Annotated in this window: 54 protein-coding genes and 1 tRNA gene (2 of these 55 running past the window's edge); 28 read left to right on the top strand and 27 right to left on the bottom strand. The window is 65.4% G+C overall.

The annotated features are described in order from the left end of the window. Positions 1-1,927, top strand: partial view of a GH92 family glycosyl hydrolase gene (locus tag ACP7BL_RS10785; protein WP_126848648.1) — the 3' portion only. 395 nt of this gene lie to the left of the window's left edge; 1,927 of the gene's 2,322 nt are visible here — the last part of the coding sequence; its start codon lies beyond the left edge, outside the window; the stop codon is at positions 1,925-1,927. A 122-nt stretch (positions 1,928-2,049) separates the two neighbouring features. On the opposite strand, the gene ACP7BL_RS10790 is transcribed toward ACP7BL_RS10785, so the two are convergent. Then, positions 2,050-2,946 (bottom strand): SDR family oxidoreductase, encoded by an 897-nt coding sequence (locus tag ACP7BL_RS10790; protein ID WP_426258306.1) that lies wholly within the window; start codon positions 2,944-2,946, stop codon positions 2,050-2,052. A 96-nt stretch (positions 2,947-3,042) separates the two neighbouring features. Here ACP7BL_RS10790 and ACP7BL_RS10795 point away from each other — a divergent pair, with 96 nt between their 5' ends. Together ACP7BL_RS10795 and ACP7BL_RS10800 are read left to right on the top strand one after the other, a co-directional pair. Then, on the top strand, positions 3,043-3,879 hold the full coding sequence (locus ACP7BL_RS10795; protein ID WP_426258307.1) for a helix-turn-helix transcriptional regulator: 837 nt from the start codon (positions 3,043-3,045) through the stop codon (positions 3,877-3,879). Positions 3,880-4,036: 157 nt separating this feature from the next. Further along, the gene (locus ACP7BL_RS10800) at positions 4,037-4,834 is read left to right on the top strand and encodes a DUF72 domain-containing protein (RefSeq protein ID WP_341204107.1); all 798 of its coding nucleotides are present in this window, start codon (positions 4,037-4,039) and stop codon (positions 4,832-4,834) included. On the opposite strand, the gene ACP7BL_RS10805 is transcribed toward ACP7BL_RS10800, so the two are convergent. Genes ACP7BL_RS10805 through hemC form a run of 3 tightly spaced genes read right to left on the bottom strand, consistent with a single transcriptional unit; the run spans position 4,831 to position 7,509 of the window. Further along, positions 4,831-5,877, bottom strand: a complete 1,047-nt coding sequence (locus tag ACP7BL_RS10805; protein ID WP_426258308.1) for a hypothetical protein — start codon at positions 5,875-5,877, stop codon at positions 4,831-4,833. The genes ACP7BL_RS10800 and ACP7BL_RS10805 overlap by 4 nt on opposite strands. Positions 5,878-5,908: 31 nt before the next feature. Next, positions 5,909-6,592 (bottom strand): uroporphyrinogen-III synthase, encoded by a 684-nt coding sequence (locus ACP7BL_RS10810; RefSeq protein WP_033967528.1) that lies wholly within the window; start codon positions 6,590-6,592, stop codon positions 5,909-5,911. Continuing rightward, positions 6,589-7,509: a hydroxymethylbilane synthase gene (gene hemC / locus ACP7BL_RS10815; RefSeq protein ID WP_426258309.1), complete on the bottom strand. Its 921-nt coding sequence runs from the start codon at positions 7,507-7,509 to the stop codon at positions 6,589-6,591. Before hemC ends, ACP7BL_RS10810 begins: the two co-directional genes overlap by 4 nt. A gap of 84 nt (positions 7,510-7,593) precedes the next feature. Between hemC and tsaD the strand changes: the two genes are divergently transcribed. Both tsaD and ACP7BL_RS10825 read left to right on the top strand, forming a co-directional pair. Beyond that, a complete protein-coding gene (gene tsaD / locus ACP7BL_RS10820) occupies positions 7,594-8,625 on the top strand; it encodes a tRNA (adenosine(37)-N6)-threonylcarbamoyltransferase complex transferase subunit TsaD (RefSeq protein ID WP_137903145.1) in 1,032 nt (343 codons plus the stop codon). Then, positions 8,622-9,593 carry an NAD(P)H-dependent glycerol-3-phosphate dehydrogenase gene (locus tag ACP7BL_RS10825; RefSeq protein WP_033967529.1) on the top strand — a complete coding sequence of 324 codons (972 nt, stop codon included), beginning with the start codon at positions 8,622-8,624 and terminating at the stop codon, positions 9,591-9,593. The genes tsaD and ACP7BL_RS10825 overlap by 4 nt, the downstream gene beginning before the upstream one ends. A gap of 6 nt (positions 9,594-9,599) precedes the next feature. Here the strand turns inward: ACP7BL_RS10825 and ACP7BL_RS10830 are convergent, their stop codons facing one another. Further along, a complete protein-coding gene (locus ACP7BL_RS10830; RefSeq protein ID WP_426258310.1) occupies positions 9,600-9,779 on the bottom strand; it encodes a DUF1674 domain-containing protein in 180 nt (59 codons plus the stop codon). A 125-nt stretch (positions 9,780-9,904) separates the two neighbouring features. Here ACP7BL_RS10830 and ACP7BL_RS10835 point away from each other — a divergent pair, with 125 nt between their 5' ends. From ACP7BL_RS10835 to purH, 4 genes are all read left to right on the top strand, one after another. Continuing rightward, positions 9,905-11,179, top strand: coding sequence for an RsmB/NOP family class I SAM-dependent RNA methyltransferase (locus tag ACP7BL_RS10835; RefSeq protein WP_426258366.1), 1,275 nt, complete (start codon positions 9,905-9,907; stop codon positions 11,177-11,179). 46 nt (positions 11,180-11,225) lie between these two features. Then, entirely contained in the window at positions 11,226-11,888 is a 663-nt protein-coding gene (gene rpe / locus ACP7BL_RS10840; protein ID WP_426258311.1) for a ribulose-phosphate 3-epimerase, read from the top strand. Further along, positions 11,889-13,649, top strand: a complete 1,761-nt coding sequence (locus ACP7BL_RS10845; RefSeq protein ID WP_426258312.1) for a heparinase II/III family protein — start codon at positions 11,889-11,891, stop codon at positions 13,647-13,649. A 65-nt stretch (positions 13,650-13,714) separates the two neighbouring features. After that, positions 13,715-15,280, top strand: a complete 1,566-nt coding sequence (gene purH / locus ACP7BL_RS10850; RefSeq protein WP_426258313.1) for a bifunctional phosphoribosylaminoimidazolecarboxamide formyltransferase/IMP cyclohydrolase — start codon at positions 13,715-13,717, stop codon at positions 15,278-15,280. A gap of 22 nt (positions 15,281-15,302) precedes the next feature. On the opposite strand, the gene ACP7BL_RS10855 is transcribed toward purH, so the two are convergent. From ACP7BL_RS10855 to ACP7BL_RS10875, 5 genes are all read right to left on the bottom strand, one after another. Continuing rightward, on the bottom strand, positions 15,303-16,823 hold the full coding sequence (locus tag ACP7BL_RS10855; protein ID WP_126848637.1) for a lipopolysaccharide biosynthesis protein: 1,521 nt from the start codon (positions 16,821-16,823) through the stop codon (positions 15,303-15,305). Then, a complete protein-coding gene (gene polA / locus ACP7BL_RS10860) occupies positions 16,820-19,573 on the bottom strand; it encodes a DNA polymerase I (RefSeq protein WP_426258367.1) in 2,754 nt (917 codons plus the stop codon). The genes ACP7BL_RS10855 and polA overlap by 4 nt, the downstream gene beginning before the upstream one ends. 53 nt (positions 19,574-19,626) lie before the next feature. Beyond that, the gene (bla, locus tag ACP7BL_RS10865) at positions 19,627-20,685 is read right to left on the bottom strand and encodes a class A beta-lactamase (protein ID WP_341204115.1); all 1,059 of its coding nucleotides are present in this window, start codon (positions 20,683-20,685) and stop codon (positions 19,627-19,629) included. A gap of 211 nt (positions 20,686-20,896) precedes the next feature. Further along, the gene (gene nadB, locus ACP7BL_RS10870) at positions 20,897-22,495 is read right to left on the bottom strand and encodes an L-aspartate oxidase (protein WP_426258314.1); all 1,599 of its coding nucleotides are present in this window, start codon (positions 22,493-22,495) and stop codon (positions 20,897-20,899) included. Positions 22,496-22,591: 96 nt separating this feature from the next. Next, positions 22,592-23,518: an ABC transporter ATP-binding protein gene (locus tag ACP7BL_RS10875; protein WP_033967537.1), complete on the bottom strand. Its 927-nt coding sequence runs from the start codon at positions 23,516-23,518 to the stop codon at positions 22,592-22,594. A gap of 92 nt (positions 23,519-23,610) precedes the next feature. Between ACP7BL_RS10875 and ACP7BL_RS10880 the strand changes: the two genes are divergently transcribed. From ACP7BL_RS10880 to ACP7BL_RS10905, 6 genes are all read left to right on the top strand, one after another. Beyond that, a complete protein-coding gene (locus ACP7BL_RS10880) occupies positions 23,611-23,844 on the top strand; it encodes a zinc-finger domain-containing protein (protein WP_033967581.1) in 234 nt (77 codons plus the stop codon). An 18-nt stretch (positions 23,845-23,862) separates the two neighbouring features. Beyond that, positions 23,863-25,293: a metalloprotease TldD gene (tldD, locus tag ACP7BL_RS10885; RefSeq protein WP_426258315.1), complete on the top strand. Its 1,431-nt coding sequence runs from the start codon at positions 23,863-23,865 to the stop codon at positions 25,291-25,293. Between the two features lie 44 nt (positions 25,294-25,337). Further along, complete coding sequence (locus tag ACP7BL_RS10890) at positions 25,338-25,904, top strand: pyridoxamine 5'-phosphate oxidase family protein (RefSeq protein ID WP_426258316.1); 567 nt, start codon at positions 25,338-25,340, stop codon at positions 25,902-25,904. A 7-nt stretch (positions 25,905-25,911) separates the two neighbouring features. Next, on the top strand, positions 25,912-26,121 hold the full coding sequence (locus ACP7BL_RS10895; RefSeq protein ID WP_159181812.1) for a DUF2007 domain-containing protein: 210 nt from the start codon (positions 25,912-25,914) through the stop codon (positions 26,119-26,121). Between the two features lie 139 nt (positions 26,122-26,260). After that, positions 26,261-26,599: a P-II family nitrogen regulator gene (locus tag ACP7BL_RS10900; RefSeq protein WP_010405890.1), complete on the top strand. Its 339-nt coding sequence runs from the start codon at positions 26,261-26,263 to the stop codon at positions 26,597-26,599. Positions 26,600-26,622: 23 nt separating this feature from the next. Next, positions 26,623-28,074, top strand: a complete 1,452-nt coding sequence (locus ACP7BL_RS10905; RefSeq protein WP_426258317.1) for an ammonium transporter — start codon at positions 26,623-26,625, stop codon at positions 28,072-28,074. A gap of 128 nt (positions 28,075-28,202) precedes the next feature. Here ACP7BL_RS10905 and ACP7BL_RS10910 read toward each other — a convergent pair whose 3' ends face one another. Continuing rightward, positions 28,203-28,892 (bottom strand): TetR/AcrR family transcriptional regulator, encoded by a 690-nt coding sequence (locus tag ACP7BL_RS10910; RefSeq protein ID WP_249340889.1) that lies wholly within the window; start codon positions 28,890-28,892, stop codon positions 28,203-28,205. A gap of 122 nt (positions 28,893-29,014) precedes the next feature. Between ACP7BL_RS10910 and ACP7BL_RS10915 the strand changes: the two genes are divergently transcribed. Beyond that, a complete protein-coding gene (locus tag ACP7BL_RS10915) occupies positions 29,015-31,369 on the top strand; it encodes a TonB-dependent receptor (protein ID WP_126848632.1) in 2,355 nt (784 codons plus the stop codon). A gap of 78 nt (positions 31,370-31,447) precedes the next feature. After that, positions 31,448-32,695, top strand: coding sequence for a spinster family MFS transporter (locus ACP7BL_RS10920; protein ID WP_426258318.1), 1,248 nt, complete (start codon positions 31,448-31,450; stop codon positions 32,693-32,695). 171 nt (positions 32,696-32,866) lie between these two features. On the opposite strand, the gene ACP7BL_RS10925 is transcribed toward ACP7BL_RS10920, so the two are convergent. The 3 genes from ACP7BL_RS10925 to ACP7BL_RS10935 all read right to left on the bottom strand — a co-directional run bounded on the left by ACP7BL_RS10925 (position 32,867) and on the right by ACP7BL_RS10935 (position 34,455). Beyond that, a complete protein-coding gene (locus ACP7BL_RS10925; RefSeq protein WP_033967584.1) occupies positions 32,867-33,178 on the bottom strand; it encodes a hypothetical protein in 312 nt (103 codons plus the stop codon). Beyond that, positions 33,175-34,239, bottom strand: coding sequence for a hypothetical protein (locus ACP7BL_RS10930; RefSeq protein WP_426258319.1), 1,065 nt, complete (start codon positions 34,237-34,239; stop codon positions 33,175-33,177). The genes ACP7BL_RS10925 and ACP7BL_RS10930 overlap by 4 nt, the downstream gene beginning before the upstream one ends. A 129-nt stretch (positions 34,240-34,368) precedes the next feature. After that, a tRNA-Leu gene (locus ACP7BL_RS10935) sits at positions 34,369-34,455 on the bottom strand. Between the two features lie 110 nt (positions 34,456-34,565). Between ACP7BL_RS10935 and ACP7BL_RS10940 the strand changes: the two genes are divergently transcribed. Further along, positions 34,566-35,942 carry an MATE family efflux transporter gene (locus ACP7BL_RS10940; RefSeq protein ID WP_426258320.1) on the top strand — a complete coding sequence of 459 codons (1,377 nt, stop codon included), beginning with the start codon at positions 34,566-34,568 and terminating at the stop codon, positions 35,940-35,942. Here the strand turns inward: ACP7BL_RS10940 and ACP7BL_RS10945 are convergent. Continuing rightward, on the bottom strand, positions 35,914-36,630 hold the full coding sequence (locus ACP7BL_RS10945; protein ID WP_426258321.1) for an MJ0042-type zinc finger domain-containing protein: 717 nt from the start codon (positions 36,628-36,630) through the stop codon (positions 35,914-35,916). The two genes, ACP7BL_RS10940 and ACP7BL_RS10945, sit on opposite strands and share 29 nt — an antisense overlap. Positions 36,631-36,807: 177 nt before the next feature. On the opposite strand from ACP7BL_RS10945, the gene ftsE reads away from it, so the two are divergent. From ftsE to ACP7BL_RS10965, 4 genes are read left to right on the top strand one after another with little or no spacing between them, the layout of a single operon-like run. Then, a complete protein-coding gene (gene ftsE, locus ACP7BL_RS10950; RefSeq protein ID WP_033967587.1) occupies positions 36,808-37,524 on the top strand; it encodes a cell division ATP-binding protein FtsE in 717 nt (238 codons plus the stop codon). Further along, positions 37,521-38,414, top strand: a complete 894-nt coding sequence (locus ACP7BL_RS10955; RefSeq protein ID WP_033967545.1) for a cell division protein FtsX — start codon at positions 37,521-37,523, stop codon at positions 38,412-38,414. Before ftsE ends, ACP7BL_RS10955 begins: the two co-directional genes overlap by 4 nt. After that, positions 38,411-38,947, top strand: coding sequence for a YdcF family protein (locus tag ACP7BL_RS10960; protein ID WP_033967547.1), 537 nt, complete (start codon positions 38,411-38,413; stop codon positions 38,945-38,947). Before ACP7BL_RS10955 ends, ACP7BL_RS10960 begins: the two co-directional genes overlap by 4 nt. Then, positions 38,944-39,666: a lysophospholipid acyltransferase family protein gene (locus ACP7BL_RS10965; protein WP_033967549.1), complete on the top strand. Its 723-nt coding sequence runs from the start codon at positions 38,944-38,946 to the stop codon at positions 39,664-39,666. Before ACP7BL_RS10960 ends, ACP7BL_RS10965 begins: the two co-directional genes overlap by 4 nt. A 13-nt stretch (positions 39,667-39,679) precedes the next feature. Here the strand turns inward: ACP7BL_RS10965 and ACP7BL_RS10970 are convergent, their stop codons facing one another. Further along, on the bottom strand, positions 39,680-40,588 hold the full coding sequence (locus ACP7BL_RS10970) for a prephenate/arogenate dehydrogenase family protein (RefSeq protein ID WP_033967589.1): 909 nt from the start codon (positions 40,586-40,588) through the stop codon (positions 39,680-39,682). Between the two features lie 85 nt (positions 40,589-40,673). Here ACP7BL_RS10970 and ACP7BL_RS10975 point away from each other — a divergent pair, with 85 nt between their 5' ends. The 5 genes from ACP7BL_RS10975 to ACP7BL_RS10995 all read left to right on the top strand — a co-directional run bounded on the left by ACP7BL_RS10975 (position 40,674) and on the right by ACP7BL_RS10995 (position 44,901). Next, positions 40,674-42,245: a flavin monoamine oxidase family protein gene (locus tag ACP7BL_RS10975; RefSeq protein WP_426258322.1), complete on the top strand. Its 1,572-nt coding sequence runs from the start codon at positions 40,674-40,676 to the stop codon at positions 42,243-42,245. A 27-nt stretch (positions 42,246-42,272) separates the two neighbouring features. After that, a complete protein-coding gene (gene metX / locus ACP7BL_RS10980) occupies positions 42,273-43,406 on the top strand; it encodes a homoserine O-acetyltransferase MetX (RefSeq protein ID WP_426258323.1) in 1,134 nt (377 codons plus the stop codon). After that, positions 43,403-43,828, top strand: a complete 426-nt coding sequence (locus ACP7BL_RS10985; protein WP_426258324.1) for a GNAT family N-acetyltransferase — start codon at positions 43,403-43,405, stop codon at positions 43,826-43,828. The genes metX and ACP7BL_RS10985 overlap by 4 nt, the downstream gene beginning before the upstream one ends. Further along, entirely contained in the window at positions 43,825-44,427 is a 603-nt protein-coding gene (metW, locus tag ACP7BL_RS10990; RefSeq protein ID WP_126848617.1) for a methionine biosynthesis protein MetW, read from the top strand. Before ACP7BL_RS10985 ends, metW begins: the two co-directional genes overlap by 4 nt. 72 nt (positions 44,428-44,499) lie before the next feature. Continuing rightward, on the top strand, positions 44,500-44,901 hold the full coding sequence (locus ACP7BL_RS10995; protein WP_126848615.1) for a response regulator: 402 nt from the start codon (positions 44,500-44,502) through the stop codon (positions 44,899-44,901). A 3-nt stretch (positions 44,902-44,904) separates the two neighbouring features. On the opposite strand, the gene ACP7BL_RS11000 is transcribed toward ACP7BL_RS10995, so the two are convergent. From ACP7BL_RS11000 to ACP7BL_RS11025, 6 genes are read right to left on the bottom strand one after another with little or no spacing between them, the layout of a single operon-like run. Continuing rightward, on the bottom strand, positions 44,905-46,428 hold the full coding sequence (locus ACP7BL_RS11000) for a PAS domain-containing protein (RefSeq protein ID WP_341204131.1): 1,524 nt from the start codon (positions 46,426-46,428) through the stop codon (positions 44,905-44,907). Positions 46,429-46,460: 32 nt separating this feature from the next. Beyond that, entirely contained in the window at positions 46,461-47,006 is a 546-nt protein-coding gene (gene ssb / locus ACP7BL_RS11005) for a single-stranded DNA-binding protein (RefSeq protein ID WP_426258325.1), read from the bottom strand. Between the two features lie 24 nt (positions 47,007-47,030). Next, positions 47,031-48,905, bottom strand: coding sequence for a ferrous iron transporter B (feoB, locus tag ACP7BL_RS11010; protein WP_426258326.1), 1,875 nt, complete (start codon positions 48,903-48,905; stop codon positions 47,031-47,033). Between the two features lies 1 nt (position 48,906). Beyond that, on the bottom strand, positions 48,907-49,194 hold the full coding sequence (locus ACP7BL_RS11015; protein ID WP_033967554.1) for a FeoA family protein: 288 nt from the start codon (positions 49,192-49,194) through the stop codon (positions 48,907-48,909). 57 nt (positions 49,195-49,251) lie between these two features. Continuing rightward, positions 49,252-49,929, bottom strand: a complete 678-nt coding sequence (locus ACP7BL_RS11020; protein ID WP_033967556.1) for a COQ9 family protein — start codon at positions 49,927-49,929, stop codon at positions 49,252-49,254. 10 nt (positions 49,930-49,939) lie between these two features. Continuing rightward, positions 49,940-50,854, bottom strand: coding sequence for a DMT family transporter (locus ACP7BL_RS11025; RefSeq protein ID WP_426258327.1), 915 nt, complete (start codon positions 50,852-50,854; stop codon positions 49,940-49,942). 54 nt (positions 50,855-50,908) lie between these two features. Between ACP7BL_RS11025 and ACP7BL_RS11030 the strand changes: the two genes are divergently transcribed. Then, complete coding sequence (locus ACP7BL_RS11030; protein ID WP_033967557.1) at positions 50,909-51,997, top strand: alkene reductase; 1,089 nt, start codon at positions 50,909-50,911, stop codon at positions 51,995-51,997. A gap of 31 nt (positions 51,998-52,028) precedes the next feature. Here the strand turns inward: ACP7BL_RS11030 and ACP7BL_RS11035 are convergent, their stop codons facing one another. The 5 genes in view from ACP7BL_RS11035 to ribB are tightly spaced (at most 57 nt apart) and all read right to left on the bottom strand, a layout consistent with a single transcriptional unit that may run on beyond the window. Beyond that, positions 52,029-53,402, bottom strand: coding sequence for a cytochrome P450 (locus ACP7BL_RS11035; RefSeq protein WP_137902883.1), 1,374 nt, complete (start codon positions 53,400-53,402; stop codon positions 52,029-52,031). A gap of 57 nt (positions 53,403-53,459) precedes the next feature. Next, positions 53,460-53,915 (bottom strand): hypothetical protein, encoded by a 456-nt coding sequence (locus ACP7BL_RS11040; protein WP_137902884.1) that lies wholly within the window; start codon positions 53,913-53,915, stop codon positions 53,460-53,462. A gap of 7 nt (positions 53,916-53,922) precedes the next feature. Then, the gene (ribH, locus tag ACP7BL_RS11045; RefSeq protein WP_033967591.1) at positions 53,923-54,342 is read right to left on the bottom strand and encodes a 6,7-dimethyl-8-ribityllumazine synthase; all 420 of its coding nucleotides are present in this window, start codon (positions 54,340-54,342) and stop codon (positions 53,923-53,925) included. Between the two features lie 2 nt (positions 54,343-54,344). After that, positions 54,345-54,866, bottom strand: coding sequence for a hypothetical protein (locus tag ACP7BL_RS11050; protein WP_033967559.1), 522 nt, complete (start codon positions 54,864-54,866; stop codon positions 54,345-54,347). After that, positions 54,866-55,910, bottom strand: partial view of a 3,4-dihydroxy-2-butanone-4-phosphate synthase gene (ribB, locus tag ACP7BL_RS11055; protein WP_426258328.1) — the 3' portion only. It continues 104 nt past the right edge of the window; the window shows 1,045 of its 1,149 coding nt (coding positions 105-1,149); the start codon falls outside the window, past its right edge; it ends in the stop codon at positions 54,866-54,868. Before ribB ends, ACP7BL_RS11050 begins: the two co-directional genes overlap by 1 nt.

The raw sequence follows: 55,910 nt of genomic DNA on the forward strand, positions 1-55,910 counted from the left end.
AAGCGAGGTGGCCACCCCGGGCTATTACGCCGTGACCCTGACCGATCCAGCCGTGCGAGCCGAGATGACTGCGGGCACGCGGATCGGGGTGCATCGGTACACCTTCGCCCCGGGCAAGGCCGCGCATCTGGTGCTGGATCTGCGGTCATCGCTCTACAATTATCCGGGCAAGGTCTTGTGGGCCTCGCTTCGGCTGATGCCGGACGGCACGCTGGTCGGCGCGCGGGAGACGCGCGGATGGGCACCGGACCGCAAACTGTATTTAGCGATGCGCTTCTCAACCCCGCTCGCCGGGCACGCCTTCATTAGCACCGAGAAGGACGTCGCTTACCGCGGATTCCAGGGCCCGGGGCGAGGAACCGACGCCGTCGCGGAACGATCGGGCCGCGCGCTCGTCGCGCGGCTCGATTTCGGCGCACTCACGTGTCCACTCGAGGTGAAGATCGCGATTTCATCGGTCGATGAGGCGGGCGCGGTTGCCAATCTCGCCAGCGAACCCGGCGATTTTGATGCCGTGCACGCCCGCACGACCGCAGCCTGGCGCGCAGCGCTCGACGTCCTCGAGATCGCAGCACCCGTCGCGATGCAGAAGAGCGTTGCCACGGCGTTGTATCACAGCCTGCTAGCCCCTTCGGTGGCTGGAGATGCCGACGGCCGGTATCGCGGGCCCGACAACCAAGTGCATCGCGCAACCGGTTATACTTTCCGCTCGACCTTCTCGCTATGGGATACGTTTCGCGCCGAACACCCCCTGCTGACATTGGTGCAACCGGCCAGCACCACGAACGACGTGGTGCGCTCGCTCGTTGCGAGCCGCGAGAACAGCCCCGATGGCATCCTGCCGGTATGGCAGTTCCAGGGACGCGAGACCTGGACCATGATCGGCTATCATGCCGCTCCGGTTATCGCGGATGCCTATCTGAAAGGGATTCGCGGGTTCGATGCAAACGCCGCGCTCGCCGCGATGGTGGCGAGTGCGACCTATGCCCCCTACGGCGGTCTCGGCGACTATATGAAGCTTGGCTACGTACCGATCGACCGCGAGCCAGAAGCCGCCTCGAAGACCGTCGAATATGCCTATGACGATTGGACCATCGCCCGCATGGCACGCGCGATGGGGCGCAGCGACGTCGCCGCGACCTTCGAGAAGCGCGCGCACAACTGGCGCAACAGCTTCGATGGAAGAACCGGTTTCGTTCGCGCGCGCAAGGCGGACGGCAGCTTCCGCACCCCGTTCGACCCGACCGCCATCAATTACGGATCGGATTATACCGAAGGCAACGCCTGGCAATATAGCTGGTTCGTACCGCAGGACCAGGCGGCGTTGACGACCGCGCTCGGCGGCGATGCCGCGACGATTGCCAAGCTCGATGCGATGTTCGATTACGACACTTCGAAGCTGGATTACAGCCACGCCGAGGATATCGCCGGGCTGATCGGCCAGTACATCCACGGCAATGAGCCGAGCCATCACGTCGCCTATCTTTACAGCTATGCTGGCGCGCCGTGGCGTACCCAGGCGCGGCTGAAACAGATCGTCGAGAGCCAATATCATCCGACCCCCGACGGTCTGTCCGGCAATGATGACCTCGGGCAAATGTCGGCATGGCTGGTCTTCACGGCGCTGGGCTTCTACCCGGTGACGCCAGGCAGCCTCGAATATGTGATTGGTCGGCCGTTCGTCGATCGGGCGACTTTAACGCTGCCTAACGGTAAGCGCCTCACCATCGTGGCGGACGGGCTCGACGACAGCCATCCGTTTGTGCGATCCGTCAGCTTGAACGGTGTCCCCATAACCCGCGCCTATCTGCGTCACGACCAGATCATGGCGGGCGGAGAGTTGCGGTTCACTATGCAATCGAAGCCAAACACGGCGTGGGCGGCTCGACCTGCAGATCGACCGTATTCGAGCAGTCAGACGCGATGAGGTCGAAGGCACGCGGAGGTGCCTGGGCGCTTCACCGTAACGCTGTCCGTTCAGGTTCGATATTTGCGGTTTTCGGCGGTCCTGGTGGCACGGGCATGGCCCGCAACAGCGGTCGATGCGCCCTAGGCGAGCGCCGAATAGTCCATTGCGGCGAGGTCGGTGAGCAGATCGGGTCCCGTCGGCTCCCATCCCAGCCGCGCGCGCGTCCAGGCGTTCGACGCGACCATGTCGAGCGCTGCGAAGGGGGCCATCCAGCCAAAATAGCGTTCGACTTCGTCGGCCGCGATCGAGCGGACCGGCAGCCCGCTTCCCTTCCCGATCGCTTCAGCGATGGCGCGCGCCGTGACGCCCTCCTCCACCGACGCATTGTAGCGCGCGCCCGGTTCGCCCTTGTCCAGTGCCAGGACGTAAAGCTCGGCGACGTCGCTGACGTGCGCGGCAGACCAGCGGGTCTTGCCCTCGCCCAGATACGCGATCGCACCGGATCGGCGGGCCTCGGCGATCAGCGGCGTGATCAGTCCGGCCCTGCTAGTGTCGTGGACCTGCGGCAGCCGGATGGTGCGGACATCGATGCGTCGCGCGATCAGCGCCGCGCCAGCAAGCTCGGTCGCGATACGCGGATTGGCGTGGCGCGGGTTTAGCACGTCCTCGGTCGCCGGGCCGCCGTTGAGCGGCGTGCCGATGCCAACGCCCGAGGTGATCAGGATCGGCTTCTGCGTCCCCTCCAGCGCCTCGCCCATCGCGGCGATGTTGCGTTGGTCCTTCTTGGTATTCTCGAAAAATGTCTGGAAATTGTGATCGAACGCGCAATGGATCACGGCATCGGCCGCCGCAGCGCCGCGGGCGAGCGTCTCGAGCTGTTCGAGGTCGCCACGGTGGACTTCGACGCCGACCGCTTCGAGGTGCCTGGCACCGGCCTCGGAACGGGTGAGACCGAGCACCTGATGGCCGCGATCCAAGAGTTTGGGAATGACGTGCGAGCCGATGAACCCGGTCGCGCCGGTCAGGAACACGCGCATAAAATAGTCTCCTTGTGCCGGGGCGGCATATCGCGATCCAGGAGAACCTGTTAAAGTAGTGACCTTATCATGGTATAACCCGTAACAGGATCGATCATGGCCGGCGAAACGCCCAACCTGCTCGGAGCCTATCTTCGCGACCGCCGCACCCGCCTTGACCCTGTGGCATTAGGGTTCGACAGCAGTCGACGGCGTACGCCGGGGCTGCGCCGCGAGGAAGTTGCCAGCCGCGCGAACATCAGCCCGACATGGTACACTTGGCTGGAGCAGGGGCGCGGTGGCGCGCCATCAGCCGACGTACTGGACCGCATTGCCAAAGGGCTGATGCTGACCGAGCCGGAGCGCGAGCACCTCTACATGCTGGGCCTCGGCCGCCCGCCGGAGGCGCGTTACCAGGCCGTCGACGGGATCTCCCCCCGGCTGCAACGCGTGCTGGACGGGATGGTGCTGAGCCCCGCGATCGTCAAAACAGCAATGTGGGATGTTGTCGGGTGGAACCGGGCGGCGGCGCTGCTGCTGACCGATTACGCCAAGCTGCCGCGCGAAGACCGCAACATCCTCCGCCTGATGTTCGGGAGCGATCAGGTCCGCCTCCGAAACGCGGATTGGGACGGCGTCGCCCGCTTCGTTGTCGGTGCCTTTCGCGCGGACGTAGCGCGCGCCGGTGCCAATAACAGCGCGGCAGTAACCAAGCTGGTCAGTGAATTGTGTCGCGTGAGCCCGCAGTTCGAGGCCCTGTGGCAAGACAATGATGTGGTGGCGCACGGCGAGGGGGTAAAGCGCATCCATCACCCAGAGGCGGGGCTGCTTGCCATGGAATTCTCGTCCTTCGCGGTCGAAGGGCGGCCCGAACTCGGGATGATCATATACAACCCCGCCACGCCCGCGGATGCCGATCGACTGCGCGCGCTGTTGGACGCTCATGACGATTGATGGAGATCGGGCGGCCCCGAAACGGAGATCGTCCACTCGCCGACCAGTCCGCGCCGTGACAGAGGCCGAAAAGCCAAGATTTCCAACTTTCGCGGTCCCGCAGATACCGGCATCGCGGCGGTGGCACGCGATGCGCGTCTGGTTTAGCTTCGGCCCCATGACCACAGGCAAAATCCGAATCGGCATTGGCGGGTGGACCTATGAGCCGTGGCGCGGGGTGTTTTTCCCCGATAAATGGCCGATCAAGCGCGAACTTGAATATGCGGCGGCACGGCTGACCGCGATCGAGGTCAACGGGACCTATTATTCGTCGCAAAAGCCCGCGACGTTCGCTTCCTGGGCAAAGGCGGTGCCGGACGGTTTTGTGTTCGCGCTGAAGGCCTCGCGCTATTGCACCAACCGCAAGGTCCTGGCCGAAGCAGGCGAGTCGATCGCTCGCTTCACGGGGCAAGGGATTGTCGAGCTCGGAGATCGGTTGGGGCCGATCCTATGGCAGTTTATGGCAACCAAGCAGTTCGATCCCGATGATTTCGGGGCCTTCCTCAAGCTGCTGCCGCGGCACCAAGATGGGGTCGCGTTACGTCACGCGGTGCAGGTTCGACACGCCAGTTTCCAGGTTCCCGAATTCGTCGCGCTGGCGCGGGCCGCCGGTGTGGCGATTGTCTATGCCGATTCGGCGGACTATCCCGCGATTGCCGATGTCAGCGGCGATTTTGTCTATGCCCGGCTCGAAGCCGCAGTGGAGGAAGAACCCACCGGCTATGCGCCTGCAGCGCTGGATCGCTGGGCCGATGTGGCGCGCGGCTGGGCCCGGGGCGAGGCACCCGATCCCCTGGTGCGTTTTGCCGAGCCCGCGCCCGAAGTCCCCCGCGATACCTTCGTGTTCTTCATCAACGGCGCAAAGGTGCGCGCGCCGGCCGGGGCGATGGCACTGATCGAACGGATCGACGGCTAGCGCGGCTGGGGGGCCGACTCCGGCTGTGGCGTTGCGCCGCCGGGTGCAGCCGCGCCCTGTGCGGTCCGAACCGCCGGTGCTGGCGCGGGCGCGACGGCTATAGCGGGCGCGGCATTGACACTCGGGGCAAAAAGCGCCGCACTTTCGATCGTGTCGAGTGCGCGACGCGCTGCGATGTAACGCCGTGCTGCGCTCGTCCAGCGCTCCGCCCGCGGGGCACCGGGTGTGCGCGAAACTTCGGCGAGGGCCGCCTCGACCTGCCCGGCATCCAGCAAACGGCGCGCGCGCGCGACGCGATCGACCGGCAGCGGCGAAGGTGTTCCCGCCTTGCGCACGACCACCAGATTGCTGAGTTCGCGTTTCAGGCTTTGCCACCAGCCGGTGCTGGCCATCCCGGTCATGAGCTCGGGCGCAACCCCGTCGAGCCCGATGCGCAGATCCTCCAGCGTCACCGGTTCGCGCGCGGCTTGCACGATGGTGGCGATCGCCGCAGGCTGCACGCTACCGAAGCGTTCGCGCAACTGATCCTCGAGAAACCCCAGATTGAGCCCGCGGTCGAGCGCACGGCGAGCGGCGAAGGCGACCATCAACCCCTCGCTCCGCGTCGCATAGCCAGAGGCGCGCCGTGCATCGCGATCGATCGTTCCTGACCGTGCTTCCAGATCGCCGATCTTGTCGGCCAGTTCGGCTTCGCGGCTGGACAAGGCGGCAAGGTCGATCGTCGGGACCGGGGCGTTGGTCTTGCTCGGCACGATTACGACCGGCGCTTGTCCGTTGCTGCCAACCGGTAGCGTGACGGTGGCGACCGGCTTGGTGTCGCCGCCCCTGACGAGGCGCAAGATGACGAAAGCGGTGGCGCTCGCCCCGATCAGGAACGCGATCAGCCCGAGCGCGATCGCCCGCCGCCAGCCGAGGCCGTCCGACGTCGCGACCCGGGGGGGCGGCACGAAGGGCGGCACGGTACGCGCCGCGACCGGCTCGACCTGCGGCGAATCGAAACGAGCGGGCGCGGTTTCGGGGACGGGAGGCGGTGTGTCGTCCATAGCTGCCTTATCGGGGCCATGACGCGGGCGGTCAACGGCTCGTCGTGCCGCCGCGCGCCTCCACCGCAGCGAACAAGGCTGCATCGTCCGGCGTCGCCGCGATGGCGAGCGCGCGCCAACCGCGCCCGGCGGCGGTGGCGATTGCCGGGCTGAAGGCGGCGATGTCCAGGGCCGCGCGATCCATCCCCAGATGTTCGAGCAGCCCCGCCAGTCGGCGCGCGGCGCGTGCCGAATGCAACAACGCGGTGGTTCCGGCGAGCGCGCGAAGCGCTGAATCATCGACGGGGATGGTGACGCTTTCATAGACGGGCACCACCGCCGCAACGGCTCCGCCCCGCTCCAGCGTGCGATCGCGACCGGTGAGGTGCAAGGCGTTGGCAAGCCCGTGCGCGGTGGCGATGGCCGCTATGTCGGCGGCGTTGCCGTCACCGGTCGCAATGACGTCAAAACCCGCCGCGCGTGCCGCCGCCGCCGTATGCGGCCCGACCGCCAGCACGGGGAGTTCCCGCAGCGCTTCGAGCCCGGGCCCGCCGAGCCGAAGCGCGTTGGCGCTGGTCAGAATGAGCGAATCGTAGAGTGTGGGATCGGAGACATCCCAGGGAAGCGCGCCCACCGCGAACAGCGGGAGTGATAGTGTTGCGAACCCGGCGGCCTGTGCGCGGGCGACGGTGGCGGCATTGCCCGGCTCGGGCCGCAACACCGCCAGTGTGGTCACGCCGCGAACAGCCGCCGTACCGACGCCGGAGCCCGCGCCAGCAAATCGGCCGCCAGCCGCGCGGCGAGCGTGGCATCGCCAACGGCCGCGCAAGCTTCGCCCGAAACGTGTGCGCTGCCATCCTCGGCGAACAATTCGGCGCGCAGGCGGATGGTGTCGCCGTCGCGTGTCGCCAGCGCAGCGACCGGCGAATGGCAATCGGCCTGCAATGCGGCGAGCAAGGCGCGTTCGACCAGCACACAGCAGTGCGTCGCTGCATCATCGATTGCGGCGAGCCAGCCGAGCATCCGCGTGTCGCTCGCCCGCGCCTCGATCCCGACCGCGCCTTGCGCGGGCGCGGGCAGCATGACGTCAATCGCGATGGCGACACCGACATCGGGGCGGCCAAGCCGGTCGAGCCCTGCTGCCGCCAGCATGGAGGCATCGACGGCACCCGCCGCGACCTTGGCCAGGCGCGTATCGACATTTCCGCGAAACAGCACGGTCGCCAGATCGGGGCGTATCCGTCGCAATTGTGCGACTCGGCGTGGCGAGCTGGTGCCGATCACCGCGCCCCGGCGCAGTGCGGCGATGCTTTCGGCCCCGATCAGCCGGTCGCGGACATCGGCACGCGGCAGCATCGCCGCGATGGCAATGTCGGCGGGGCGGATCGTCTCGACATCCTTCATCGAATGCACCGCGCAATCGATCTCACCCGACAGCAATGCGCGGTCGAGTTCCTTGGTCCACAGTGCCTTGCCGCCGATTTCGGCGAGCGCGACATTCTGCACGCGGTCGCCCGTGGTCTTGATCGGAACGATCTCGATCGCATCGGCGGTCCAGCCATGCGCCCGGGCCAGCGTGTCGCGCACCATATTGGCCTGGACGAGCGCAAGCGGCGATCCGCGCGTGCCGAGTCTGAATTGCGGATGGGTCACGCGGGTCCTCTGGTTTCGTGATACCCCTCTTGGCGAAACCACCCGATTTCGACAAGCGCCGCGCAACACGCTAGGGGGCGGGGCATGGCACTGATCCTTGGTCTTGAATCGAGCTGTGACGAAACCGCCGCCGCGGTGATCTCGTCTGACCGGCGCGTCCTCGCTCACCGCCTGGCGGGACAGGAGGCAGCGCACCGGCCGTTTGGCGGGGTGGTGCCCGAAATCGCGGCGCGCGCGCATGTCGAAGTGCTGGCCCCGCTGGTCGAAGCCGCATTGGCCGATGCCGGGGTAACGCTGGCCGATGTCGATGCGATTGCGGCAACCGCCGGGCCGGGCCTGATCGGTGGGGTGATGGTCGGGCTGGTCACGGGCAAGGCGCTGGCGCATGCGGCGGGCAAGCCGCTGATCGCGGTCAACCATCTCGAAGGCCACGCCCTGTCACCGCGCCTGGCCGATCCCGATCTCGCTTTCCCCTATCTCTTGCTGTTGGTGTCGGGCGGGCATTGCCAGTTGCTGCTGGTCGAAGGCGTTGCGCGCTATCGCCGCCTCGCCACCACGATCGACGATGCGGCTGGGGAAGCGTTCGACAAGACCGCCAAGGTGTTGGGGCTGGGCTTTCCCGGTGGCCCGGCGGTCGAGGCCGCAGCGGCTTTGGGGCGGCCGATCGTGCCATTGCCACGCCCGCTGAAGGGCTCCGCCGAGCCGCATTTCTCCTTCGCGGGCCTGAAAAGTGCGGTGGTGCGCGCACACGACGCCAAGACATGGAGCGTCGAGGATTTGGCCGCCTCGTTCCAGGCAGCGGTGATCGATTGCCTGCTCGATCGCACCGCGCGCGCGCTTGATCGTGCCGCGGGGGCGACGGCGCTGGTGGTCGCGGGCGGGGTTGCGGCGAATGGCGCGGTGCGGGCGGCACTCAGCGGGCTGGCGGACACCAACGGCCTGCGCTTCGTCGCGCCGCCTTTGTGGCTGTGTACCGACAATGCCGCGATGATCGGCTGGGCCGGGGCGGAGCGCTTTGCCAAAGGTTTGACCGACCCGCTCGACATTGCCGCGCGGCCGCGCTGGCCGCTCGATCCGGGGGCCGAAGCGGTGCGCGGCGCGGGGGTGAAGGCATGAAGATCGGCGTCATTGGCGGCGGGGCCTGGGGCACCGCGTTGGCACAGGTTGCCGCGCGCGGCGGTGATCCTGTCTTGCTATGGGCGCGCGAGCCCGACGTGGTCGCTTCGATCAACCAGACGCACGAGAATAGCCGCTTTCTCGCAGGCATTGCGCTGCCGCCCTCGATCCGGGCGACCGGTGCGCTTGGGGATCTCGCGGCGTGCGATGCGTTGCTGGTCGTCGCGCCCGCGCAGCACGTCCGCGCGGTGTTGGCCGAAACCCCGGTCGGCACGACGCCGCTGGTGCTGTGCGCCAAGGGGATTGAGGCGGGGACGCAGTTTCTGGTCGGCGAAGTGGCGCAACAGCTCCATCCTGAAGCGCCGATTGCAGTGCTGTCCGGCCCGACCTTTGCGCATGAAGTGGCGGCGGGGCAGCCGACCGCAGTCACGCTGGCCTGTGCCGACGCTGCGCTCGGCGCGGCGCTGGCCGATCGGCTCGCTAGTCCCAGCTTCCGCCCCTATGCCTCGACCGATGTGATCGGTGCCGAGATTGGCGGGGCGGTCAAGAATGTGCTCGCGATCGCGTGCGGCGTGGTCGAGGGCGCGGGGCTCGGCCAGAATGCACGCGCCGCGCTGATCGCGCGCGGCTTTGCAGAGATGACGCGCTTTGGCCTGGCGCGCGGTGCGCGGGCGGAAACGCTCAGCGGCCTGTCGGGGTTGGGCGATCTGGTGCTGACCTGTTCGTCGACCAGTTCGCGCAATTTCTCGCTCGGCATGGGATTGGGCCAGGGCAAGTGCGCGGCGGACCTGCTTGCCGATCGCCTGACCGTCGCAGAGGGCGCGTTCACCGCGCCAGTGCTGCGCGATGCGGCGGCGGCAGCGGGCGTCGACATGCCGGTGGTGGAGGCGGTGTGCGCGCTGCTTGACGGGCGCGAAGTCCATGCCGTGGTGGGCGCGCTGCTCGCGCGCCCGCTACGCCCGGAATAGCCGCTACTAAAAGTCGATCGCGATACCCTTTGACTCCCAATCGCCATAGCGGGTGGGATCAAGGCCATCGGGGTCGCCCTTCGCACTTTGCCCGGCCATCGCCGCCGGTTTCGGCTCGGGCTGCGGCAGCGGCGGGTTCGCGCTGAGATAGGTAGGTGGCTTCACATGCGGCGGGCGGCGGGCCATGGAGGTGTCCTTGGGGCGGCATGATGCCGTATGCCGCGTGACATCGGCGGTCTTTCCGCCCAATTCAACCCATCGCCTGCTATTGTGAGACCCCGCTTTTGACCCTTCCGCCGCCCCGCCGCTATATGCCCAAGCCCGAACCGGTCGATCCGCCGGGTGTTCCCGCGCGGCGCGCGGCACTGCGCCTGCTCGATGCCGTATTACGCCAGGGCCTGCCGCTGGAGGCGGCGATCGGGCGCGCAACGGCGGGAATCGAGCGTGCCGACGACCGGGCGCTGGCCCATGCCATCGCCGCCGAAGTACTGCGCCGCTTGCCCGATCTCGACGCGCTGATCGATTCGGCGACCAAGACGCGGCTGCCCGATGATGCCAAGGCGCGCTTTGCGCTGCGCATCGCGCTCGTCCAGGCCTTGTCGCTCGGCACGCCGCCGCACGCCGCGATCTCGACCGTGCTGCCGCTGGTCGATGGCGGCCCGCGCAAGCTCGTCCACGGCGTGTTCGGCACGTTGATGCGCGGCGGCGACCAGCTTCCCGAACAGCCGACCCTGCCCGATCCGGTGGCGATCCGGTGGCATGCCGCCTGGGGCGATGACGGGATCGAGGCGGCCGAGCGCGCAATGGCAGCCCCGCCACCGCTCGACCTGACGCTGGCCGATCCGGCCACTACGGCTGCGATGGCGGAGGCGCTGGGCGGCGTGTCGCTGCTGCCCGGCCATGTGCGCCTGCCCTCGGCGCATGTGCCCGAATTGCCGGGATTCGAGGACGGAAGTTGGTGGGTACAGGATATCGCCGCTTCGCTGCCCGCACGCTTGCTCGGGCGTGGCCCCGGCGTTGCGCTGGACCTGTGCGCCGCCCCCGGCGGCAAGACGATGCAACTCGCGAGCGCAGGCTGGAGCGTCACCTCGGTCGATTCTTCGGAAAGTCGTCTGGCGCGACTTCGCGAAAATCTGGAGCGCACGCATCTGACGGCAGAGGTGATCGCGGCCGATCTGCTCTTGTGGTCGCCATCGGCTCCCGCAGATGCCGTGCTGCTCGACGCACCCTGCAGCGCGACGGGGATCTTTCGCCGTCACCCGGACGTGCTGCACCGCATCCGTCCCTCGCAAATCACCGAACTGGCCGCGTTGCAGGCAAAATTGCTTGCCCGTGCCGCCGATTGGGTAAAGCCGGGCGGGACGCTTGTTTTCGCGACCTGTTCGCTTGAACCGGCCGAGGGAGAGGCGCAGTTGAAGCGTTTTCTGGCCGCACGCAGCGATTATGCGATCGAGCCCGTTGCGCAGGACGCGCTTCCGGTTGGCATCGTGCCCAATCCCGGCGGTTGGGTGCGCACGCTTCCCGGCATGGTCGATCCCGGCGGCAATGACGGCTTTTTCATCGCACGGCTGCGCCGCGCCGGTTAATCCCTTGCTTGCCCGGCGTCGTGGCCATGCTAGAGGCTGAAGGCTTATGACATACCGTCCTGTCCGTATCGCGCCGTCGATCCTGTCCGCCGATTTCGCCAAATTGGGCGAGGAAGTCCGCGCGATCGATCTTGCGGGTGCGGACTGGATCCATGTCGATGTGATGGACGGGCATTTCGTGCCCAATATTACGATCGGCCCGGCGGTGGTGAAGGCGATCCGTCCGCACACCACCAAGCCGCTCGACGTGCATTTGATGATTGCGCCGGTCGATCCGTATCTGGACGCTTTTGCCGAGGCCGGCGCGGATACGATCAGCATCCATGTCGAAGCGGGGCCGCATACGCATCGCAGCCTCCAGCACATCCGCAGCCTGGGCAAGCGCCCCGGCGTGGTGCTGACCCCGCAGACCCCGGCCAAGGCGCTCGATTATCTGCTGGAAGAGGTCGACCTGGTCCTCATCATGAGCGTCAATCCAGGCTTTGGCGGGCAGGCGTTCATCGAAAGTTCGCTGCGCAAGATCGAGGCGGTGCGCAAGATGATCGACAAGGGCGGCTATGCTGTCGATCTGGAGGTCGATGGCGGCATCGACCTCGTCACCGCGCCGCGCGCCATCTCCGCCGGGGCCGATGCGCTGGTCGCAGGCACGGCGACCTTCCGCGGTGGCCCCGCCGCTTACGCCGCCAATATCGCGGGCCTGCGCGGCTAGATGGTTATCCCGTCCTCCCTCGGAGCCCCGATCGAGTCTGGCCCCAATGTGCAGGGCGACAGCATCGAAGAGGGCAAGCGGTTGATCCGCCAAGGGGGAGACAAGGGGTTGTCGTTGGCCGAACGTCTGGCCGAACGCTTTCATCGGCTGACCTGGCGCACGCCGATTCACGGGATGCGGCTGAAGGGGAGGCACCCGCTCAAGCTGATCGCAGTCCCGGACGATCCCTTTTTGGGCGATGCACGGCGCGGCAACGCGTTGCTGGACGGTCGTTTGAGCTTCCGCGGCGAATCGCGCTCGATCGCCGCGCTCGATCTGGCCAAGCCGGATTTTTCCAAGGCTTTTGCCGATTATCTGCACGGGTTTTCGTGGCTGCGCGATCTTTCCACCGTGGCCACGCGCGCGCAGGGGATCCCCATTGCCGAGGCGCTGATGCGGCGTTGGCTCGATGCCCATGCCGACACCGTTAGCGAGCCCGCGTGGCGCGCCGATCTGTGGGGACGGCGGATCCTGCTGTGGACCGCGCATGCACCGCTCATCCTGTCGTCGACCGATCTCGTCTACCGCAGCCGCGTGCTCAACACGCTGGCGCGCGGTGCGCGGCATATCGACCGTGGGGCGGAAAAGGCGGCACCGGGCGCGCCGCGCGTTGCGGCGATGTGCGGCGTGGTCGCAGCCGGGTTGTTGATCCCGGGCGGCGATGTGCGGCGCAGCGCCACCGAAGCCGCGCTTGCCAAGACGCTGGCGGCGTCGATCTTTGAAGATGGCGGCAATGTCGCGCGCGCGCCCGCCGCACAGGTCGATCTGCTGATGCTGTTGACCGCACTCCGCGAAGTCTATGCCGCGCGACGGCTTGAAGCGCCGACGAGTGTCACCAACGCGATCGCGGCGCTGGTTCCCGCCTTGCTCGGCGTCTGCCACGGCGACCGCGATGTCAGCAGTTGGCAAGGCGGCGCGCCGGTTGGGGCGGCGGCGCTCGACCAGATCATCACGGCAACGGGCGTGCGCACGCGTCCACTCCGCCAGGCGCGCGAGTGGGGCTATCAGCGTTTGGCGGCCGGATCCACCGTCGTCATTCTCGACGGTGCACCCCCGCCGATCGCGCGTTTGGTCGAGGGCGGGTGTGCATCGACGCTGGCGTTCGAAATGTCCGATGGCCCGCATCGGCTCGTCGTCAATTGCGGCGGGGCGCGCGCGGGCGTCGTGCAGCTTCCGGCGGCGCTGGCCGAAGGGTTGCGGACTACAGCGGCGCATTCGACGCTGATCGTTGGGGATAGCAATTCGACCGCGATCCATAGCGATGGCACGCTCGGGCGCGGTGTATCCGAGGTCGAGCTCGCTCGGCAGGAGAGCGAGGGGTTGAGCCGCGTCGAGGCAAGCCATGATGGCTATGCCCGCCGCTTCGGTTTTCTCCATCGCCGCCAGCTCATTCTGGCGAGCGACGGGCGCGAGCTGCGTGGCGAGGACATGCTGCTCCCCGCGACCAAGCGCCGCAAGCTGGCGGCAACCGGCTTCGCCGTCCGTTTTCACTTGGGCGTGGGCGTGCAGGTTTCGCCAACCGCCGACGGACTTGCCGCACTGTTACGGTTGCCCGGTGGCGGATTGTGGCAGTTCCGCTGTCGCGGCGGCACGCTGGCGGTCGAGGAAAGCGTGTGGATCGATGCCGATGGCCGCCCGCATGCGACCATGCAACTCGTCATCACCGGTGAATCGCCTGCGGGTGGGGCGAGTGTGAGCTGGGCGTTCAAGCGCGCGGGATAAACCGCACCGGTTGAATCTTCGGGGGCGAGCGGGCAGGGACGCGCAAAGCCATCCCTGGAGCAACCATGACCACCATCCCCATTCGCCGCGCGCTGCTGTCGGTGTCCGACAAGACCGGTATCGTCGATCTCGCCCGTTCGCTGGCCGAGGCAGGCGTCGAACTCGTTTCGACCGGCGGCACCGCCAAGGCGCTGCGCGAGGCGGGTCTCAACGTGCGGGACATTTCGGACCTGACCGGTTTCCCCGAAATGATGGACGGTCGCGTCAAGACGCTGCACCCGGTGGTGCATGGCGGGCTTCTCGCCGTGCGCGACGATGCCGCCCATGTCGCCGCGATGGAGGAACATGGCATCGGCGCGATCGATCTCGTCGTCGTCAATCTCTATCCGTTCGAGGCGACCGTCGCCAAGGGCGCCGAGCGTGACGAGATCATCGAGAATATCGACATTGGTGGCCCGTCGATGGTGCGCTCTGCCGCCAAGAACCACGCCTTTGTCGCGATCGTCACCGATCCGGCGGATTATGCGGTGGTCGCACAAGGCAGCACCACGCTCGCCGACCGTCGCCGCTTCGCCGCCAAGGCCTATGCCGCGACCGCGGCCTATGACGGGATGATCGCGCAGTGGTTCGCCTTTGCCGACCAAGGCGAACGCTTCCCCGAGACGCTGCCCTTGACGCTGAAGCGCGGGCAGGCGCTGCGCTATGGCGAGAACCCGCATCAGTCGGCGGCGTTCTACACCGCTAGCGGCCCGCATGCGCGCGGCATTGGCCAGGCGCGGCAGGTGCAGGGCAAGGAACTGAGCTACAACAATTTGAACGACGCCGATGCCGCGCTCGACCTGGTCAGCGAATTCCGCGAGGCCGCGCCGACCTGCGTCATCGTCAAGCACGCCAATCCGTGCGGCGTCGCGACCGGTGCGACGCTTCAAGAAGCCTATGCTGCCGCGTTCGCGTGCGACACGGTGTCCGCCTTTGGCGGGATCATCGCGCTCAACCGTGCGCTCGACGGGGCGACCGCGCGCGCGATTTCGGGGATCTTCACCGAGGTGGTGGTTGCGCCTGACGCCGATGAAGAGGCGTTGGCGATCTTTGCCGCCAAAAAGAATTTGCGCTTGTTGCTGACCGGCGACCTGCCCAACCCGGCGCGCCCCGGTCTGCTCGCCAAGGCGATCACCGGCGGCTGGCTGGTGCAGACGCGCGATGGCGCCAGCAACCCCGAGCTGCAGGTCGTGACCAAGCGTCAGCCGACCGCCGAGGAATTGGCCGATTGCCGCTTCGCCTGGACCATCGCCAAGCACGTCAAGTCCAACGCGATCGTCTATGCCAAGGGCGGCAGCACCGCGGGCATTGGTGCCGGGCAAATGAACCGGCTCGAATCCGCGCGTATCGCGGCATGGAAGGCCAAGGACGCCGCCGACAAGGCCGGTTGGGCAACACCGCGCACGATCGGTTCCGCGGTCGCATCGGACGCCTTCTTCCCGTTTGCCGATGGCTTGCTGGCAGCGGTCGAGGCGGGTGCTACCGCAGTGATCCAGCCGGGCGGATCGATCCGCGACGATGAAGTGATCGCGGCGGCCGATGCAGCGGGCCTCGCGATGGTGTTCACTGGCGTCCGCCACTTCCGCCACTGAGGCGGCATCAAGCGGTCGCCGTTCAGGCGGCGACCGCTTCCGCCCCCGGCATCCGCCGGAACAAGGCGCGGTCCTCTGGACCGAACGCAAAGCGATATAGCACGAACAGATAGACACCGGCGATGGCGGGTTCGCCGATCAGCAGCTCCGCCCATTCGAAACGGTGCGGCAGCAGGGTGAACGCTCCGCCAACCAGCCCCGCCGCCAGCACCGCCCACGCCATCGGCCAGCGCCAGCCCGCTACGCGCGCCTTGAGCAAATGTGCCAGATAGTTGGATTTGATAATCGACGTCAGCGCGACCGACAGGAACAGCGCGATCGCCGGACCCGCCGCCTGATATTCGAGCGGCCAGCCGAGCCATTGCATCCCGAAGATCAGCGCGAAGCTAAGGCCCACCTGGAACAGCAGCATCCCGATCGAAATCGCCATGTTCTGCAGCCGCGCGATATAGACGAGCGCGGATTCGCACACCGCCCCGGTCGAGGCCGCCGCTTCCGCGAACAGCAGGAACGCGAGCGCCGCCGTCCCCGCGACGAATTGCGGGCCCACCGTCCCCATCACCGCCTCACCCGGAATGGAGCCCATCATCGCGAGGCCGGTCTGCGCCGCCAGAATCCAGAAGCCGACTTGCCGCACCTGGCTGGCCACGCCGGCATTGTCGCCGCGCGCGAGACTGGTGGTGATGACCGGGCCCAGGATCGGGTCGAAACTGGTCTTCAGCTTCCCCGGAATCGAGGCGACCTGCTGCGCCATCCAGTAAATGCCGACGATGCGCGGTTCGAACATCAGGAACAGGATCGAGCGATCGACATTGCGCGTACCCCATTCCAGCGCATCGGCCCCGGCGAGCGGGGCATTGCGGCGGATCAGCGCGATGGTGCGTGCCGGGTGCAGCCGCCAGCCATGCGGTCGCCCGTAACTGCGCACGAACGGAACGGCGGATGCCGCCAGCGCGGCGATCATCGACAGCATATAGGCGATGACCAGCCCGTCATGCCGCGCGATTGGATACAGCACGCCCGCCGCGATCGAGATCGTCCACGGTTCGATCACCGCGCGCGCAGTCACCGTCGCCTGAACGTTGCGGCGATAGGCGAGGCCGGCAAGCATGATGTCGGACCACGCGCTGGCGACGATGATGCAGGGTAGCAGGCGTTCGAGCAGAGTCGGGCTGCTACCGTGATACATCAGCTCGGGCACCAGCATCAGCGCGGCGCTGGCGAGGCCCGACGCGATTGCGGCGACCACCAGGCAATCCCATACGATCTGGACATGCGGTCGCTCGTCCGCCTCCGCGATCGCTTGCGCCAGCCCGCGCTTAAGCCCGAAGGTAGCGAGCAAGGCCGCGACCTCGACGAACAACACCGCACGCGCAAAGGTGCCGAGCGTATCCGGGCCGTAGAGTCGGCCGGCGATGAACAGGAACGGCAGCCGCGCGACCAGCCGCATCATGAAACCGATGATGTTGGTGCGGCCACCTTTGGCCAGCGCGTCGATTTCTTCCGTGCTTTGCCCGCCGGTCACGCCTGCGAGAGCGCTCAATGCGCGGCCCCCCAGCTGAGCCCGGTGCCGATTTCGATCCCCAGCGGAACGCTGAGCGTCACGGCGGGTTCGGCGGCGGTCGCCATCACGCCTTCGATCACTGGCTTGGCCGCGGCGACATCGCCTTCGGGCAGTTCAAACACGAGTTCGTCGTGCACCTGAAGCAGCATCCGTACATTGGGCAGGCCAGCCTCGATCAAGGCGGGGCCCATCCGCACCATCGCGCGCTTGATGATGTCGGCGCAGGTGCCTTGTATCGGGGCGTTGATTGCGGCGCGTTCGGCCCCCTGGCGCTCATGCTGCACCTTGGAGGCGATGCGCGGGAAATGCGTTTTCCGCCCGAACAGGGTGGTGGTGTAGCCGGTCTCGCGCACGCTCTCGGTGGTCTGGGCGATATAGTTGCGGATGCCGGGGAAGCGGTCGAAATAGCGGTCGATCATCGCTTGCGCTTCGTCCGCCGTCACATCCAGCCGCCCGGCCAGGCCCCAGCGGCTGATGCCGTAGAGGATGGCGAAGTTGATCGTCTTGGCGCGCCCGCGCGTGTCGCGATTGACCTCGCCGAACAATTCCTGCGCGGTCATGCTGTGAATGTCGGCCCCGCTGGCAAACGCCTCGCGCAGCGCGGGTACGTCGGCCATGTGCGCAGCGAGCCGCAACTCGATCTGCGAATAGTCGGCGGCGAGCAGCACGTTGCCCGGCTCCGCGACGAAGGCATCGCGAATCTGGCGGCCGATTTCGGTGCGGATCGGGATGTTCTGCAAATTGGGGTCGGTCGAGGATAAGCGCCCGGTCTGCGCGCCGGTCAGGCTGTAGGACGTATGCACGCGGCCCGTCGCCGGGTTGATCTGCGCTTGCAGGGCATCAGTATAGGTCGATTTCAGCTTCGACAATTGCCGCCATTCGAGCACCTTGGTGGCGATGTCCTTGCCCGGCGAATCGCGGTCGGCGGCAATGCGTTCGAGTTCGTTGACGTCGGTCGAATAGACGCCCGATTTGCCCTTGCGGCCACCCTTGATGCCCATGCGTTCGAACAGCACGTCGCCCAATTGCTTGGGGCTGCCGATCGTGAACGGGCCACCGGCAAGCGCATGGATTTCGACTTCGAGCGCGCCGATCTGCCCGGAAAACTCGCCAGACAGCTGCGCGAGGCGTTCGCGATCGACCTTGATGCCGTGGCGTTCCATCTGCGCGATGACGGGGACGAGCGGGCGGTCGACCATTTCGTAGACGCGCGTTGCGCCTTCGGCGGGCAAGCGTGGCTTGAACCGCCGCCACAGACGCAGCGTCACATCGGCATCCTCGGCGGCATAGCGCGTCGCGGCGTCGAGATCGATTTCGTTGAAGGTGCGCTGCGATTTGCCGACGCCGACCACGTCCTTGAAGGCGATGCAGCTGTGCGAGAGATGCGTCGCGGCGAGTTCGTCCATGCCGTGGCCGTGCAGGCCGGCATCGAGATCGAAGCTCATCAGGATCGTGTCGTCAAAGGGCGTGACGTTCACGCCCAACCGCCCCAGCACGATCATGTCGTATTTCAGATTGTGCCCGATCTTGAGCACGCCCGGATCCTCGAACAGCGGCTTGAGCTTGGCGAGCGCCACCTCTGCGCTCAACTGCACCGGTTTTTCCGCAAAGAGCCCGCTTCCGCCATGTGCCAGAGGTACGTAGCAAGCGAGATTGGGATGCAGCGCCATGCTGATTCCGACCAGTTCGGCGCGCGTGGCATCGATTCCGGTGGTCTCGGTGTCGATCGCGATCCAGCCCTGGTGACGCGCGATGGTGATCCAGCGCTCCAGCGCGGCTTCGTCGACCACGGTTTCATACGAATCATGATCGCAGGGCGGGTCCTGCTCGGTCGGCACCGCTTTCGGCGCCGCGACAGGGGCATCGGCTACGGCGGACAATTTCGCGATCAGCGACTTGAAGCCGTGATGCTCCAGGAAGGCGCGCAAGGGCGCATCGGGGATGCCCTGCAATTCGAGCTCGTCGAGCGGCTGCGGCAGCGGTTCGTCGCATTTGAGCGTGACCAGAACCTTGGACAGCCGCGCATTATCGGCCTGCGCGATCAGATTGTCGCGCAATTTGCCGGCCTTCATCGTCGGCGCGGCGGCGAGCACGCCCTCGAGATCGCCATGTTCGGCGATCAGCTTGGACGCGGTCTTGGGGCCGACGCCGGTGACTCCGGGGACGTTGTCGACGCTGTCGCCCATAAGCGCGAGCACGTCGCCCAATTGCGCGGGTTCGACGCCGAACTTCTCGCGGACATGCTCCGCGCCAAGGCGGCGGTTGTTCATCGTGTCGTACAGATCGAGGCCAGGCTCGATCAACTGCATCAGATCCTTGTCGGCGGAGACGATCGTCACCGCCCAGCCCTGCGCCAAGGCGGCCTTGGCGTAGCAGGCGATGATATCGTCGGCCTCCAGCCCCTCGGTCTCGATACACGGCAGCGAGAAGGCGCGCGTGGCATCGCGAATCATCGGGAATTGCGGGACCAGATCCTCGGGCGCGGGCGGGCGATGCGCTTTATATTGATCGTACAGATCGTTGCGGAAGGTCTTGCTCGACTTGTCGAGGATGACCGCCATGTGCGTCGGCCCATCGGCCTTGTGCAGTTCATCGGCCAGTTTCCACAGCATCGTGGTATAGCCGTAAACGGCACCGACCGGCTCGCCATGAATGTTGGTGAGCGGCGGGAGGCGGTGATAGGCGCGGAAGATATACCCCGAGCCATCGACAAGATAGAGATGCGGCATTGCGGGTGGATAGCCCAAGCTTTCGCAAGGACAAAGCCCCGCTTTCGTGTCGGCTATCCGTGATTCGCCACGACGCTCGCCACCACCGCCTGCATCAGCGCCTGGCGGGCGGGAATCGGCTTGGGCGTATCGCCGATCATCACTGCGATCGCGTAGCTGCGGCCATCGGGGGCGATCAGCAGGCCGACATCGTTATAGCCGGCAGTGCGTCCGGCGAGATCCTGGCCCGTGCCGGTCTTGTGGCCGAAGGTCCACCCGGCTGGCACCGCGCCGCGCAGGCGCTGCTTGCCGGTATGCGAGGATTCCATCGTGGCCAGAAGATACTCGGTCGAGCTGCGCGACAACAGGTCCCCGCGCTTCAGCCGCGCCAGTGCCTCCGCAATGGCGCGGGGGGCCGCACCGTCGGGCGGATCGGAAACATAGCGTTCATAGGCGGCGATGCGGTCAGTGCGCGGGAGACGCGCGCGGGCGAGCGCAAAGGCGTTGCCGAAGGCGAAATCGGGTTTCCATACCAACCCGGCGGTCTGGCTTTGCAGCAGGCGCTCGCCCGGGCCGAAGCGAATGTCGCCCAGCCGCTTGCGCTGGAGGAAGTCGCGCACCGCATTGGGCCCGCCGACATAGCGCAACAAGCGGTCGTTGGCGGTGTTGTCGCTCATCGTCAGCGCGCGTTGCAACAATTCGCCGACGGTGGTCTGATAGCCCTGCTCACCCTTGATCAGCGCCGCGATCGGCTGATGGAAGACGGTGAGATCGTCGCGGGTCAGCGTGATCGGATCTTCGAGTTTCAAGCGCCCGGCATCGCGGTAATCGAGCACGGTCATCGCGACCCACAATTTGCTGACGCTTTGCTGCGGCAGGCGTTGCTCGCCGCCGGTGTCCACTGCCCAGCCTTCCTCGATGCTGCGCACTGCGACGCCAACGCGTCCGTCAAAGCCCCGCACCAGCGCCGCGACATTGGCGACGAGCGCGGAAGGCGGCGCGACGGGCCGCGGCGCGATGGGGACCGTCACCGCAGAGCTCGGCAGCGGAGCGAGCGGCGGAGCGGCGGCGAGGCGCGCGACATGGACATTGGCATCGTGACCGCAGGCGCACAGGGCAGCCGTAAGCACCATTGCCGCCGCCGGTTTTGGGAATCGATACGGAAGAATGCGCGTCACCGTTTACTTGCCCCAATGTCCCGAGAAAGACCCTCTCTCCCGAGCCCCACATCCCATGATAGGGCAACAATAGGGTTGAGGAATCCTTTCGCGGCAACCGTGCGATGAATCGCCTGTACCACAGGATGAGACGAGCTTTTAGCGGGAACCGGCCAGACCGTTGATTTCAGGGCACCAAAATCGTGTCGAGCGCTTCGGGCAGCATATTTGGATAATCCAGCGTATAATGCAGCCCGCGCGATTCCTTGCGGTGCAGCGCCGAACGCACAATCAGTTCCGCGGTCTGCAGCAGGTTGCGCAACTCGATCAGGTCGGGCGTGACGCGGAAGTGGCCGTAATAATCGTTGACCTCGTCGGTCAGCATGCGGATGCGGTGCTGCGCGCGTTCCAGCCGCTTGGTGGTGCGCACGATCCCGACATAATTCCACATGAAGCGGCGGATTTCGGTCCAGTTCTGCTTGATGACGACTTCCTCGTCCGAATCCTCGACGCGGCTTTCGTCCCACGGGCGGATCGCCGGCGGCGGGGGCAAATCGTCCCAATGCTCGCTGATATGCTGGGCGCAGGCTTCGCCGAACACGAAACATTCGAGCAGGCTGTTGGAGGCAAGCCGGTTGGCGCCGTGCAGCCCGCTCTCGCTGCATTCGCCCGCAGCATAGAGGCCAGGCAGATCGGTGCGACCGTCGAGATCCACCACCACCCCGCCGCACGTGTAATGCTGGGCGGGCACCACCGGGATCGGGTCGGTGGTCATGTCGATGCCGAGGCCGAGCAGCTTTTCCTGGATGTTGGGGAAATGCTCGTGGATGAACTCCGGCCCCATATGGCTGATGTCGAGATGGACGTAATCGAGCCCCAAGCGCTTGATTTCATGGTCGATCGCGCGCGCGACGATGTCGCGCGGGGCAAGCTCCAGCCGCGGATCGAAATCGGGCATGAAGCGATAGCCGGTGTCGGGGATGAGCAATTGCCCGCCCTCGCCGCGCACTGCCTCGGTAATCAGGAAATTCTTGACGTCGAGATTGTAGAGGCAGGTCGGGTGGAACTGCATCATCTCCATGTTGGAAACACGACACCCCGCGCGCCATGCCATGGCGATTCCGTCCCCGGTTGCGCCACGCGGTGCCGTCGAAAACAGATAGGTGCGCCCCGCCCCGCCCGTTGCGAGGATCGTTGCGCGCGCGGTGTACAGATCGACCCGACCGGTCGCGCGGTTGACGGCATAGACGCCCCACACATGGCCCGCGCCCGAATAGCGTTCCTCATGCCGGCTGGTGGCAAGGTCGATCGCGACCATATCGGGGACGAGCGTGATGTTGGGATGGTCGGTCGCGGCGCGTTGCAGCGCTTCCTGCACCGCCCAGCCGGTCGCATCGGCAACATGGACGATGCGGCGGTGCGAATGGCCGCCCTCGCGCGTCAAATGCAGCGCGCCGCCATTCTCTTCGCTTTCGGTCGCAAAGGGCACGCCCAGTTCGCGTAAGCGTGCAATCGCAGCCGGTGCGCGCTCGACCACCATTTCGACGGTCGCACGGTTGTTCAGCCCGGCACCCGCGATCATCGTGTCTTCGATATGGCTTTCGAAGGTATCGCCTTCCTCCAGCACGGCGGCGATGCCGCCTTGCGCCCAGGCGGTCGAGCCTTCGTCGAGCCGCCCCTTGGCGAGCACCGTAACCTTGAAACGATCGGCGAGGTTGAGCGCTGCGGTGAGCCCGGCTGCACCCGAGCCGATGATGAGCACGTCCGAGGTGTTGGTCTGGGGCAAAAGCGGATCCGTTCGTGTCGAGCGCAGTCGAGACACCTGTCGCGGTGGCCCGCAGGGTTCTCGACTACGCTCGAACCGAACGGGAAGACAAGGATATTAGGCGGCGTTCGATGCCCGCGTAAGGTTTAGGAACACGTCCTCCAGATCGGCTTCGCGCGTCGAGACATCGACGATGCCGTAACCATCGGCCTGCACCGCAGCGAGCACCTGGCCCGCATTCACCTGGTCCTTGGCATAGGTGATGGCGAGCGTGCGCGTGCCCTTGAGTGCGATCTTCTGGAAACACGCCGCCGTTGGCAGTGCGGCAACGTCGCGGTCGACGGTCACCTCGACCAGCTTCTCGGTCGCCTTTGCCAGCAATTCGCGCGTCGGCTCGTTGGCGATGACCTTGCCATGGTTGATAATGGCGATGCGGTCGCACAATTGTTCGGCTTCCTCGAGATAATGCGTCGTCAGCACCACCGTGATCCCCGCATCGTTGAGCGAGCGGACATAGGCCCAGAGCTGCTGGCGCAATTCGATATCGACGCCGGCGGTGGGCTCGTCCAGCACCAGCACGGGCGGGCTGTGAACCATGGCCTTGGCGACCATCAGCCGCCGCTTCATCCCGCCCGACAGCGTGCGCGCATAGGCATTGGCCTTGTCCTCGAGATGCACCGCGCGCAGCAATTCCATCGAGCGCCGCTTCGCCTTGGGCACGCCGTACAGCCCGGCCTGGATCTCCAGCGTCTCGAACGGCGAGAAGAAGGGATCGAACAGGATTTCCTGATTGACGATGCCGATCGAGACCTTGGCGTTGCGCGGGTGTTGGTCGATATCGAAGCCCCAGATCGAGGCGCTGCCGCTGGTCTTGTTGACGAGCCCAGCCAGGATGTTGATCAGCGTCGATTTGCCCGCACCATTGGGGCCGAGCAGGCCGAAGATTGTCCCACGCGGTACATCGAACGAGACCCCGTCGAGCGCGCGCTTGCCGCCCTTATAGGTCTTGCACAGGTTCGCGATGGAGATAGCGGCCTCGGTCATGGCTTCGCCCTACGCGCGCCACGCGCCAAGCTCAATCCTCCCCGTGCCGGGGAGGATTGTTCGCGCGCGACACCGCTGCTATGCGCGTCGCCATGATCGCTCCGCCCGAAATCGTCCGTGTCACCCACACCCGCAATCATTGCGATGGCGCGTCGGATATTCCCGGCGGTGCCAGCCTCGGCCATCCGCGCGTTTTCCTCGAAATCGATGAGAGCGGCTATGTCGATTGCGGCTATTGCGACCGGCGTTTCGTCCTGATCGGTGGCCCCGCCGATGGTGTCGATCCGTCGACCTTGCGCGATCACGGGGATGGCGCAGGCCTGTAAGCCGCCTATATTGTCGGAATGACCAGTCCGACAGACCCCCGCGCCTTTCTCTATCATGATGGCCAGCTTGATCCGGCGGAGGCGCAGGCGCTGACTGCCGCTGCGCTCGGCAAGGCCGATGATGGCGAGCTTTACCTGCAATATCGCAAGTCCGAGGCGTTCGGCTTCGATGACGGGCGGCTGAAAACAGCCAGCTACGACACGCATTCGGGCTTCGGCTTGCGCGCGGTGTCGGGCGAGATGACCGCCTTCGCCCATGCCAATGAGCTGAGCGCCGCCGCGATCCGGCGCGCGAGCGAAACGATGGCGCTGATCGATCCATCGTCCGCGCCCAAAGCGGGGCCGCCGCGCAGCACGAACCGGCATCTCTATACAGCCGCCGACCCGCTCGACCTGATCCCATTCGCCGACAAGGTGAACCTCTGCCAGACGATCGACGCCGCCGCGCGCGCGCGCGATCCGCGTGTGGCGCAGGTGTCGGTGTCGCTCTTGGGCAATTGGAACGTCATCGAGATCGTCCGCGCCGACGGCTTCGTCGCGACCGACGTGCGCCCGCTGGTGCGCTTGAACGTGTCGATCGTCGTCGAGCAGAATGGCCGCCGCGAAACCGGTACTTTCGGCATGGGCGGTCGCTATCTCTATACCGAGCTGATGGAACCGGCGACGTGGAACCGCGCGATCGATCAGGCACTGTCGCAGGCGCTGGTCAATCTCGATGCGGTCGCGGCCCCGGCGGGCGAGATGACCGTGCTGCTCGGGCCGGGCTGGCCCGGCATCCTGTTGCACGAAGCGATCGGCCACGGGCTGGAGGGGGATTTCAACCGCAAGGGCACCAGCGCCTTTTCCGGCCGGATCGGTGAGCGCGTCGCGGCCCCCGGCGTGACGGTGGTCGATGACGGATCGATCGCCGACCGGCGCGGGTCGCTGTCGATCGACGATGAAGGCACGCCGACGCAGGAGAATGTGCTGATCGAGGACGGCATCCTCAAGGGCTATATCCAGGACCGCCTCAATGCGCGGCTGATGGGCGTGGCCCCGACCGGCAATGGCCGCCGCGAAAGCTTCGCCCATGCGCCGATGCCGCGCATGACCAACACTTTCATGCGCGGCGGCAACGACGATCCGGCCGAATTGCTCAGCCGCATGAAGACCGGCATCTTTGCCAAATCCTTCGGCGGCGGTCAGGTCGATATCGTCTCGGGCAAATTCGTGTTCAGTTGCACCGAGGCGTATCTGGTCGAGAATGGCAAGCTCGGCGCGCCGATCAAGGGCGCGACGCTGATCGGCGATGGGCCGTCGTGCCTGACGCGCGTCGAAGGGATCGGCAACGATTTCGCGCTCGATGAAGGCGTCGGCATGTGCGGCAAAGGCGGTCAGAGCGTTCCCGCAGGCGTCGGGCAGCCGACCTTGCTGGTCGCGGGGCTGACGGTCGGCGGAACGGCGGTCTAAGCCCGCACATCGCCAAAGGGATGCGCTTATGTTAAGCGGTTGCGATGGAGTTCTTTCGCGCCCTTGACGACAAGCACCGCGCCTTTATCGCGCGGCAACCGATGTTTTTCGTGGCGACGGCGGCGGAGGGCGCGCGCATCAACCTCAGCCCCAAGGGCATGGACAGCTTTCGCGTGCTCGGGCCCAATCGCGTTGCCTATCTCGACCTTGGCGGATCGGGCAATGAGACGCAGGCGCATCTCGCCGCCGATGGGCGCATCACCATTATGTTCTGCGCGTTCGATAATCCGGCGCTGATTTTGCGGCTATACGGCACCGGGCGTTTCGTGATTGCGGGGGAGCCGGAGTTCGACGCGCTCGCCCAGCATTTTCCGCGCTTGCCCGGTGCGCGGCAGGTGTTCGACATCGCGGTGGACAGCGTGCAGACCAGCTGTGGATGGGGCGTGCCGCATATGACGCTCGATCGTCCGCGCGACACGCTGGTCAAATATCACGCCCAGCAAGATCCGGAGGCGCGCCTCGCCAAGATCGCGGATCGCACGACGAGCATCGACGGCCTGCCCGTGCGCGTGCAGGCGGTGTTGCCGAGCTTCGACGCGCCGTCCGCGTGACGGCCCGATGAGTCTGGTGGAACTCGGCCGTTTTGCGCGCAACGAAGCGCATATCGTGATCGGACTACTCGAGTCCGAGGGGATTCCGGCGTTCGCGCTCGACGGCAATGCCAGCATTGCGGATGGGAGCCAGTTCTTCATCCCCGTGCGCGTGATGGTCGATGCGGACGATATCGAGGCCGCGCGGCAGATCATCGCAGCGCTGCCCGATTCTTAGGCAGACCTTCGCGACTGCACAAAAATTTACCCATCGGTAATCTTTCCTGACGCGTTTGTGCGCGGAAACGCGTCTTTCTAACTCTGGCACGGTCATTGCGTAGAAGCCCTCGGGGTCCATAACCAGGGGCGGTTGTCGCATGAAGCTCGTCATAGCCATCATCAAACCCTTCAAGCTTGATGAGGTGCGCGAAGCGCTCACCGAAATCGGCGTTGCCGGGATGACCGTTACCGAGGTCAAGGGATTCGGCCGCCAGAAGGGCCAGACCGAAATCTATCGCGGTGCGGAATACAGCACCAACATGGTGCCCAAGATCAAGATCGAGATCGTCTGCGGCGCGGATCTTGCCGACAAGGTCGTCGAGGCGATCCAGGCGTCGGCCAATACCGGCGCGATCGGCGACGGCAAGATTTTCGTGCTCGATGTCGGGCAGGCGGTCCGCATCCGCACCGGCGAAACCGATGAGACCGCGCTGTGAGCGGGGCTGTTAAGGGGGTAAAGATGAAAGCATCGACCAAATTGGGGTTGGCGGCGCTCGCGGGGGCTGCCGTCTTCGCCGCGCTCCCGGCCTGGGCGCAGACCACGGCGGCGGCGGCCGTCTCGCCGATTCCAAAGGCCACCGTCGACAAGGGCGATACCGCCTGGTTGCTGGTTTCCTCGCTACTGGTGCTGATGATGTCGGTGCCCGGCCTTGCCTTGTTCTATGGCGGCCTGGTGCGCACCAAGAACATGCTCAGCGTCCTCACGCAGGTGCTGATGATCGTGTGCATGGTCGCAGTGATCTGGGTCACCTACGGCTATTCGGTCACCTTTACCGGCGGCAGCGCTTATTTCGGCGGCTTCTCCAAGGCGTTCCTGATGGGCGTCGACGCGAACAGCCAGGCAGCGACCTTCTCCAACGGGGTCTATGTCCCTGAATATGCCTATATCTGCTTCCAGATGACCTTTGCCTGCATCACGCCGGCCTTGTTCATTGGCAGCGTGGCGGAGCGGGTGAAATTCTCGCCGCTGATGCTGTTCACCGCTTTGTGGGTGACGCTGGTCTATTTCCCGATCGCACACATGGTGTGGTATTGGGGCGGGCCGGACGCGATTGCTTCGGCGGCGCTTAAGGGCGCAGCCGCACTGACCGCGCAGAATGCCGATGCGGGCAAGCTGTTCCAGTGGGGCGCGCTCGATTTCGCTGGCGGCACCGTCGTCCACATCAACGCCGGTATCACCGGTCTGGTGATGTGCATCCTGCTCGGCAAGCGTCTGGGGTACCCCAAGGAGCCGATGCCGCCGCACTCGCTGACCATGACCATGATCGGTGCCAGCTTGCTGTGGGTCGGCTGGTTCGGGTTCAACGCCGGTTCCAACCTCGAAGCCAATGGCGTCACCTCGGTTGCCTTCATCAACACCTTCGTCGCCACCGCCGCTGCTGGTCTGTCCTGGTTGCTGGTCGAACAGATCGTACGCGGCAAGCCGTCGCTGCTGGGGGCCGCATCGGGTGTCGTGGCGGGGCTCGTCGCGGTCACCCCGGCCTCGGGCTATGCCGGGCCGATGGGTTCGGTGGTACTCGGGTTGATCGTCTCGCCGCTCTGCTTCTTCTTCGTCGCCAAGGTGAAGTCGTGGTTCAACTATGACGACTCGCTCGATGTTTTCGGGGTGCACTGCGTCGGCGGCATCACTGGCGCGATCCTGACCGGTGTGCTGGACGCGCCGTACCTCGGTGGCCAGGGCATTGCCGACTATTCGACCAAGCCCGGCACGATGGTCGCCGGTAGCTATGACATGCTCGGCCAAGTCATCACCCAATGCTGGGCCGTCGGTCTGACGCTGGTCTGGTCGGGCGTCGGTGCAGCGGTGCTGTTCGTCCTGATCGACAAGACCTGGGGCATGCGTGTCAGCGCCGATGTCGAGCAGGAAGGCCTCGACATCGCCGAGCATGGCGAACGCGCTTACCACTATTGAAGAGATTGGCTGCCGGGTTCGGGGGAGCCCGGCAGCCAAACCATGTTCCTCCTGCGGACGACCTAAGGCCGGTGCGGCAACGCACCGGCCCTTTTTCCTTGTGAAGGCCCGGACAGGGGCGAAGGTGGCTAAGGCTGCGCGGCCAGGCCGTTGACCAGCATATCGGCAATCACGTCGGCGACCGCCTCGGGGGCAAGGTCATCGGTCCACACGCCGTAGCGCAACCCCAGGAACACGTTCATACCCATCACCGCCCAGGCGTGGACTTCGGACACGTCGCTACGGATCTCGCCGCGCGCCGCTGCTGCCTTCAGCCGTGCCGCGATACGCTCGGCGGTCGTCGCATAATGCAGGTGGAAGGATTCGGGATCGACGAATTCGGCTTCGTCGATGATGCGGTAAATTTCCTTGTGCCCGCGCACAAAGGCGATGAATTCGAGCAAACCGGCGCGCTCCGCCGCGATCTGGTCGGGTGCTGCGCGAATCGCCGGGGCGACGCGGTCGCGGACCTGATCCGACATGTCGCGCACCAGCGCGCGGAATACGGCGTCCTTCGAATCGAAATAGGTGTAGAAACTGCCCAGCGCGACACCGGCCCGACGCGTGATGCCGCTGACCGAGGCTTCGTGGAACCCACGCTCGCCGAATTCGATCGCCGCCGCATCGAGGATGGCGCGCAACGTCTTGCGCCCGCGCTCGGTGCGCGGTGCCTTGCCGGCGCTTGCCGAGTCGTCGAGGCGCACAGCGTCGCCGCGCGCGGCCAGATCGCCCGCTTGCGCCGCGTCGGCTGTTGCCACCACGCCACGTTTGGCTGCCATCGTATGGTCCTCCCCAAATCCCAAGTTGAAACCTGGTTCATGTTTCAGTAAAGCGAGAAGCACAGGCGCACAACCCGGATGCATATCGGGCCATGTGGATGCGCCGCAGGAGGGGAAAACCGATGACACGCCTGAATTCCGTGCGCCTGTTGCTCAATGCCAGCGTCGCGCTTGCTGCCATGGTCGCCGCGCCTGCCATGGCCCAGACCACCCCGACGCCAGCAGAACCGGAAGCGGTCGCCGAGAACAGCGACATCGTCGTCACCGCGCGCCGCCGCGCGGAGACCTTGCTGGATGTGCCGATCGCGGTGACCGCCTTCAGCGCCGACCGACTCGAAAAGACGGGTGTGGTCGATTTGACCGATATCCAGAACGTCACCCCCAACACCACGCTGAAGGATGCGCGCGGCACCAATTCCACGCTCGCCGCCTTCATCCGCGGCGTTGGCCAGCAGGATCCGGTGCCCGGGTTCGAGGCGGGGATCGGCATCTATCTCGACGATGTCTATCTCAACCGGCCGCAGGCGGCGGTGCTCGATGTGTATGAAGTCGATCGAATCGAAGTGCTGCGCGGGCCGCAGGGTACGCTCTATGGCCGCAACACCATTGGCGGCGCGGTCAAATACGTTACCAAGCGCCTGGCCGATGTGCCCGAGGCGAGTTTCAAGGCGAGCTATGGGTCGTTCAACCAGGCCGACGGTATCGTCAGCCTGTCGACGCCGGTCGGATCGCTGTTCAAGATTGGCGTGTCGGGCGCGCGGCTGACGCGTGACGGCTTCGGGCGCAACACCAACCTCAACATCGACAATTACAACAAGAACGTCTGGGCCGGGCGCGGCACGATCGAGTTTGCGTCGCCCGACGGGCGGATGTCGCTGCGGCTGACCGGCGATTACACCGAGGATAAATCGAACGCCCGCAACGGATCGCGACTGATCACCAGCTTGCTGACCGCGACGCCGGTGCAATCCAACCCCTTCGACACCCGCGCCGGGCTCAACAACCCGCGCCAGAACATCCAGGCGGGCGGGCTTTCGCTGGTCGCGACGGGCGAGCTGACCGACCATCTGACGCTGAAGAGCATCAGCGCGTTCCGCAAGGATCGTTCCTTTACACCGATCGACTTTGACGCGCTGCCCGCGGTCGATGTCGATGTGCCCGCCGTGTATCGCAACGAACAGACCAGCCAGGAATTTCAACTCGCTTACAAGAGCGACAAGCTCAACGGGTTGGTTGGCTTCTATTATCTGGGGGCCAAGGCTTCGACCGGTTTCGACGTGCTGCTGTCGACGACGCTCCCCAACTTTGACGCCTATACCGCTGGCGACGTGCGGACCGAAACCAGCTCGATCTTCGGCGATTTCACCTATGATTTCACGCCGCAATGGAGCCTGTCGCTGGGCGGGCGCTACACCTGGGACCAGCGCCAATCCTATGTCTTCAAGGCCAGCTATTTCGGCGTGACCTCTGAATTTGGCGGCAGCCCGACGCTGGTCGGCGCACCATCGACGGACTTCCGTGGCACCGCCAACTTCAAGCGCTTCACCCCGCGCGCTTCGCTGAGCTTCAAGCCGACCGCCGACCATCTGCTGTATGCGTCTTACTCGGAAGGCTTCAAAGGCGGCGGTTTCGATCCGCGCGGTTCCGGTACCTCGGCACCAGACGTCAATCAGGATGGCGTGCGCAGCTATCAGGAAATCTACAACTATCTGTTGTTCAAGCCCGAAGTGGTGAAGAGCTATGAAATCGGCTGGAAGGGCGCACTGTTCGAAAAGCGCCTGACCTTCGCGCTCGACGGCTTCTATTCGGATTACAGCAACGTGCAGGTGCCGGGGTCGGTCGGCTGCATCATCGGTGGCGTGCAATCCTTCTGCGGCATCACCACCAACGCCGCCAAGGCGACGATCAAGGGCGTCGAACTCGAATCGAACGCGATTCTCGCGCGGGATTTCGCAGGGGCGGGGTCGAACGTGACGCTTGCCGGGACGCTGGGTTATATCGATGCCAAGTACAAAACCTTCATCGGGCCGACCGGGACCGACGTCGCCAATGTTCGCGTGTTCCAGAACACGCCGGACTGGACGCTATCGGGTACGCTCGGTGCCACGGTTCCGGCCGGGCCGGGCAAGGTTAACGCCTCCACCACGGTGTCGTATCGCAGCCTGACGCATCAGTTCGAAACCGCCAGCCCGTTCCTCGACCAGCCGGGCTATGCGCTGTGGGACGCGCATTTGACCTATACCTTTGGCAAGGGGCGCTATTCGATCGGCGTCCATGCCAAGAACATCACCGACAAGCACTATAAGACCTCGGGCTATCAATATATCCGCACCGATCTGGCCGGGAATCCGATCAATCTCGCGAACGTGCCGGTGCCGAATGGCCCTTATGTTCCGACGCTGGGCAAGGAAGGCATCGCCACCGCCTTTTACGGCAATCCGCGCCAGGTGTTCGGTACGATTACCGCGAAATTCTGAATCGCGGCGGTTACAAACAGGTGGGCCGGGCACTCGACGCGGGGTGCCCGGCCCTTTTTACGATTGAGGGCAGGCAACATGACCACCGACACCCCCCGCCCGGCAAACCGCGCGCTCGTCCTGGCGATGCTGCTGCTGGTCTATACCTTCAATTTTCTCGACCGGCAGATTTTGAGCATCCTGGCGCAGCCGGTGAAGGCGTCATTGGCGCTGACCGATACGCAGCTCGGTATGCTTGGCGGGCTGGCTTTTGCCGCCTTGTATTCGACGCTGGCGATCCCGCTCGCCTTGCTGGCCGATCGCACCAGCCGCTCCTGGGTGATTGCGCTGTCGCTCGGCGTGTGGAGCGTGTTCACCGCATTGTGCGGCACCGCGCAGAGCTTCGGGCAGATGTTCGCCTTTCGCCTCGGCGTCGGCGTCGGCGAAGCGGGCGGGGTGGCACCCTCTTACGCGCTGATCGGCGATTATTATCCGGCCAAAACGCGGGCGCGGGCGCTGTCGATCTATTCGCTCGGCATCCCGGTCGGGGCGGCGGCGGGGGCGTTGCTCGGCGGCTATATCGCGCAGACGGTCGAATGGCGCAGCGCGTTCCTGGCGGTTGGGGTGGCGGGGCTGCTGCTTGCGCCTGCGTTTAAATGGATCGTGCGCGATCGCCCGCGCGCGGTGGCACCGGTGGATCAAGTGCCGATCACCCATGTCTTCGGTATCCTCGCCGCCAAGCCGAGCTTCTGGCTGCTCGCCTTCGGGGCGGCGGCAGGGTCGATGTGCGGTTATGGCGTGGCTTTCTGGCTGCCGAGCATGATCATGCGCAATTACGGTCTGGGCTTGAGCCAGACCGGGCAGTTTTTCGGCGCGTTGCTGCTCAGCGGTGGCGTTGCGGGGATTGTGCTGGGCGGATGGTTGGGCGACCGGCTCGGCGCGCGCGGGCGGCGCTGGTACGCGCTGTTTCCGGCGATCTGCTATGTGGTGGGGACGCCGCTGTTCATCGCAGGCGTGCTGGCCGGATCGTGGCAGGCGGCTTTCGCCTTGTTCCTGCTGCCACAGGCGCTGGTCTATGTCTGGCTCGGGCCGGTGCTGACCGCGGTCCAGCATCTCGTCCCCGCCCATATGCGCGCGACCGCCTCGGCCAGTTTCCTGCTCATCAACAATCTGATCGGGCTTGGGCTGGGCTCCTGGGCAATCGGCTCGCTGTCGGACCATTTGGCACCAGCCTATGGCACCGACGCCCTGCGCTATGCGATTGCGACGGGCCTGTGCCTGTATCTGGTCGCGGGCGCGCTAATGGCGCTCGCCAGCCGGTTTCTAACGCGCGATTGGGTGGAGTGAGGGCAGGGGCTGGAAAGCAGCGTTTGATGCCGCCCTGCCTGTTTAAGAAGTGGTGTCCCGTAGAGGACAAGGTTGGGCAATCAGATTATCGGAAAACCTCGGTCAAATGAAAGTATCATGCTAAAAATTATGCCGGAATTTTTCGGTCGGTATTTCTCCCCCGATTGGCTCTCAATCCCGCGCCTCTCGTATTGAATCAAGCTCAGCCAGCCGCACCGGATCGTCGGCTGCCAGTTCTTCCTCTAGATAATAGGAATATGGGATATCCCGCACCATTTGTTGCGTCGCTTCACTAAACTCCGGTGCGATGATCGCAAAGGCGTCGACCAGTTCGCGCAGGAATGTCTTATCTAGCGCCTTAAGATCAGCGCCCAGCAACTCCATCATCTGGATAGCCTCGTCGGGATCGAGAATATCGTCTTCCGTGAGGTCAAGAAAAAGCGAAAAATGAGCAATAATTCGTGCGATCTGAATTGCAATCATGGTTTCACGATCCTGATTTTTATGTTCGTAACATTCAACTTTTTTAGTAATTTTATAGCCGCAAGGCGCTCGTGTTCATTAGGAACTTCCCAAACGCCGATGAGGCGATGCTGCGACAAAACTTCGGACTGGCGCAAGACTTGCGCTCGTGCTCGCGGCTGATCCCGAATGGCCCATTTTCTATCAACCACATATTCGCCATGCACCCCGTCGAATTTGACCGGCCGCCTCGATCCATTGGGAAGGGTCCGGGTTAAGGTCGGCGCTTGGCCGGACCGAGCACCGGTCGCTTGGTCATTGTAAAGTTTCCAAGGCTTGTCGGAGGTAAGGTTCTCTTTAACCCAACCGATTTGCGGCGGATCATAGGAAATGCGCGGCGTTACAGCGCGCATACGGCGCAAGGCGGACACCTTCGACAGCGTCGCTCCGGGTGCCGCCGCCAGCGCGACATTGCCAACGATCGATCCGGTGGCACGACCAAGGTCGCGCGAAGACGCATGTGCAATCGTATCGACCGCGCGAGCGATATGAATCCGCGCGGGCGTGTTTTCGGCTACCAGGACCGAATCGATCGTTTCGGCAATACCGATAGCTGTATTGCTAACCGTGGTGACAGAGTTTGTCGTGAAAAGGGAATATGCCCCGGCGGCCGTCTCTTTCCCGACATGATACAGGCCTTCGCCAACCCCGCTGACGAATTCGACGGCAGAGTTCCGCTGAGCGCCAGGTTGCGTCTGCTGTGGCTTAGGTGGGGCCGCCGTTGAGCCAAGGCGGCCGGAAGGCGAAGGTCCCACTTTCGGCCCTGCGCCGCTAATCGGCTTCTGAGGCTCGCTACGGTTACCTATTGGTGCTCGATGGTCACCGGCCCGTCTGATCGGGCTGGTCCTGTCGCGACCATAGTTCTGCCCCGAGCCCGCAAAGGTGAACCGCCCATCCGCCGGATCGTGCCAGGGATTAAATTTGAGTTCGATGCCGTCCGTAAAGGCTACGCGCGGCAATCTGCCGGTTCGCAGCCAGATCGAAAATGCGCGTCGTCGCTGGCTCTCGGATATCAGGATCATGCCGCCCTCGCTGCTTTATGCGGCGAGAACATTTGAGCAACATTTTCCTACACGTCAACCGGAAATTCCACCGGTCAACGCCGCCACAGCCCCGCCTTACTCCTCTAATGGGATGCGATTCTAAAAATGTGGTGCGGCCGAGAAGACTCGAACTTCCACGGGCTTTCGCCCACAACGACCTCAACGTTGCGCGTCTACCAGTTCCGCCACGGCCGCACGTAACATCACCGGGCACGCCCGGCAGCTGGTAGGCGAGCGCCCCTAGCAAAGCATCGCGGCGGGCGCAATGCCTATCGCAATCGGGATGATGCGCGTAGCAGGCGCGGATGCCGGTTGCCCCACTCCCAAGTCGCTCCGACCGATGCGTTGCGGAGACGCGGCGTATTCTCACGCTGGCGTGGCCGGTGATGCTGACCAGCCTCAACTGGACGATTTTGAGCGTTACCGACATCGTGGTGGTCGGCCTGACCGGCACCGACCAGGTCGCCGCTTTGGGCGCGAGTCGCGCGCTGACCTTCGTGACGATCGTCGCCGGGCTGGCGTGGTTGTCGGGCACGTTGGTGTTCACCGCGCGTGCCGATGGCGCGGGTGACCTGCCGCGCACGGGGGCGACGCTGCGCGAAGGGCTGGTGCTGGCGCTGGTGCTGGGCGCGCTTGGTGCGCTCGGCTTCGGGCTGTTTGCCGAAGCGATGCTGGGCGGCATTGGCGTCGCGCCCGCCCTGGTGGGCCCGGCGGCGCGCGTGGTGCGGGTGATGGCGCTGTCCTATCCGTTTCAGTTGACGATCATCGCGGCGAGCTTCTTTCTGGAAGCGATATCGCGCCCGCGGCGGGTGATGGTGGTCAACCTTGCGGTTCTGCCGCTCAACGCGGTGCTGGCCTGGGCGTGGTCGGGCGGCCATCTCGGCTTGCCCGCTTTGGGTGCCGTCGGCGCGGCTGCGGCAACGGCGAGCGCGTCGCTGATCGGCGCGGGGGGCATGCTGGCGGCGGTGTGGACGACAGACAATGCGCGGGCGCGCGGCGTGCGCGATCTTTCGCGGCGGGCATGGGTGGCTGCGGTGCCCGGTGCTGTGCGGCCGGCGCGCTTCGGGATCGTGCCCGCAATCGCCTCGGGCTTGGAGCTGGCGGGCTTTTCGATTCTGATTGCCTTGTCGACCGATTTCGGACCGGTGACCGCGCACGCTTTCCAGATCGTCTTCTCGGTCCACAACGTCACCTTCGGGGTCGCGTTGGGGCTTGGATCGGCGGCGGGCGTGCGCGTCGGCAATGCCATGGGCGAGGGGACGCCCGCGCTGGCGGTACCCCGCACCGTGATCGCGGCCGGGCTGGCGGCGCTGTTCACGGGCCTGCTTGCGATCGTGATCGTGGTGGCGCGCTGGCCGATCGTCGCGGCGTTTCCGGCGGCACCTGGCGTGCACGCGGTGGCCTTGGCGATGCTGCCGATCTGGGCACCGTTCATTTTGTTCGACGGCGTGCAGGTGGTGTTCGTCTATGCGCTGCGGTCGCTCGGCGACCAGATTGCGGCGGGGGTGAACAGCATCATCGCGTTCTTCGTGGTGACCGGCGGGGCGGGTTGGCTGTTCGTCCAAGCGGGGGTCGGGCCGCTTGGGCTGGTCTATGCCTCCGGGCTAGGAATGGTTGCCGCCGCGATTCTGCACGGCGGCCGCTTCGCCTGGCTCAGTGCGCGGCCTCGCCGGAAAAACTGAGCACCAACTCCTGGGCGTTGACGGGCACGTTGACTTGTGCGGAGTTGAACTGGACTTGCCCCTTGGGCGGCAGCGTGGTCGCTTCGGGCCGGATGATCCAGCTAAACACGATCCGCTTCTGCGCATCGCGCAGGTCGGCGCGGATGTCGGGGATGGGCTGGCGCGTGTCGGTCGGGTTGAGCACGATGCCGCTGACCGCGAAAATCTCGTTGCCGTTGAAGGTATGCTGGTCGACCGGCTTGCTGACGATTTTCAGCGGCGTACCGGTCGCCGGGCGAAACAACTGGCCCGCCAGCCCGGGAAGGTCCGCATAGAAAACGAGCGCCGCTGCCGCGAGCATGGCGATGCCAGCCGCGATCGCCGCCACGGTCCAGCGCCGCGCCGGGTTGCGGCGGGGGCGAAACGGCGGTTCGTGTGCGAACGCATCATAGTCTTCATAGGGCGAAGCCGCCGGGTCGGCCGCAGGCGGGGGAGCGGGCTGTCGCTCAACCTCCGCTTCCATCCGGGGCGCGACGGGCGGCGGCGCGATCGGCACCGCTTCCGCCCGCGCAACCAGATCGAGCACGGGGGCACCGGCCTGGAACCAACTGTGCTTGCAGCTCGCGCACCGCACTGTCCGCCCATCCGCCCCAATGGCGGAATCCGGGACGAGGTAACGCGTGTGGCACTCGGTGCATTCGAGGATCATGATACGGCTTTGGCCCCGTTACCGCCCTGTGGCAACGTATCCCCCGAATCTAAGCCTACGCGGCCGCGCTAGGCAAGCGTTTCGCAACGCTATCGTGATGCCTGTGCTTGTGGCGGCGCGCCGGATCGTGCGATGCAGGCGCAGGGCATTGATAAGAGAGCGAGCAGCACGCGCCACATGGCGAATATCGTACAGTTCGAAAATGTGGGGCTACGCTACGGCACGGGCCAGGAGACGCTGTCCGACGTCAGCTTCACGCTGTCGACCGGGGCATTTTATTTCCTGACCGGCGCATCGGGCGCGGGCAAGACGTCGTTGTTGAAGCTGCTCTATCTGGCGCAGCGCCCGACGCGCGGCAGCATCCGGCTGTTCGGCGAAGACGCGGTGACCTTGCCGCGATCGCGCCTGCCTGGCTTCCGGCGGCGGATCGGCGTGGTGTTCCAGGATTTCCGGCTCGTCCCGCATCTCTCGGCCTTTGACAATATCGCCTTGCCGCTGCGCGTATCGGGCGTGCCCGAAAGCGATGTCGAGGCACCCGTGCGCGAGATGCTCGCCTGGGTCGGCCTCAGCGACCGCGTCGACGCGAAGCCGCCAACGTTGTCGGGCGGCGAGCAGCAGCGCGTGGCGATTGCGCGCGCGGTGATCGGCCGACCCGAAATCCTCGTTGCCGACGAACCGACCGGCAACGTCGATCCGGACATGGCGGAACGATTGTTGCACCTGTTCGACTCGCTCAATCGGCTCGGTACGACGGTCGTGGTGGCAACCCACGATTTCCACCTGCTCGGGCGCATCCAGAAGGCACACATGATGCGGCTGGACCACGGGCGTTTGCTCGACCCGACGGGTTCGTTGCGCTTTCCCCCGCCCAACGGCACCGGCGGTAGCGAATGAGCGTGCGAATGATTGCATCGGCGGCCGACCGCCGCTTGCTTGACGAGAGTCGGGGCACGCGGGCCATGATGTGGATCATGGCGATCATGCTGTTCCTGACGGTGCTTGCCGCCGCGCTTGGGCTGGGCACGCTGGGAGCGGCGGCGTTGCTCGACCGGCAATTGGCCGGCCGGTTGACGGTGCAGATTGTCGAGCCCGTGGAGAGCAAGCGGCTCGACCAGGCAGCGCGCGCGCTCGCCGTGCTGCACGCGGATCCGGTGGTAACGCGCGCGGTCGCGGTCGATCGCGCCAAGCTGACGACCTTGCTGCGCCCGTGGCTGGGGGCCGACGGTGCCGATCCCGATTTGCCGATCCCGGCGATGATCGACGTCGATCTCGGCGCGGCCAGCGATGCCGCGGTGGCACGCGTGCGCGAAGCCGTGCTGAGCGTCGCGCCGTCCGCACGGATCGACCGGCATGAAAGCTGGATGTCGCCGGTGCGCAGTTTCATGGGGCTCGTCACGCTGCTGGCGGCGGGGCTGGTCTTGCTGATGGCGACGGCCACGGCGGCGGTCGTGGTTCTGGCGGCACGCGCCGGGCTGGAAACGCACCGGGCGACGATCGAGGTCTTGCACATGCTGGGGTCGACCGATGTTCAGGTCGCGCGGCTGTTCCAGCGCCGGATCGCGCTCGATACGTTGATCGGCGGCGTGCTCGGCACGGTCGTCGCGGGCGGCGTGGTGATGCTGATTGGCTGGCAATTGACGACGCTTGGCTCGGATTTGCTGGGAGGCCTGGCACTTGGCACGCGCGATTGGGTGCTGCTCGGGGCATTGCCGCTGGTGTTCGCGCTGCTGGCAACGCTCGCGGCACGGCAAGCGGTGCTCGGTGCGCTCGGACGCTATTTGTGATCGCGCGGGTCCTGGGCTTGCTCGTGCTGCTCTGGCTGCTTGGGTTTGCGGTTTTCCTGGCGACGATGCCGGCACCGCTTGTCGGCCCGCGTACCGATGCAATTGTGGTGCTGACGGGGTCTGCCGGGCGGATCGATCGCGGTCTCACGCTGCTGCAGGGGCATATGGCCAAGCGCATGCTGATCAGCGGCGTCGCGCCGGAAGTGCGCCCGGCCGAACTGGCGCATGAATATCGCGTCAGCCCGGCGCTGTTCGCGTGCTGCGTCGATTTGGGCCATGAAGCAGTGGATACCCGCTCCAACGCCGACGAGACGGCGGACTGGGTGCGCAGCCACGGCTACAAGACGGTGCGGCTGGTGACCTCGGATTGGCATCTGGCGCGGGCGCGGCTCGAACTGGTCAATGCGCTCGATGGGGACGCGACCGTGTTCGGGGATGGCGTGCCGAGCAGCCCGCGCTACGCCGTGCTGATCGGCGAATATAACAAGCTCATTCTGCGCAAGGCTGCCTTGCTGATCGGGGCCGTCACGTGAACGCTTTGCGAAACTGGCTGTTCATGCTGGTGTTTTACGGGGGGTCGGTGCCGATTGTGCTGACCTCACCAATTTCGGCGCTGTTCGGCTGGCGCGCGATGGTGGTGCATACGCATTTCTGGACCCGCTTCCATGGCTGGGCGACGCGCACGATCCTCGGTATCCATCAAAACATTGAAGGCGCGCGTTTCGGGGATACGACGGGGCCCGGCCATATCGGCGGGGTGCCCGTGCTCTATGCCGCCAAGCACCAGGCGATGTATGAAACACTCGAGCTGGGGCGAATGCTGCGCAACCCGGCGATCGTGATGAAGCAGGAGTTGACCGATATCCCGGTATGGGGCTGGGCGGCGCGGCGCTACGGGGTGATCGTGGTCGATCGCGAGGCGTCGGCGGGCGCACTGCGGCGCATGTTACGCGAGGCGCGCGCGGCGCTTGCCGAGCAGCGCTCGATCCTGATTTTCCCCGAAGGAACGCGCGTGGCACCGGGCGAACAGCCGCCGCTGCGCGCCGGGTTCGCCGGGCTGTACCAGATGCTCAAGATCCCGGTGGTGCCGGTGGCGATCAACAGTGGACAGATATGGCCCAAACACGGCCCGAAAGTGCCGGGAGTGGTGACCTTCCGGTTCGGCGAGCCCATTCCCCCCGGCTTGCCGCGCGCCGAGATCGAGCGGCGCGTCCATGCGGCGATCAACGCCTTGGACACGCCGCAGGCCTAGCAACGCCGACGTCTTAGTCGTGCGCGCGCCCGAAATCCGGGGCCGGATCGTCCTGCCCCTGTTCGATGATGCCGCGTCGCACCGCGCGGGTCTTGGTGAACAGGTCGAACAATTCGTCGCCCTTGCCCCAGCGGATCGCGCGTTGCAGCGCGGTCAAATCTTCCGAGAAGCGCTGTAGCATGTCGAGCACCGCCTCGCGATTGGCGAGGAACACGTCGCGCCACATCGTCGGATCGGACGCGGCGATGCGCGTGAAATCGCGAAAGCCGCCAGCCGAATATTTGATGACTTCAGATTGGGTAACTTCCTCCATGTCGGATGCCGTGCCGACGATGGTATAGGCGATCAAATGGGGCAAATGGCTGGTGATGGCGAGCACGCGGTCGTGATGGTCGGGGGCCATCGTCTCGATTTCCGCGCCCAATCTGCGCCAGAATTCGGCAACGCGTTCAACGGCGAGCGGATCGGCATTCTCGGGCGGGGTGAGGATGCACCAGCGTTTGTGGAACAGCGTCGCGAAGCCCGCTTCGGGCCCGCTGCGCTCGGTCCCCGCGACGGGGTGGGCGGGAATGATCGTGGCACCGGGCAGCGCCTCGGTCAGCGCGCGCAGCACTTCGGCCTTGCAGCTGCCGACATCGCTGACCACGGCTTCGGCAGGCAGATCGGCCGCGAACTCGGCGGCGGCTGCTCCCATCGCGCCGACGGGCACGCACAGGATGACAAGGTCCGCGTCGATCACCGCAGCGCCGCTGCTATCGGCGACATCGTCGAACAGCTTGAGCTGGTCTGCGACGAGACGAACGTCCGCGTCGGCATCGTAACCGGTCAGCCGGACCGTCGGCATCGCGGCGCGCGCGGCGCGGGCGATCGACGAGCCGATCAGACCGATACCGATGATAGTGACACGAGCAAAGGGCAGCATGACGTCGCGCATGGCGGATGCTCATTCCATTGGCAAGCTGGCGTTGTCCGTCCGGCCTGCTAGGAGGCCGCGTGGGGAGATAGGAATGCGGGGAAGTGAAACGGTCTGGCGCGCTTTGGCGATGGCACGACGGGCCAATCTTACCGACACACAGCAGTCGGCACCGATCCCGGGGGGACCAGGCGAGACGCGACGTGCGGTATTGGCTGCACTCGCGGCGGCGGGGGCGGCAACCGCTTTGCCTTCCCCTGGCCATGCGGGGACGGCGAGCGCGGGCCCCGTAGCGATTATCGGCGGCGGCATCGCCGGGTTGACTGCTTTGTGGCACCTCACCCGCGCCGGGATCGACGCGCGCCTGTATGAAGCGCGCGCGCGGCTGGGCGGGCGGGTCTATACCGCACGCGAGCCGGGCAAGCCGACATTCGAGGCAGGCGCGCAGCTGGTCAATACCGACCATGCCGATATGCATGCGCTCGCCCGAGAATTCGGTTTGGCGCTGATCGACCGCAAGGGCACGCCGCACCGCACGATGATCCTCGCCGATGGCCAGGAGGTGCCACAGAGCAAGCTCGCTGCCGCGTTGCGCGGTATCGCCGGGCAAATCGACGCCGATTCGGTGCGGATGGACCAGGATTATGCGCGGGTCGGGCCCGAGCTCGATGCGCTGAGCTTTACCGACTATCTCGACCGGCATGCCGATTTGATGCCCGAACCGTGGGTCCGTCGCCTGATCGAGGCGACGGCGCGCACCGAATATGGGGTGGAACCGGGAGAGGCATCCGCAATCGAACTCGTGTTCAACCTGCCGACGGTCAAGGGGCGGCGGATCGACGTTCTTGGACGCAGCGACGAACGCTATCTTATTTCCGGCGGCAGCGGCGCGTTGATCGACGCCATGGCGGCGCGGTTGTCGGCCCGCATCCAGCTCAATCGCCGCGTCACGCGGATTGATCCGTTCGGGGCCGGGGTCCGCGTGGTATTTGCCGACGGAAAAACCGTCGATGCCGCCAACGTGATCGTCACGACCCCCGCGTCGATCACGCGCAACATCGATTTTCAGGTTCCCCTGCCGCCGCTGTGGACGCGTTTCATTACCGAGGTCGGATTGGGCATGAACATGAAGGTTCAGGCGGGGATGACCGCGCGTCCATGGGATGCGGTGGTCGGGCGCGGCGGCGACATCTGGCAAACCAACGCGCGGGCCGGAGTGGCGAGCGACTGGGATGGCAGCGTGCGCGGCGGCGGTGCGTCGGGCGACATGTGGACATGGTTCCTGGGCGGCGCGCAGGTGGCGGCGGCCGACCGGCCGGAGCCCTTATCGCTGACTGCCAAATATGCCGTCCAGGTGGAGCCCGGCGTGCCGGGCATGCTGGCTGCCACCGGGCCGTTCGTGCGTCGCACCAACTGGCATCGCGATCCGATGGCGATGGGCGCTTATGTCAATTTCCGGCCGGGCCAATTGACGCGCTTCGGGCGGCTGATCTGGACCGAGGTAAGCGGGGTCGTAAAGGCTCCGGTTTCGGCCGGCCCTGTCTTGTTCGCGGGCGAACATCTTTCCGACGCCTATCCCGGCTATATGAATGGCAGCGCGCAGACCGGACGGCTTGCCGCCTCGACGATCATCGCCAGCCGGGCGCATGCGCGACGCTTGAGTTGATCGCCGCATGATCCTAACCAGCGCGGAATGACTGAGGACGCGCGTTTCGGGCTTGCCCGCCATGTAAGGTTGCCCGGACCGCTGCGGCTGGATGGCGGCGCGCTGCTGTCGCCGGTCGAAATCGGCTATGAAACCTACGGCACGCTCAATGCCGATCGCAGCAATGCCGTGCTGATTTGCCATGCGCTGACGGGCGACCAGCATGTCGCCTCGCCGCACCCGGTGACCGGCAAGCCCGGCTGGTGGGCGCGCATGGTGGGCCCGGGCAAGCCCGTCGATCCGGCGCGGCATTTCGTCATCTGCACCAATGTGATCGGCAGTTGCATGGGGTCATCGGGTCCGGCCACGATCAACCCGGCAACGGGCACGCACTGGGGCATGGCCTTTCCGGTCATCACCATTCGCGACATGGTGCGTGCGCAGGCGTTGCTGCTGGATCATCTCGGCATCGCCACGCTGGCGGCGGTGATCGGCGGATCGATGGGCGGCATGCAGGCGCTGAGCTGGCCCGCGACCTTCCCCGATCGCGTCCGCGCTGCGGTGGTGATCGCCTCCACCGCGCGGCACAGTGCGCAGAACATCGCGTTTCACGAAGTCGGTCGGCAAGCGATCATGGCCGATGTGAAGTGGCGTGGCGGTGCCTATTATGAAACGGGCGATCCGCCAGCGGCGGGGCTCGCCGTGGCGCGGATGGCGGCGCACATCACCTATCTGTCAGAAGCCGGGCTGACCGAGAAATTCGGGCGGCGCCTGCAGCAGCGACCCGATCGGCCCGATGGCGCGATCAGCTTCGGGTTCGATGCCGATTTCCAGATCGAGAGCTATTTGCGGCACCAGGGCATCAGCTTCGTCGATCGCTTCGACGCCAATTCCTACCTCTATATCACCCGCGCGACCGATTATTTTGATCTGGCGAGCGAGCATGGCGAGCATCTGGCCAATGCCTTTCGCGCGACCAAGGCGCGCTTTTGTCTGGTCAGTTTCGATACCGACTGGCTCTATCCGACCCCGGCCTCGCGCGCGATCGTGCACGCGCTCAATGCAGCGGGTGCGCCGGTCAGCTTCGTCGAGCTGTCGAGTCCTTACGGCCATGACGCGTTTCTGCTCGACGCGCCGGAGATGAACCGCGTGGTCGACGGGTTTTTGAGGGCGGGGGCATGATCGAACTGTCGGACGACACGGCGTTGCTCGACGTGGCCCGCGTGCATGGCTGGCTCGCGTCCAGCTATTGGTCGCCGGGTATTGCGCGCGATCTGGTCGAGCGCGCTATCGCCGGGTCGCATTGCCTGGGTGCGTACCGAGATGGCGTGCAGCTTGGCTATGCGCGGGCGATCACCGATTATGCGACCTTCGCCTGGATCGCCGACGTCTGGGTCGACGATGAGGCGCGCGGTGCCGGGCTCGGGCGGCGCATGGTGCAATGGTTCGTCGATCATCCGCGCTATCACGGCATTCGACGGGTCGCCCTGGTCACACGCGACGCGCACGGCGTTTACGCAGCACTTGGGTTCCACGCGCCGATCCGACCGGAAAACTATATGGAACGGCTCGATCCGGTCTTTGCGGCGAGCCTGCGGTCATGACATTGCGCCCCGATCTCGCGATCATTGCCGACCATGTCGCACCCGGCAGCCGCATTCTCGATGTCGGCTGCGGTGACGGCGCGCTGATGGCGGCATTGCGCGACGCCAAGGGTGTCGATGCGCGCGGACTGGAGCTCGATTCGGCGAATGTGGCAGCGGCGGTGTCGCGGGGGCTGTCGGTAATCCAGGGCGATGCCGATATCGATCTGGCGGATTATCCCGATGCGAGCTTCGATTACGCAATCCTAAGCCAGACTTTGCAGACCGCGCGCCGCCCGGACGTGGTGCTCGATCATTTGCTTCGCGTTGGGCGACAAGCCTTCGTCTCCTTCCCGAATTTTGCGCATTGGCGCGTGCGGATGTCGCTATTGTGGGGCGGGCGGATGCCGGTAACGCGGCTGTTGCCCGAGCAATGGTTCGATACCCCCAACATCCATCACGTGACGATCGAAGACTTTCGCGCTTTTGTGAAGGCGCGCGGGATTGAGGTACAGGGCGCGTGGTTCCTGTCCGGCGATCAACAGACCGGGTCGGTGCAGGCCAATTTGTTGGCGGAACATGCGGTGTTCCAATTGGGCGGCCTTGTCCGAAAGGATTGAGCGAGATCAAGGAACCATCACCCCCGATACCGGGTTAGATAGTCCCAGGTCCCTATCCGAATGAAAAACGCCATGCCCGCCACTGCCCTCATTGTCGAAGACGAGATTTTCGTCGCGCTCGACCTCGAACGTATTCTGGTTGATGCCGGTTATGCGGTGAAGGCGATTGCAGCCGATCGCGACGGGGCGATCGATGCCGCGCGCGATTGCAGCTTCGCGCTGGTGGATATCAATCTCCGCGATGGTCCGACCGGCCCTGAACTCGCGCGCACGCTGGCGCGGGATTATGGGGTCAAGGTCGTTTTCGTCACCGCCAATCCCGGACAGATCGCGCATCCCAGCGGGGCGCTTGGCTATGTCCGCAAGCCGTTCAGCGAAGCGGCCATCCTGGCGGCGGCGGCCATTGCCAGCGCGTCGGCGGAGGTTGACGCCAGCGCCACCACCAGCGCGGACTTCGTCCCGCTCACCAATTAAGGCTTAGTCGCGGCGCAGGGCCGGGTTGGGAATGGCGATGGCCACGCGGAGCCCGTCCGGCTCCCACCGTTGCTCTACGGTCCCGCCCAATTGACGAACCACACTCAGTTCGATCAATTGCGAGCCGAACCCGGTCTTGGTCGGAACGTTGACGACCGGGCCGTCGCGCTCCTGCCATTCCAGCACTGCGCGTTCGCCATCGCGGCGGGTTGCGATCTCGACGACACCCGCGTCGCTCGACAATGCGCCATATTTCACGGCGTTGGTGGCAAGCTCGTGGAACAGCAAGGCCAGCGGCGTCGCCGAGCGATCGTCGATTTCGAAATCCACGCCCTGCACATAAATGCGGGGGGCGGCTTCGGGTTGATAGGGCAGGAACAGTTCGCTCAGCAGGCCATGCAGGCTGTTTTGCGAGACGGACGGGCGCGATTGCGCACTGTGCGGCCGCACGAAATCGTGCGCGCGGCCGAGCGCGGTCACCCGCTCGCGTAAATCGCTGGCGATCGGGCCGAAGCCGGGATTGCTGCGCGCGGACAAATTGATCAAACCCGAAATTACCGCGAAGATGTTCTTGATGCGGTGGCTCAGCTCGTGCGCGACGATTTCGCGCTGCTCGCTTGCTTCCTTCTGTTCGTGAATATCGGTGCAGGTGCCGAACCAGCGTACGATCGTGCCGTTATCGTCATACATGGGCAGCGCGCGACCGAGCGTCCAGCGATATTGGCCGTCGGCCCGGCGCAGGCGATATTCGATCTGATACGGCGCGCCGGTTGCCAGCGAGTGTTGCCATATCGTCCAGGCCCGGTCCTGATCCTCCGGGTGAAACATGCCGTTCCACTCCGCGCCATCGGTCGAGCCAACTGGCATCCCGGTAAATTCATACCAGCGCGCATTGTAATAATCATGGAAACCGTCGGCTCGAGTCGACCAGACCATCTGCGGCATGGTGTCGGCAAGCACGCGAAAGCGCCCTTCGCTATCGTCGAGCTTGGCACGCGATTGCGCTGCGCTGCGATTGTCGCTGAGCCGCGCCAGAACGTCGGCGGCCAGCACACGCAACCCCTGGCGCTGAAGCTCGGTCAGGCCGGGGCGCGGCACCGTATCGATCACGCACAGCGCGCCCAGCGGCAGGCCGTCCTCGCGAACCAACGGCATCCCGGCATAAAAGCGGATGCCAAGCGCACCCGTCACCAGCGGGTTATCGGCGAACCGCGGATCGATCGTCGCGTCCGGCACTTCGAGAATATCGTCCAGCACCATCGCATGCGCGCAAAACGAGGTTTCCCGAGGAGTCTCGGTCGGCTCCACTCCCGTACGCGCCAGGAAGGTCTGGCGATGCTCTTCGACGATACTGACCAAGGCAACCGGCGCATCGCACAAAGCCGCCGCGAAATCCGTGATTCGCGTAAGCGCCGCATCGTCGCGTAGCGCCTCCACGCCATATTCGGCGATGGCAGCAGTGCGCAATCGCTCGTCGATCCGCCAGCCCGAGCGGTTGGACATGGCGGGAGAGGAGAAATCGGTCATTGCTTGGCCCAACGCGGCAGAGCGCGTTCGGTTCAGAACGGAACGTCGTCGTCCAGATCGTCGGCAAAGCCGCCACGTGCTGCGCCGCCACCGGCGGGGGCCCCGCCGCCGCGTGATCCGCCGCGATTGCCGCCACCGTAACCGCCCGAACCGCCGCCGAAATCGTCATTGCCGCCGAAATCGTCGCGCGGGGCCCCGCCGCCGCCACCGCCGCCCGAACCGGGGGCTCCGTCGAGCATCGTCAGCACGCCATTAAAGCCCTGCAGCACGATTTCGGTCGAATATTTGTCGTTGCCGCTGGCATCCTGCCATTTGCGGGTTTTCAGCGCGCCTTCGATATAGACCTTGGAGCCCTTGCGCAGATAGCGCTCGGCCACGCCGCCAAGTGCTTCGTTGAAGATCGCGACCGAATGCCATTCGGTCTGTTCCTTGCGCTCGCCGGTATTCTTGTCCTTCCACGTCTCCGACGTGGCGATGCGCAGGTTCACGACCTTGCCGCCATTCTGGAAGGTGCGGCTTTCGGGGTCACGCCCGAGATTGCCGACGATGATTACCTTGTTGACGCTGCCGCCCGCCATAGTCTTTTCCTGCGCTGTCCGGGGCTAAAGCCCGAGTCCGATGGCGGCCCAATAGACCGCTCCTGCAGCGATGTAGGCGAGCGCGAACAAATAGCCAACCATGAAGGCAGGCCACTTCCAGCCATTGGTCTCCCGCCGTGTGACGGCAATTGTCGAGATGCATTGCGGCGCGAACACGAACCACATCAGGAAAGCGAGCGCGGTCGGCAAGCTCCAGCGCGCGTGCAGCGTCTGCGCCATCTTGGCTTCGTCTTTGTCGCCTGCGGTATCAATGGCATAGACGGTGCCGAGCGCCGCGACCGCGACTTCGCGCGCGGCCATTGCCGGGATCAGCGCCAGCACGATGTCGCGGTTGAAGCCGATCGGGCGAAAAGCGGGTTCGATGGTGTTGGCAATGCGCCCGGCGACCGAATAATTCACCGCCGAGACCGGGCTGCCCTCGGGCGGCTTGGGGAAGCTCAGCAGCGCCCACAATACGATGGTGGTGAAGGCGATGGTGGTGCCCGCGCGCTTGAGGAAAATCTCGGCGCGGCTCCACAGGCCGATCGCCAGGTCCCGCCCGCGGGGCAGCTGATATTTCGGCATTTCCATCATGAAGCCCGAAGAGGCCCCCTTGGTTACCGTGCGGCGCAGGACAAAGGCGACAACGAACGCCCCGACCACGCCCATGATGTAGAGGCCGAGCATCACCAGCCCCTGCAAGCCGACAAAGGGCAAGACCCTGGTGTTGGGGATGAGCGCGCCGATCACCAGCGTATAGACCGGCAGGCGCGCCGAACAGGTCATCAGCGGCGCGACCAGGATGGTGGTCAGCCGGTCCTTCTCGTCCTCGATCGTGCGCGTCGACATGATGCCGGGCACGGCGCAGGCGAAGCTCGACAGCAGCGGGATGAACGCGCGGCCCGACAAGCCGACGCTCGCCATCACCCGGTCCATCAGGAAAGCGGCGCGGACCATATAGCCGCTGGCTTCCAGCACCAGGATGAAGAAGAACATGATCAGGATTTGCGGCAGGAACTTCACCACCGCGCCGACGCCGGCGATGATGCCGTCGGTAATGAGCGAGCGCAGCACCGAATCGGGCATCACGTCCTTGACCTGCGCGCTCAGCCAGTCGAACCCGCCGGCAATCGCGTCGGCCGGATCGGCACCTGCGTAAAACACCGCCTGGAACATCACGAACAGGATCGCGAACAGCAGTATCAGCCCAAATACGGGGTGCAAGGCGACCGAATCGAGCGCGTGCGTCCAGCGGCGCACCGGGGCCTCCGCAACCGTCGCCGCCATCGCGATCTTGCGCGCGCGCCGTTGCAGCGTGACAATGTCCTCGCCGATCGTGCCGTCGCTCGGGCGCAGCCGGATCGCGGCCCCCTCGTCAATGACGCCGCCGAGCTTGGCCTTCAGCTCGTCCAGGCCGCGCCGCCGCACCGCCACCGTGGCGATGACGGGCACGCCGAGCTCCGCCGACAGCCGCGCCGGATCCAGCGTCAGCCCGTCGCGCTCGGCGAGATCGAACATGTTGAGCGCGACCACCACCGGTAGCCCGAGTGCGATCAATTGCAGCGTGAAGCGCAAATGGTTGTCGAGGTTGGAGGCATCGACCACCACCACCAGCGCATCGGGCAAACGCTCGCCGACTTGCGTGCCGGTCACGAAGTCACGCGTCACGCGCTCGTCGGGGCTGGACGGTTCGAGGCTATAGGCACCCGGCAGATCGACCAGATCGACGATGCGCCCGTCGGGCAGCGACAGCTTGCCCGAATGACGCTCGACCGTGACGCCGGGATAATTGCCGACCTTCTGGCGCGCGCCCGTCAGGGCGTTGAACAGCGCGCTCTTGCCTGCATTGGGATTGCCGACCAGCGCCACCAATGGCGCGACGCCGGGGACGGGGGGCATGTTAGCGCGTAACGGGCGAAACGAGGACGGCACCCGCAACCGCGCGGCGCAGCGCGACGGTCATCCGCCCGATCCGGCACGCGATCGGCCCCTTGCCGAGGCTGGCGCGGTGCAGCACCTCGACACCGACCCCTTCATCAAAACCCAGTTCGCGCAAGCGCCGCGCCTCGGGAGTCGACAAATGCGCCCAGTCGATCGCGGACACCGTCGCGCGTTGCCGCTGCGGCAGCGACTCGAGGCTGAGCAATGGAAGAGACGACGCAGTCTTCACCGGGTTGGACATATCCATGATGCGACTGATTATCAATGACGGGAGCGCAACGCCAGCGTTAAATGCGAATCACTCTCAAACCGCCGGGTAACGCAGCCGTCCGATGAAGCGGGACAGGCTCGGGCGCAGTTCGGCGCGGCCCACCACTTTTGCCTTGGCCTTTTCGAACTGCATGATCCCCGCGATGCGCCGCGCGAGAAAGGCGCGGGTGTCGGTATAGCCGTCGCTCTCATCGTTCAGAAAGATCGTGACCGTGGAGCCATACACCGCCGCCAGCAGCGCGCGCTTGGTATAGTGGTTATAGTCGGTCGCGGTATCACCCGCGGCGCGCCACATCACGTCGGCGGCATGCCAGCCGAGCTTCACTCCGCGCGTGACGTTCTGCGGCAGCGCGAGAAGGGCGAGCGCGCGCCGCAGGGCCTCGCGATCGGGCGCGGTTTCGGCGAGGCGCGCCTCGACCAGCGCGGTGATCTTGTCGCGAATTTTCATCGTCGCCAGCCGCTCGGCGGGTACGCGATGCAGCATGGCGTGGTCGATATGGCCGAACCACGCCTCCACCATATCGACCGCGCCGCCGGGAAAGGCGAGCCGCGCGACATCGCGATCGACCCCTGCACTATCCGCCGCGAGATCGCGCGCGCTATCGCCCCAGCCGTCAAACCCGGCATTAGCGGCGATCAGCGGCGCGAGCGCGGCGCGGATTTCATCGAGCGTTGCATCGGCCAGCGGCGTGGGGGCGATCGAGTCTGTCATGGGGGGGTATCTAGGCGCGCGCGGGGCGGCTGACCAGCACCAGCGCGATGGCAACCAGCAGCGCGCCGACCCAGTCGGCCCAGCCGAGTTGTTCATGATAGACGACCCAGCCGATCGTCGTGCCAACCATCGGCTGGACCAGCAGGGCGAGCCCGATCGTCAATGGCGGCAAGCGGCCAAGTCCGTAGATCATCAATCCCTGGCCGACGATCTGGCTCACCAACGCAAGACCGATCAAGGGTGCCCAATGCGTCGGCAGCAGCTTTTCACCGAGCAGCAGGGCGAAGCACAGCAGGGGCACGATGCTCGCCACCGTCGACAGCGCCAGCGCCGGGAGGGGTGCTAGCACCGCGCGCACGCGGGCCATGAGGATGAAATAGACGGTGTAGAGCAGCCCCGCCAGCACGCACAAAAGATCCCCCGCGAGATGTCGCGGATCGAGCTGGTAAGACCGGCCCATCAGCAACCCCGCGCCAATCGCGGCGAGCGCCAGGGCACACCCCTGCAGTCGCGTCGGCCACGCCCGTGCGATGAGAAAGCCGTAGATCGGGAACATCAGCGTCGCCGAATTGCCGAGCAAGGTTGCATTGGCGAGCGTGGTGCGCAGGATCCCCAGGTGCCAGCTCGCCAGATCGGCGGAAAAGCTGATGCCGCCGAGCGCGATCATCCACCACAGTCTGCGCGACAGAACGGGTGCTACACCAGCTACGGGTCGCCATCCCCGCGCCGAGGCCGCCGCGACGAGCATCGGCGCGGCGAGGGTGATCCGCCAGAAGGCGGATGCGACCGGACCGGTATCGGACACGCGCACGAACCAGGGCCCGAAGGCCAGGGCCGCGTTGGCGACAATTACCGCCAGCAGCGCCACCGTGCTGGCTGGAATTGCAGGCGTAACAGTTATTCTTTTGTATAGGGTGTCGTGCATGCCGCGCTGTAGCGCCCTATTTATGGTGCGTCACAGCAAAAGGACTTGTCCGCAATGCCCAGCCTCTTCGACCCGATCCAACTCGGTACGATCCATGCGCCCAATCGCATCCTCATGGCACCGCTCACGCGCGGACGCGCCACGCGCGACGCCGTGCCCACCGAGATCATGGCCGAATATTATACGCAGCGCGCGAGCGCCGGGTTGATCATCACCGAAGCGACAGGGATCAGCCGCGAAGGGTTGGGCTGGCCGTTTGCCCCGGGGATCTGGACCGACGAACAGGTCGAACATTGGAAACCGGTGGTGGATTCGGTTCATGCGGCGGGCGGGCATATTGTCGTCCAGCTTTGGCATATGGGTCGCCAGGTGCATTCCTCGGTAACGGGCGTGCAGCCGGTCTCCTCCTCCGCCACCCGCACCGACGGGCAGGCGCATACCTTTGAGGGCAAGAAGGATTTCGAGATTGCCCGGCCGCTCGAACTCTCCGAGATCCCGCGCTTGCTCGCCGATTATGAACACGCCGCCCGCAACGCGATCCGCGCCGGCTTCGATGGCGTGCAGATTCATGGCGCGAATGGCTATCTGATCGACCAGTTCCTGCGCGACAACGCCAATTTCCGCGACGATATCTATGGCGGCTCGATCGAGAATCGCATCCGCCTGATGCGCGAAGTGACCGAGCGCGTCGTATCGGTTGCCGGTGCGGGCCGCACCTCGATCCGCCTGTCGCCCAATGGCGATTCACAAGGGGTGGATGACAGCAACCCTCGCGCGCTGTTCACCGCCGCCGCCAAGGCGCTCGACGAAATCGGCATTGCCTTTCTCGAATTGCGGGAGCCGGGCCCCGACGGCACCTATGGCCGCACCGACGTCCCCAAGCTCAGCCCGGCGATCCGCGAGGTCTTCACCAAGCCGTTGGTGGTGAATTCGGATTACACGACGCTGGAGCAAGCCCAGGACGTCCTGGACTCGGGCGTTGCCGATGCCGTCGCCTTCGGGCGCACCTTCCTTGCCAATCCCGATCTCCCCGAACGGCTGCGCACGGGGGCACCGCTCAACCCATCCAACCCCAAGACGTGGTTCAGCCAGGGCGCGGAAGGCTATATCGACTATCCGGCGCTGGAAACGGCACCGGCCTGAAGCCGGTGGCCCCTCCCGGAAACGGGAGGGGTCAGGCCAGCGGCACGAAGCGCAAGGGCAAGCCGTCTTTCGGCCGCGGAATCGGCCAGGCTTGCCATTGTGCCCCCGCGTCTGCGTCGAGTTCGATCCGATACCGGCTGAGCAATTGCGCGAGCAGGATACGAATCTGCATCGTCGCGAAATGCAGCCCCAGGCACATATGCGCGCCGCCGCCAAACGGCACCCACGCATATTTGTGGCGGGCGCGCACCGCCTCGGGCGTGAATCGCAACGGGTCGAAGCGCTGCGGGTCTGGCCACAGCTCTGGCATGGTGTGGGTATAGGCCACGCTGACGCTGACCGTGGTGCCGGCCGGAATATGATAGCCGCCGAAGTCGAACGGCTTGATCGCGCGGCGCGGCAGCGAGGGCACGGGCGGGATCAGCCGCAGCGCTTCCTTGAAAGCCATGTCGGTCAATTCGAGCCGGTCGAGCTGGCTATAGGGCAGCGCGCCTTCCGCATTCATGCCGAGTTCGGCAATCTCGGCGCGGAGTTTCTCCTGCCACTCCGGGTTGCGCCCGAGCAGCATGATCAGGCTGGTCGCCGAGGAAGTGATGGTGTCGTGCGCCGCCATCATCAGGAAGTTCATGTGATCGGCAATCGCATCGGCTGGCAGCGGCTGGCCGTCATCGCCGGTCGCGCGGCAGAATTGCGAGAAGAAGTCCTGGCCCTGGCCAGCCCGCCGCGCCGGAATCTCGCGTTCGAACAGCTCGATCAGATAGGCGCGCGCACGCACGCCCTTGCGCATTTGCGATCCCGGCAGCGGAATGCGGATCGGCGTGATCGACGCCTGCACTTCATCGACAAAGGCCTGGTTGATGCGCGTCGCCTCGGGGCCGAGCGGCATGCCGAGAAAGCTCTCCGCCGCCAGATCGAGCGTCAGTTCCTTGATCGCGTCATAGAAGCGAATGGGTTTGTTGCCCCAGGTCGCCACAGCGCGCGAAATGCCCGCATTGAGCGTTTCGGCATAATGCCGCATCGGCTCGGGCTTGAACGCCACCGCCATCACCTTGCGGTCGGCGCGGTGCTTTTCGAAATCCATCAGCATCAGCCCGCGCGGGAACAGCAGGTTGAGCAGCGGCCCCCAACCCTGTTCGGACGAAAACACGCGGTCGCGGTCGAACAGCACCAGTTCGTTGGCGTCGGGGCCGATCAAGCTGACCGTCGGGCCGCCAAAGGCATTGTTGCGGAACACCGGGCCATACGTGTCGATCATCCGCTTGCCGAAAGCGACGGGGTCGCGGAGCATGCGGAAGGTATTGCCGATGAACGGCAGACCGTCCTCGCCCGGAATGGCATGGATCGCGGATTGCTTCTGGCGGGGCAGCCAATGCGGGTTCGCCCGATAGGTGTGCGCATAGGCCATCGATCGCTCTCCCACTTATTGACACCAGTATAAGTAAGATCGCGGCGGATGGAAGCCTCAGGCGGCGGTGGTCTCGCCCAGCGAATCGAGGCAGCGCGCCACCCACGGCAAACCCACCGTGGCGATCGCACTGCTCAGCGCCACGCCGATGATGAGAAAGGGCAGCATCCATTCGATATTGATGATGGCGAGGAGCAGTAGGGTGGCCAGGGCAACGATGCCGAACAGCAGTACCCTGCCGACCCGCTGTTCGCCCTGCGGTGAAAGCGCGATCACGCGCGGGCCCTTTTGATCCCAGCTTGGCCCCGTGGTCAGCAAGCGGCGGCCGCTTGCGTCGCGCACCGGCACGGCGACCGCGACCAGCATCGCTGGGATACGCGCATCGGTCGCGCTGCGGCTCGGTCGCGCAACCGTGGCGGGCGGGGCGGGGGTCGTTTTGTCCGCCCAGGTATCGATGGTGATCAGCCGCCCGTCGCGCTCGAAAATTTTGTAGCGAGGCGGGGGCGGCTGCACCCGTGTTTCAGCCGAAGCGGCTCTTCAGCGCCAGCATCGCCAGCGCAGCCTTGGCCGCGGCACCGCCCTTGTCGAGCTGCGCGCGGTCGGCGCGGACGATCGCCTGCGCTTCATCCTCGGTGGTGAGAATACCATTTCCGATCGGCAGGCCGTCCATCGACAGCGCCATCAATCCCCGCGCGCTCTCGCCCGCGACGATCTCGAAGTGATAGGTCTCGCCGCGAATCACCACGCCCAGCGCGACGAACGCATCATAGGCTCCGCTATCCGCCGCCAGCGCAACGGCGGCGGGAATTTCCAGCGCGCCCGGCACGGTGATCGTCTCGTGCTTGTGGCCAGCCTCCTCGATCGCGGCGCGCGCGCCGTCGAGCAGCATGTCGTTGAGATGGTCGTAGAAGCGGGCTTCGACGATGAGAATCTTTGCCACGATCAATCCTTGGGAATGCCAGAATGCGAAATTGCGCCGCCTTGATAGCGCGGCTCGTCGCTAATGTCGCGGACTGCCCAGCTGGGCGAGGGCAGCGCCCTCAACCCCACATCGTCGGGCCATTCGATCTCGGCAAGTTCCAGCGGTGCCAACGCACCAAGGAATTGATCGATTCCGAACGTGATTCCCTGGTCGACGATCTCATAGCGCCGCTTGGCGAGGGCGGCGGCAGGCAGCGCCTCCAGCAGCGCGTACTCGTCCTCGGTCAAATAGGTGGTCACGATCGGTCGCGCGAGCGGATCGTCGCACTCGTATTTCTTGGTGAGCTTCAGCGCCTGCTCACCGCTGGCGCTTGCCGTCATTCGCCGCAAACGCATCCGCGTGTTGGCGATATAGCGGTCCTCAATCAGCACATAGGGCAGCGCCGACAGGTCGGGTCGTATTGCGGGATCGACCAGCCAGCGCCGCTCACGTTCGATATGCGCATATTTGGGATCGCGTGCCTCGTCGATCCCGGTGCGCATTATTCGCCTCCAGTGCCGGGAATCGTGCGTTCGTCGACGATCGACAGGCCATAGCCTTCCAGGCCGACCAGCGCATGGTGGGTGTTGGTCAGCAACACCATTTCCTCAACGCCCAGCTCCGCCAGAATCTGCGCGCCGACGCCATAATCGCGCAGCTCCTCGACCTCGGGCGCGCCTGCGCCCTTGCCTTCGCCGCGCAGCTTGATGAAGCGCGTGACCGAATCCTTCATCGGGCGGTTGATGACGACAATTACCCCGGCACCTTCCGCAGCGATCATTTCCATCGAGCGCGACAACAGGCCCGAACGTTCGGACTGCTCCCCGAACATGTCGACGAAATAGGACGCGGTGTGCATTCGCACCAGCGTCGGCTTGGTCGGGTCGATCTTGCCTTTGACCAGCGCGATCGATTCCTCGCCGGTCGCCTTGTTGAAGAAGGTCATCGCCTTCCACTGGCCGCCCCATTTGGATTCGAACGCCATTTCGGCGCGCTTCTCGACGAGATGGTCGTGGCGGCGGCGATAGGCGATCAGGTCGCGGATCGTGCCGATCTTGAGATTGTGGAATTGCGCGAAGGTGACGAGGTCGTCGAGGCGGCTCATCGTGCCATCCTCGTTCATGATCTCGCAGATCACGCCCGACGGGTTGAGCCCGGCCAGCCGCGAGACGTCGACCGCCGCCTCGGTGTGCCCTGCGCGCACCAAAACGCCGCCATCGCGCGCGACCAGCGGGAAGACGTGGCCCGGCGTGACGATCTCGTCCTTGCCCTTGGACGAATCGATCGCGACCGAGATGGTGCGGGCGCGGTCGGCGGCGGAAATGCCGGTGGTCACCCCATCGCGCGCCTCGATTGAAGTCGTGAAGGCGGTTTCATGCCGCGTGCCATTGTGGCGGCTCATCAGGTCGAGGCCGAGCTCGTCGACGCGTCTCCTGGTCATGGCAAGGCAGATCAGTCCGCGGCCATATTTGGCCATGAAGTTGATCTTTTCAGGCGTCGCCATCTGTGCCGGAATGACGAGGTCGCCCTCATTCTCGCGGTCTTCG

It is taken from the genome of Sphingomonas sp. DC1600-2 (assembly GCF_049897605.1).
Lineage (GTDB): Bacteria > Pseudomonadota > Alphaproteobacteria > Sphingomonadales > Sphingomonadaceae > Sphingomonas.

Coding starts and splice junctions, on each gene's coding strand:
- polA (WP_426258367.1), bottom strand. CDS start 19,573: ATGCCGCATCTCTATCTTGTCGATGGCTCGGGGTATATCTTCCGCGCC.
- ACP7BL_RS10915 (WP_126848632.1), top strand. CDS start 29,015: ATGACACGCCTGAATTCCGTGCGCCTGTTGCTCAATGCCAGCGTCGCG.
- ACP7BL_RS10790 (WP_426258306.1), bottom strand. CDS start 2,946: ATGCGCGTGTTCCTGACCGGCGCGACCGGGTTCATCGGCTCGCACGTC.
- metW (WP_126848617.1), top strand. CDS start 43,825: ATGACATTGCGCCCCGATCTCGCGATCATTGCCGACCATGTCGCACCC.
- ACP7BL_RS10995 (WP_126848615.1), top strand. CDS start 44,500: ATGCCCGCCACTGCCCTCATTGTCGAAGACGAGATTTTCGTCGCGCTC.
- ACP7BL_RS11015 (WP_033967554.1), bottom strand. CDS start 49,194: ATGGATATGTCCAACCCGGTGAAGACTGCGTCGTCTCTTCCATTGCTC.
- ftsE (WP_033967587.1), top strand. CDS start 36,808: ATGGCGAATATCGTACAGTTCGAAAATGTGGGGCTACGCTACGGCACG.
- ACP7BL_RS10985 (WP_426258324.1), top strand. CDS start 43,403: ATGATCGAACTGTCGGACGACACGGCGTTGCTCGACGTGGCCCGCGTG.
- feoB (WP_426258326.1), bottom strand. CDS start 48,905: ATGCCCCCCGTCCCCGGCGTCGCGCCATTGGTGGCGCTGGTCGGCAAT.
- ACP7BL_RS11030 (WP_033967557.1), top strand. CDS start 50,909: ATGCCCAGCCTCTTCGACCCGATCCAACTCGGTACGATCCATGCGCCC.
- rpe (WP_426258311.1), top strand. CDS start 11,226: ATGACATACCGTCCTGTCCGTATCGCGCCGTCGATCCTGTCCGCCGAT.
- metX (WP_426258323.1), top strand. CDS start 42,273: ATGACTGAGGACGCGCGTTTCGGGCTTGCCCGCCATGTAAGGTTGCCC.
- ACP7BL_RS11035 (WP_137902883.1), bottom strand. CDS start 53,402: ATGGCCTATGCGCACACCTATCGGGCGAACCCGCATTGGCTGCCCCGC.
- ACP7BL_RS10955 (WP_033967545.1), top strand. CDS start 37,521: ATGAGCGTGCGAATGATTGCATCGGCGGCCGACCGCCGCTTGCTTGAC.
- ACP7BL_RS10795 (WP_426258307.1), top strand. CDS start 3,043: ATGGCCGGCGAAACGCCCAACCTGCTCGGAGCCTATCTTCGCGACCGC.
- ACP7BL_RS11020 (WP_033967556.1), bottom strand. CDS start 49,929: ATGACAGACTCGATCGCCCCCACGCCGCTGGCCGATGCAACGCTCGAT.
- ACP7BL_RS11000 (WP_341204131.1), bottom strand. CDS start 46,428: ATGACCGATTTCTCCTCTCCCGCCATGTCCAACCGCTCGGGCTGGCGG.
- ACP7BL_RS10930 (WP_426258319.1), bottom strand. CDS start 34,239: ATGATCCTGATATCCGAGAGCCAGCGACGACGCGCATTTTCGATCTGG.
- ACP7BL_RS10940 (WP_426258320.1), top strand. CDS start 34,566: ATGCCGGTTGCCCCACTCCCAAGTCGCTCCGACCGATGCGTTGCGGAG.
- ACP7BL_RS10900 (WP_010405890.1), top strand. CDS start 26,261: ATGAAGCTCGTCATAGCCATCATCAAACCCTTCAAGCTTGATGAGGTG.
- ACP7BL_RS10945 (WP_426258321.1), bottom strand. CDS start 36,630: ATGATCCTCGAATGCACCGAGTGCCACACGCGTTACCTCGTCCCGGAT.
- ACP7BL_RS10845 (WP_426258312.1), top strand. CDS start 11,889: ATGGTTATCCCGTCCTCCCTCGGAGCCCCGATCGAGTCTGGCCCCAAT.
- tldD (WP_426258315.1), top strand. CDS start 23,863: ATGACCAGTCCGACAGACCCCCGCGCCTTTCTCTATCATGATGGCCAG.
- ACP7BL_RS10825 (WP_033967529.1), top strand. CDS start 8,622: ATGAAGATCGGCGTCATTGGCGGCGGGGCCTGGGGCACCGCGTTGGCA.
- ACP7BL_RS10975 (WP_426258322.1), top strand. CDS start 40,674: ATGCGGGGAAGTGAAACGGTCTGGCGCGCTTTGGCGATGGCACGACGG.
- ACP7BL_RS10890 (WP_426258316.1), top strand. CDS start 25,338: ATGGAGTTCTTTCGCGCCCTTGACGACAAGCACCGCGCCTTTATCGCG.
- ACP7BL_RS10910 (WP_249340889.1), bottom strand. CDS start 28,892: ATGGCAGCCAAACGTGGCGTGGTGGCAACAGCCGACGCGGCGCAAGCG.
- ACP7BL_RS10895 (WP_159181812.1), top strand. CDS start 25,912: ATGAGTCTGGTGGAACTCGGCCGTTTTGCGCGCAACGAAGCGCATATC.
- ACP7BL_RS10805 (WP_426258308.1), bottom strand. CDS start 5,877: ATGGACGACACACCGCCTCCCGTCCCCGAAACCGCGCCCGCTCGTTTC.
- ACP7BL_RS11025 (WP_426258327.1), bottom strand. CDS start 50,854: ATGCACGACACCCTATACAAAAGAATAACTGTTACGCCTGCAATTCCA.
- purH (WP_426258313.1), top strand. CDS start 13,715: ATGACCACCATCCCCATTCGCCGCGCGCTGCTGTCGGTGTCCGACAAG.
- ACP7BL_RS10875 (WP_033967537.1), bottom strand. CDS start 23,518: ATGACCGAGGCCGCTATCTCCATCGCGAACCTGTGCAAGACCTATAAG.
- ACP7BL_RS11050 (WP_033967559.1), bottom strand. CDS start 54,866: ATGCGCACCGGGATCGACGAGGCACGCGATCCCAAATATGCGCATATC.
- ACP7BL_RS10905 (WP_426258317.1), top strand. CDS start 26,623: ATGAAAGCATCGACCAAATTGGGGTTGGCGGCGCTCGCGGGGGCTGCC.
- ACP7BL_RS10830 (WP_426258310.1), bottom strand. CDS start 9,779: ATGGCCCGCCGCCCGCCGCATGTGAAGCCACCTACCTATCTCAGCGCG.
- ACP7BL_RS10920 (WP_426258318.1), top strand. CDS start 31,448: ATGACCACCGACACCCCCCGCCCGGCAAACCGCGCGCTCGTCCTGGCG.
- ssb (WP_426258325.1), bottom strand. CDS start 47,006: ATGGCGGGCGGCAGCGTCAACAAGGTAATCATCGTCGGCAATCTCGGG.
- ACP7BL_RS10925 (WP_033967584.1), bottom strand. CDS start 33,178: ATGATTGCAATTCAGATCGCACGAATTATTGCTCATTTTTCGCTTTTT.
- ACP7BL_RS10835 (WP_426258366.1), top strand. CDS start 9,905: ATGCCCAAGCCCGAACCGGTCGATCCGCCGGGTGTTCCCGCGCGGCGC.
- bla (WP_341204115.1), bottom strand. CDS start 20,685: ATGGTGCTTACGGCTGCCCTGTGCGCCTGCGGTCACGATGCCAATGTC.
- ACP7BL_RS10970 (WP_033967589.1), bottom strand. CDS start 40,588: ATGCTGCCCTTTGCTCGTGTCACTATCATCGGTATCGGTCTGATCGGC.
- ACP7BL_RS10800 (WP_341204107.1), top strand. CDS start 4,037: ATGACCACAGGCAAAATCCGAATCGGCATTGGCGGGTGGACCTATGAG.
- tsaD (WP_137903145.1), top strand. CDS start 7,594: ATGGCACTGATCCTTGGTCTTGAATCGAGCTGTGACGAAACCGCCGCC.
- ACP7BL_RS10880 (WP_033967581.1), top strand. CDS start 23,611: ATGATCGCTCCGCCCGAAATCGTCCGTGTCACCCACACCCGCAATCAT.